Annotated in this window: 44 protein-coding genes and 2 riboswitches (1 of these 46 cut by a window edge); of the genes, 26 read left to right on the top strand and 18 right to left on the bottom strand. The window is 71.9% G+C overall.

Features of this window, described 5'->3' with window-relative positions:
- A partial coding sequence (locus tag ACZ4V1_RS28780; protein WP_468341597.1) for a maltotransferase domain-containing protein occupies positions 1-731 on the bottom strand: 731 nt, incomplete at its 3' end.
- A 310-nt stretch (positions 732-1,041) separates the two neighbouring features.
- Between ACZ4V1_RS28780 and ACZ4V1_RS28775 the strand changes: the two genes are divergently transcribed.
- Positions 1,042-3,660 carry a glycosyltransferase family 1 protein gene (locus tag ACZ4V1_RS28775; protein ID WP_468341594.1) on the top strand — a complete coding sequence of 873 codons (2,619 nt, stop codon included), beginning with the start codon at positions 1,042-1,044 and terminating at the stop codon, positions 3,658-3,660.
- A 24-nt stretch (positions 3,661-3,684) separates the two neighbouring features.
- Here ACZ4V1_RS28775 and ACZ4V1_RS28770 read toward each other — a convergent pair whose 3' ends face one another.
- From ACZ4V1_RS28770 to glgX, 7 genes are all read right to left on the bottom strand, one after another.
- Complete coding sequence (locus ACZ4V1_RS28770) at positions 3,685-4,194, bottom strand: DUF1990 family protein (RefSeq protein WP_468341592.1); 510 nt, start codon at positions 4,192-4,194, stop codon at positions 3,685-3,687.
- A 150-nt stretch (positions 4,195-4,344) separates the two neighbouring features.
- Entirely contained in the window at positions 4,345-6,384 is a 2,040-nt protein-coding gene (locus tag ACZ4V1_RS28765) for a M4 family metallopeptidase (RefSeq protein ID WP_468341589.1), read from the bottom strand.
- Between the two features lie 294 nt (positions 6,385-6,678).
- Positions 6,679-8,472, bottom strand: a complete 1,794-nt coding sequence (locus ACZ4V1_RS28760) for an ABC transporter ATP-binding protein (RefSeq protein ID WP_468341586.1) — start codon at positions 8,470-8,472, stop codon at positions 6,679-6,681.
- On the bottom strand, positions 8,469-10,268 hold the full coding sequence (locus ACZ4V1_RS28755; RefSeq protein WP_468341583.1) for an ABC transporter ATP-binding protein: 1,800 nt from the start codon (positions 10,266-10,268) through the stop codon (positions 8,469-8,471). The genes ACZ4V1_RS28760 and ACZ4V1_RS28755 overlap by 4 nt, the downstream gene beginning before the upstream one ends.
- 46 nt (positions 10,269-10,314) lie before the next feature.
- Complete coding sequence (locus ACZ4V1_RS28750) at positions 10,315-12,177, bottom strand: ABC transporter ATP-binding protein (protein ID WP_468341580.1); 1,863 nt, start codon at positions 12,175-12,177, stop codon at positions 10,315-10,317.
- Entirely contained in the window at positions 12,174-14,030 is a 1,857-nt protein-coding gene (locus tag ACZ4V1_RS28745; RefSeq protein WP_468341577.1) for an ABC transporter ATP-binding protein, read from the bottom strand. The genes ACZ4V1_RS28750 and ACZ4V1_RS28745 overlap by 4 nt, the downstream gene beginning before the upstream one ends.
- 307 nt (positions 14,031-14,337) lie before the next feature.
- Entirely contained in the window at positions 14,338-16,605 is a 2,268-nt protein-coding gene (glgX, locus tag ACZ4V1_RS28740; RefSeq protein WP_468341574.1) for a glycogen debranching protein GlgX, read from the bottom strand.
- Positions 16,606-16,768: 163 nt separating this feature from the next.
- On the opposite strand from glgX, the gene ACZ4V1_RS28735 reads away from it, so the two are divergent.
- The 5 genes from ACZ4V1_RS28735 (at position 16,769) to ACZ4V1_RS28715 (ending at position 21,879) form a co-directional block, all read left to right on the top strand.
- Positions 16,769-18,010, top strand: coding sequence for a L,D-transpeptidase (locus tag ACZ4V1_RS28735; protein WP_468341572.1), 1,242 nt, complete (start codon positions 16,769-16,771; stop codon positions 18,008-18,010).
- Positions 18,011-18,163: 153 nt separating this feature from the next.
- Positions 18,164-19,426, top strand: a complete 1,263-nt coding sequence (locus tag ACZ4V1_RS28730; protein ID WP_468341569.1) for a L,D-transpeptidase — start codon at positions 18,164-18,166, stop codon at positions 19,424-19,426.
- Positions 19,427-19,521: 95 nt separating this feature from the next.
- Positions 19,522-20,289 (top strand): enoyl-CoA hydratase/isomerase family protein, encoded by a 768-nt coding sequence (locus ACZ4V1_RS28725; RefSeq protein ID WP_468341566.1) that lies wholly within the window; start codon positions 19,522-19,524, stop codon positions 20,287-20,289.
- Between the two features lie 372 nt (positions 20,290-20,661).
- Entirely contained in the window at positions 20,662-21,165 is a 504-nt protein-coding gene (locus ACZ4V1_RS28720; RefSeq protein ID WP_468341563.1) for an ATP-binding protein, read from the top strand.
- A gap of 102 nt (positions 21,166-21,267) precedes the next feature.
- Positions 21,268-21,879: an ADP-ribosyltransferase gene (locus ACZ4V1_RS28715; protein WP_468341560.1), complete on the top strand. Its 612-nt coding sequence runs from the start codon at positions 21,268-21,270 to the stop codon at positions 21,877-21,879.
- A 43-nt stretch (positions 21,880-21,922) separates the two neighbouring features.
- On the opposite strand, the gene ACZ4V1_RS28710 is transcribed toward ACZ4V1_RS28715, so the two are convergent.
- A complete protein-coding gene (locus ACZ4V1_RS28710) occupies positions 21,923-22,561 on the bottom strand; it encodes a GNAT family N-acetyltransferase (RefSeq protein ID WP_468341557.1) in 639 nt (212 codons plus the stop codon).
- Between the two features lie 48 nt (positions 22,562-22,609).
- Between ACZ4V1_RS28710 and ACZ4V1_RS28705 the strand changes: the two genes are divergently transcribed.
- Genes ACZ4V1_RS28705 through ACZ4V1_RS28695 form a run of 3 tightly spaced genes read left to right on the top strand, consistent with a single transcriptional unit; the run spans position 22,610 to position 24,592 of the window.
- Positions 22,610-23,524 (top strand): helix-turn-helix domain-containing protein, encoded by a 915-nt coding sequence (locus tag ACZ4V1_RS28705; RefSeq protein WP_468341554.1) that lies wholly within the window; start codon positions 22,610-22,612, stop codon positions 23,522-23,524.
- Between the two features lie 47 nt (positions 23,525-23,571).
- Complete coding sequence (locus tag ACZ4V1_RS28700; RefSeq protein ID WP_468341612.1) at positions 23,572-23,784, top strand: EF-hand domain-containing protein; 213 nt, start codon at positions 23,572-23,574, stop codon at positions 23,782-23,784.
- Between the two features lie 7 nt (positions 23,785-23,791).
- Positions 23,792-24,592, top strand: a complete 801-nt coding sequence (locus tag ACZ4V1_RS28695) for an NADPH-dependent F420 reductase (protein ID WP_468341551.1) — start codon at positions 23,792-23,794, stop codon at positions 24,590-24,592.
- 101 nt (positions 24,593-24,693) lie between these two features.
- On the opposite strand, the gene ACZ4V1_RS28690 is transcribed toward ACZ4V1_RS28695, so the two are convergent.
- The 5 genes from ACZ4V1_RS28690 to gcvT all read right to left on the bottom strand — a co-directional run bounded on the left by ACZ4V1_RS28690 (position 24,694) and on the right by gcvT (position 29,915).
- Entirely contained in the window at positions 24,694-25,251 is a 558-nt protein-coding gene (locus tag ACZ4V1_RS28690; protein ID WP_468341548.1) for a glycoside hydrolase family 25 protein, read from the bottom strand.
- 275 nt (positions 25,252-25,526) lie between these two features.
- Positions 25,527-26,894, bottom strand: a complete 1,368-nt coding sequence (locus ACZ4V1_RS28685) for an L-serine ammonia-lyase (protein WP_468341545.1) — start codon at positions 26,892-26,894, stop codon at positions 25,527-25,529.
- A 96-nt stretch (positions 26,895-26,990) separates the two neighbouring features.
- Positions 26,991-28,253 carry a serine hydroxymethyltransferase gene (gene glyA, locus ACZ4V1_RS28680; RefSeq protein ID WP_468341542.1) on the bottom strand — a complete coding sequence of 421 codons (1,263 nt, stop codon included), beginning with the start codon at positions 28,251-28,253 and terminating at the stop codon, positions 26,991-26,993.
- Positions 28,254-28,267: 14 nt separating this feature from the next.
- Positions 28,268-28,645, bottom strand: coding sequence for a glycine cleavage system protein GcvH (gene gcvH / locus ACZ4V1_RS28675; RefSeq protein WP_104633323.1), 378 nt, complete (start codon positions 28,643-28,645; stop codon positions 28,268-28,270).
- 136 nt (positions 28,646-28,781) lie between these two features.
- Positions 28,782-29,915, bottom strand: a complete 1,134-nt coding sequence (gene gcvT, locus ACZ4V1_RS28670; protein ID WP_468341538.1) for a glycine cleavage system aminomethyltransferase GcvT — start codon at positions 29,913-29,915, stop codon at positions 28,782-28,784.
- 39 nt (positions 29,916-29,954) lie between these two features.
- A riboswitch (glycine riboswitch) is annotated at positions 29,955-30,072 on the bottom strand.
- A riboswitch (glycine riboswitch) is annotated at positions 30,073-30,166 on the bottom strand.
- A 179-nt stretch (positions 30,167-30,345) separates the two neighbouring features.
- On the opposite strand from gcvT, the gene ACZ4V1_RS28665 reads away from it, so the two are divergent.
- The 9 genes from ACZ4V1_RS28665 (at position 30,346) to ACZ4V1_RS28625 (ending at position 40,424) form a co-directional block, all read left to right on the top strand.
- A complete protein-coding gene (locus ACZ4V1_RS28665) occupies positions 30,346-31,014 on the top strand; it encodes an AAA family ATPase (protein ID WP_468341535.1) in 669 nt (222 codons plus the stop codon).
- A gap of 75 nt (positions 31,015-31,089) precedes the next feature.
- Positions 31,090-31,893 (top strand): enhanced serine sensitivity protein SseB, encoded by an 804-nt coding sequence (locus ACZ4V1_RS28660; RefSeq protein WP_468341532.1) that lies wholly within the window; start codon positions 31,090-31,092, stop codon positions 31,891-31,893.
- 167 nt (positions 31,894-32,060) lie between these two features.
- On the top strand, positions 32,061-32,858 hold the full coding sequence (locus ACZ4V1_RS28655) for an enhanced serine sensitivity protein SseB C-terminal domain-containing protein (RefSeq protein WP_468341529.1): 798 nt from the start codon (positions 32,061-32,063) through the stop codon (positions 32,856-32,858).
- A gap of 315 nt (positions 32,859-33,173) precedes the next feature.
- Entirely contained in the window at positions 33,174-34,181 is a 1,008-nt protein-coding gene (locus ACZ4V1_RS28650) for an ABC transporter permease (protein WP_468341526.1), read from the top strand.
- Positions 34,182-34,251: 70 nt separating this feature from the next.
- Positions 34,252-36,051 carry an ABC transporter substrate-binding protein gene (locus ACZ4V1_RS28645; protein WP_468341524.1) on the top strand — a complete coding sequence of 600 codons (1,800 nt, stop codon included), beginning with the start codon at positions 34,252-34,254 and terminating at the stop codon, positions 36,049-36,051.
- Positions 36,052-36,190: 139 nt separating this feature from the next.
- Positions 36,191-37,189 carry an ABC transporter permease gene (locus ACZ4V1_RS28640; RefSeq protein ID WP_055421847.1) on the top strand — a complete coding sequence of 333 codons (999 nt, stop codon included), beginning with the start codon at positions 36,191-36,193 and terminating at the stop codon, positions 37,187-37,189.
- Entirely contained in the window at positions 37,186-38,283 is a 1,098-nt protein-coding gene (locus ACZ4V1_RS28635) for an ABC transporter ATP-binding protein (protein ID WP_468341520.1), read from the top strand. Before ACZ4V1_RS28640 ends, ACZ4V1_RS28635 begins: the two co-directional genes overlap by 4 nt.
- Positions 38,284-38,306: 23 nt before the next feature.
- Entirely contained in the window at positions 38,307-39,692 is a 1,386-nt protein-coding gene (locus tag ACZ4V1_RS28630) for an ABC transporter ATP-binding protein (protein WP_468341517.1), read from the top strand.
- Between the two features lie 72 nt (positions 39,693-39,764).
- A complete protein-coding gene (locus ACZ4V1_RS28625) occupies positions 39,765-40,424 on the top strand; it encodes a trimeric intracellular cation channel family protein (RefSeq protein WP_468341514.1) in 660 nt (219 codons plus the stop codon).
- A 33-nt stretch (positions 40,425-40,457) separates the two neighbouring features.
- Here the strand turns inward: ACZ4V1_RS28625 and ACZ4V1_RS28620 are convergent, their stop codons facing one another.
- Positions 40,458-41,678: an erythromycin esterase family protein gene (locus ACZ4V1_RS28620; protein ID WP_468341511.1), complete on the bottom strand. Its 1,221-nt coding sequence runs from the start codon at positions 41,676-41,678 to the stop codon at positions 40,458-40,460.
- Positions 41,679-41,736: 58 nt separating this feature from the next.
- Here ACZ4V1_RS28620 and ACZ4V1_RS28615 point away from each other — a divergent pair, with 58 nt between their 5' ends.
- Together ACZ4V1_RS28615 and ACZ4V1_RS28610 are read left to right on the top strand one after the other, a co-directional pair.
- On the top strand, positions 41,737-42,471 hold the full coding sequence (locus tag ACZ4V1_RS28615) for a TioE family transcriptional regulator (RefSeq protein WP_468341508.1): 735 nt from the start codon (positions 41,737-41,739) through the stop codon (positions 42,469-42,471).
- Positions 42,472-42,532: 61 nt separating this feature from the next.
- Entirely contained in the window at positions 42,533-43,393 is an 861-nt protein-coding gene (locus ACZ4V1_RS28610; RefSeq protein ID WP_468341505.1) for a thioesterase family protein, read from the top strand.
- Between the two features lie 182 nt (positions 43,394-43,575).
- On the opposite strand, the gene ACZ4V1_RS28605 is transcribed toward ACZ4V1_RS28610, so the two are convergent.
- The gene (locus tag ACZ4V1_RS28605) at positions 43,576-44,211 is read right to left on the bottom strand and encodes a TetR family transcriptional regulator (protein WP_468341502.1); all 636 of its coding nucleotides are present in this window, start codon (positions 44,209-44,211) and stop codon (positions 43,576-43,578) included.
- A 115-nt stretch (positions 44,212-44,326) separates the two neighbouring features.
- Here ACZ4V1_RS28605 and ACZ4V1_RS28600 point away from each other — a divergent pair, with 115 nt between their 5' ends.
- The 3 genes from ACZ4V1_RS28600 (at position 44,327) to ACZ4V1_RS28590 (ending at position 46,137) form a co-directional block, all read left to right on the top strand.
- Positions 44,327-44,494: a hypothetical protein gene (locus ACZ4V1_RS28600; RefSeq protein WP_468341499.1), complete on the top strand. Its 168-nt coding sequence runs from the start codon at positions 44,327-44,329 to the stop codon at positions 44,492-44,494.
- Between the two features lie 46 nt (positions 44,495-44,540).
- Positions 44,541-44,813, top strand: coding sequence for a DUF4190 domain-containing protein (locus ACZ4V1_RS28595; protein ID WP_468341496.1), 273 nt, complete (start codon positions 44,541-44,543; stop codon positions 44,811-44,813).
- A 154-nt stretch (positions 44,814-44,967) separates the two neighbouring features.
- Positions 44,968-46,137 (top strand): cysteine desulfurase family protein, encoded by a 1,170-nt coding sequence (locus tag ACZ4V1_RS28590; protein ID WP_468341493.1) that lies wholly within the window; start codon positions 44,968-44,970, stop codon positions 46,135-46,137.
- A gap of 5 nt (positions 46,138-46,142) precedes the next feature.
- Here ACZ4V1_RS28590 and ACZ4V1_RS28585 read toward each other — a convergent pair whose 3' ends face one another.
- On the bottom strand, positions 46,143-46,895 hold the full coding sequence (locus tag ACZ4V1_RS28585; protein WP_468341490.1) for an N-acetylmuramoyl-L-alanine amidase: 753 nt from the start codon (positions 46,893-46,895) through the stop codon (positions 46,143-46,145).
- Between the two features lie 61 nt (positions 46,896-46,956).
- Between ACZ4V1_RS28585 and mnmA the strand changes: the two genes are divergently transcribed.
- The gene (gene mnmA / locus ACZ4V1_RS28580) at positions 46,957-48,087 is read left to right on the top strand and encodes a tRNA 2-thiouridine(34) synthase MnmA (protein WP_468341487.1); all 1,131 of its coding nucleotides are present in this window, start codon (positions 46,957-46,959) and stop codon (positions 48,085-48,087) included.
- Positions 48,088-48,197: 110 nt separating this feature from the next.
- Here mnmA and ACZ4V1_RS28575 read toward each other — a convergent pair whose 3' ends face one another.
- A complete protein-coding gene (locus tag ACZ4V1_RS28575) occupies positions 48,198-48,539 on the bottom strand; it encodes a DUF427 domain-containing protein (RefSeq protein ID WP_468341485.1) in 342 nt (113 codons plus the stop codon).
- 90 nt (positions 48,540-48,629) lie between these two features.
- Between ACZ4V1_RS28575 and ACZ4V1_RS28570 the strand changes: the two genes are divergently transcribed.
- Together ACZ4V1_RS28570 and ACZ4V1_RS28565 are read left to right on the top strand one after the other, a co-directional pair.
- Complete coding sequence (locus ACZ4V1_RS28570; protein WP_468341482.1) at positions 48,630-49,169, top strand: LOG family protein; 540 nt, start codon at positions 48,630-48,632, stop codon at positions 49,167-49,169.
- 27 nt (positions 49,170-49,196) lie between these two features.
- Positions 49,197-49,728, top strand: the 5' portion of a protein-coding gene (locus ACZ4V1_RS28565; protein ID WP_468341479.1) for an SDR family oxidoreductase. It continues 158 nt past the right edge of the window; the window shows 532 of its 690 coding nt (coding positions 1-532); the start codon lies at positions 49,197-49,199; its stop codon lies off the right edge, out of view.

Genomic DNA, 49,728 nt, shown 5'->3' with positions numbered 1-49,728 from the left:
CGGGGGAAGAACTCGTACCAGGCGCCGTACAGGGCGCGTTCGCGCTCGACCAGCAGGGGCAGCGGGTCGGAGGTGGTGACCAGTTCCCGCAGCGGGTGCCGGGCCAGCACCGCGTCCACCCGGGGCGTCAACGCCGCCGCCAGCCGCGAGGCGGCCGGCCGGGTCTCGTCCCGCAGCGCGTCGACGGCGGCGAGCAGCTCCCGCCGGTCCCCGCCTCCGGGCACGTCGGCGGCGGCGCGCTCGTACAGCCGGGCCCCCTCCTCCAGAACCAGGTCCGTGTCCATCCCCGCCGGGATCTTGATCCGCGCGTGGTGCCGCCAGGTGGTGACCGGGTCGCCCCACGCCTCCACGGTGTACGACCACAGTCCGGGCTCGCCGGCGGTGACGGTGGCACCCCAGCGGTCGGTGCCGGGGGCCAGCTCCCGCATCGGGGTCCACGGGCCCGGCCGGTCCCGCGGATCTCTGAGGACGACGTTGGCGGCGACCGCGTCGTGCCCCTCCCGGAACACGGTGGCCGATATCTCGAAGGACTCGCCGGTGACCGCCTTGGCGGGCCTGCGTCCGTGCCGGACCATCGGGCGGACGTCCAGGACGGGGATGCGTCCGACGACGGTGGTGCCGCCCGCGGGGGGCGCCTCGGAGGATGCCGCGGGGGACGTCTCGGAGGATGCCGCGGGTGGCGTCGCAGGGGACGTCGAGGGGGGTACTGACGAGTGGTGCGTGGCGGGCATGACCGCTCCTGTCCGCGTCAACGAGGGTGGGCGGATGACTCTGGGGAGGTGGGTCCTGCGATGCTGCGTGTGGGGTGTACCGCAGGAGCCTTCCCACACTTTTCGGGTGGGCAATCCGGCACTTTGTTACCTACTCACGCGTATGTCGACACACGCGACGACCTGACCGGACACCTTCCCCGCCGGAAGATCGACACGCCGGTGGTTATTAGCCCGTCCGGAGATCGCGAACGACGCCGTTCAGGCCGAATCGGAGGTCTGAGGGCGAAGGCCCCGGCGAGGGACACATCCCACCGGTAACGTCGTGAGGGTGAAGGCGATTCGTCGACTGACCGTCCGTCCCGTTCTCCCCGACCCCCTCCGGCCGCTCAGCGATCTGGCCCGGAATCTGCGCTGGTCCTGGCATCCGGAGACCCGCGACCTCTTCCAGTCCGTCGACCCCGAGTGCTGGTCCGCGTCCGGCCGCGACCCGGTACGGCTGCTCGGCACCGTCCCGCCCGCGCGCCTCGCGGAGCTGGCTCAGGACCGGCGCTTCCTGCGCCGGCTGACCGCGGTGGCCGACGACCTCGACCACTACCTGACCGGCGACCGCTGGTACCAGGCCCAGCCCGGCCGACTCCCCGCCGCCGTCGCCTACTTCTCGCCCGAGTTCGGCATCACCGCCGCCCTGCCCCAGTACTCCGGCGGTCTCGGCATCCTGGCCGGCGACCACCTGAAGGCGGCCAGCGACCTGGGTGTGCCGCTCATCGGCGTCGGCCTGCTCTACCGCCACGGCTACTTCCGCCAGTCCCTCTCCCGGGACGGCTGGCAGCAGGAGCACTATCCCGTCCTCGACCCCCACGAGCTGCCCCTGGTCCTCCTCGAGGAGACCGACGGCACGCCCGCGCACGTCGCCCTCGCGCTGCCCGGCGGCCGGGAACTGCGCGCCCGCGTCTGGCTGGCCCAGGTCGGCCGGGTGCCGCTGCTGCTGCTCGACTCGGACGTCGAAGAGAACGACCTCGGCGAACGAGGCGTCACCGACCGGCTCTACGGCGGCGGCAGCGAACACCGGCTCCTCCAGGAGATGCTGCTGGGCATAGGAGGTGTCCGGGCGGTACGGACGTACTGCCGGCTCACCGGCCACGCCGCGCCGGAGGTGTTCCACACCAACGAGGGGCACGCGGGCTTCCTCGGGCTGGAACGCATCTCCGAACTCTGCGAGAAGGGACTGGAATTCGGGGCCGCGCTGGAGGCGGTGCGGGCCGGCACCGTCTTCACCACCCACACCCCCGTCCCGGCCGGCATCGACCGCTTCGACCGCGAGCTGGTCGCCCGCCACTTCGGCCCCGACTCCGAACTCCCGCGCATCGACGTCGAACGCGTCCTCCGGCTCGGCATGGAGACCTATCCCGGCGGTGAGCCCAACCTCTTCAACATGGCTGTGATGGGCCTGCGCCTGGCCCAGCGCGCCAACGGCGTCTCCCTGCTGCACGGCGGGGTCAGCCGGGAGATGTTCTCCGGACTGTGGCCCGGCTTCGACGCCGACGAGGTGCCGATCACCTCCGTCACCAACGGCGTGCACGCCCCGACCTGGGTCGCCCCGGAGGTGTTCCGGCTCGGTGCCCGGCAGATCGGCGTGCAGCGGGCCGAGGACGCGCTGACCGTCGGCGGCTCGGACCGCTGGGACTCGGTCGCCGACATCCCCGACCAGGACATCTGGGAGCTGCGCCGCACCTTGCGGGAGCAGCTCGTCACCGAGGTCCGGGAGCGGCTGCGCGTCTCCTGGCGGCAACGCGGCGCCGGGACGGCCGAGCTGGGCTGGATCGACGACGTCCTCGACCCGGACGTGCTCACCATCGGGTTCGCGCGGCGCGTGCCGTCGTACAAGCGGCTGACGCTGATGCTGCGCGACCGCGACCGCCTGATGGACCTCCTCCTGCACCCCGAGCGGCCGGTCCAGATCGTCGTCGCGGGCAAGGCACACCCGGCGGACGACGGAGGCAAGCGGCTGGTGCAGGAGCTGGTGCGGTTCGCGGACGACCCGCGGGTGCGGCACCGGATCGTGTTCCTGCCGGACTACGGCATGGCGATGGCGCAGAAGCTCTACCCGGGCTGTGACATCTGGCTGAACAACCCCCTGCGGCCCCTGGAGGCGTGCGGCACCAGCGGCATGAAGGCCGCCCTCAACGGCTGCCTCAACCTGTCGGTGCTGGACGGCTGGTGGGACGAGTGGTACCAGCCGGACTTCGGCTGGGCGATCCCGACCGCCGACGGCGCGGGCACCGACCCGGACCGGCGCGACGCCATAGAGGCCGCCGCCCTCTACGACCTGCTGGAGCAGCGGGTGACCCCCCGCTTCTACGACCGGGGCGCGAGCGGGCTGCCCGACCGGTGGATCGAGATGGTCCGCAGGACCCTGAGCCTGCTCGGGCCCAAGGTGCTGGCCGGCCGCATGGTCCGCGAGTACGTCGAGCGGCTCTACGCCCCCGCCGCCGAGGCCCATCGGGCGATGGACCCGGACTCCGCCCGTGCGCTGGCCGAGTGGAAGGCCCGGGTGCGGGCGGCCTGGCCCGGGGTGAGCGTCGACCATGTGGAGACGTCCGCCGCGAGCGCCACGGCGGAGCTCGGCTCGACGCTCGGACTGCGGGTGCGGGTGAACCTCGGCGACCTGGCCCCGGACGACGTCGAGGTGCAGGCGGTCTCGGGGCGGGTCGACTCCGAGGACCGGATCACCGACGCGGCGTCCGTGCCGCTGAAACCGGTGGGCGGCCCCGACCTGGAGGGCCGCTGGGCGTACGAGGGGCCGCTGGCTCTGGACCGCACCGGCCCCTTCGGCTACACGGTCCGCATCCTGCCCGCGCACCGGCTGCTGGTGTCCGGCGCGGAACCGGGGCTGGTCGCGGTGCCGTCGGACGAGCTGGCGGAGGCGGCGGGCCTGCTGATGAGGTGAGCGGCCCGGGGCGGCGCGGTGGGCTCAGTCCTCCTCGTCGCCGCCGCTCAGCCGTCGCAGCACGGTGCCGCAGCGGCGGGCGTAGGCGTGCTGGAAGGCGCGGGCCGCCGGCCCGCCGGCCTTGGCGTACCACTTGGCGGGGCGGCTGAAGGCGGTCACGGTCAGCCAGACCGTGCCGTCGCCCGTCCGGTCCACCACGAAGGCCTCCTCGCCGGACTCGGGGTGGCCGGGCAGGGTGCCGTAGGCCCAGCCGGCCCGGCGGGGCTCGTCCAGGGTCCAGACCACCCGGCAGGGCGCCTTGATCATCCCGGCGAGGGTGACGGTGACGTCGACGCCGGGCGCCGCACGCTCCGCGCTCGCGTCGACGCCGACGCCCATCTCGCGGTGCATCTCCCAGGTGAGCACGGCCTCGACCGCACGCTGGAACACCGGCTCGCCCTCCCCGAGGCGCGTGCGTACGTGCATGGGGCGGAAGCCGGGCGGGCAGTGGCCCTGCTCGCGGGTGGCGCCGACGTCGTCGTACGTGAAGGACATGGGGACCAAGAGTAGGGCGGCACCCTGGAACCTGGCGTTCCGGGTGCCGCCGTCCGGCCATGACCGGCGGGTCGGTGCGTGCGGAGGGCGCCGTCCCGGAGGAGTCGAACCTCCGAGACGGCGCCCCGGCCGTGGGTGAACCGCGCGGGCCTACGGGAAGGTGAGCTTGACGCCGCTGATGTATCCGGTGTCCCGGGCCGCCACGTCCTGGACGCGCAGCTTCCAGGTGCCGTTGGCGGTCTCCGAGGAGGCGTTGACCGTGTACGTCTGTTTCACGTTGTCCGCCGAGTCCGAGGAGCTGGAGTTCTTCAGGCGGTACGCGGTCCCGTCCGGGGCCAGCAGGTCGATCACCAGGTCACCGCGCCAGGTGTGCACGATGTCGACCGTGGCCTGGAGGTTGGCGGGCGCGTTGCCGGCCCGGCCCGTCACGGGGACCGACGAGGTGACCGCGGGGCCGTTGTCCGGGATCGCCACGTCGGCGGTGTTCTCGAAGGAGGTGCCGCCGCCCCCGCCACCGGGGCGCGCGCCGACGTTGATGCCCGCCCACGCGTGCTGCACCGCCTTGTACTCGGCGCTGTCGGTGCCGTACAGCTCACCGGCCGCCGCGAGGGTGCCGGTGCGGGCGCCCGCGTAGTTGGTGGTCGACGTGAACTTGGTGGTCAGCGCGCGGAACCAGATCTTCTCCGCCTTGGCGCGGCCGATCCCGGTGACCGGGAGGCCGTCCGAGGTGGGCGAGTCGTAGGTGACACCGTTGATGGTCTTGGTGCCGCTGCCCTCGCTCAGCAGGTAGAAGAAGTGGTTGGCCGGGCCGGAGGAGTAGTGGACGTCGACGTTGCCGATACCCGAGTACCAGTAGTCCTTGGACGCGCCGTCCTTGCTGGGCTTGTCCATGTAGCGCAGCGGGGTGCCGTCGCCGTTGATGTCGATCTCCTCGCCGATGAGGTAGTCACCGACGTCGGAGGAGTTGTTCGCGTGGAACTCGACGGCCGCGCCGAAGATGTCGGAGGTGGCCTCGTTCAGCCCGCCGGACTCGCCGCTGTAGTTGAGCCCCGCGGTGTTGGAGGTGAGTCCGTGCGTCATCTCGTGCGCGGCCACGTCGATGGACGTCAGCGGGTTGGCGTTGCCGGCACCGTCGCCGTACGTCATGCAGAAGCAGCCGTCCGACCAGAAGGCGTTGACGTAGTTGTTGCCGTAGTGGACCCGGGAGTAGGCGCCCACGCCGTCGCCGCGGATACCGGACCGGCCCTGGACGTTCTTGTAGTAGTCCCAGGTCAGCGCGGCCCCGTAGTGGGCGTCGGCGGCGGCGGTCTCGGCGTTGGACGCGCTGCCGTTGCCCCACACGTCGTCCGGGCCGGAGAAGAGCGTCCCGGTCCCCGAGGTGCCCCGGTTGAGGTTGTACGTCTTGTGGTTGCCGCGGGTGGTGTCGGTCAGCGTGTACGACGACCCGGACTGCGCCGTGCCCAGCGTCACCGTCCCGCTGTACAGGGTGTTGCCGGTGCCGTTGTGGATGGCCTGGTACTCGTGGAGCTTGGCGCCGGTGGCGGCGTCGGTGACCACGTGCAGTTCGTTCGGGGTGCCGTCCTCCTGGAGGCCGCCCACGACCGTCTCGTACGCCAGGACCGGGGTGCCGTTCGCCGCCCAGATCACCTTGCGCGGGGCACGGTCGGCCTCGGGCCGCTCGGCGCCGGCGGCCTTCGCGGCGGACACGGCCTGCTGCTCGGCCTTGCCGGCCGCGATCTTCGGCGTCACGGTGGCCGGCTTGATCGCCTTGGAGGTGGCCTTCACGACCCGCTCGGTCTTCCCGGAGCCGGTGGTGACGACCAGGTCGCCGCCGAGGACGGGCAGGCCGTCGTAGGTGCGCTCGTAGCGGGTGTGCACGGTGCCGTCGCGGTCCTTGAGGACGTCGCGGACGACCAGTTTCTCCTTGGCGCCCAGGCCCAGGCCGTCGGCGGTCTCGGCAGTGCCGGCGTTGGCGTCGCGTATCAGCTCGGCGCGCTGGGCGGGCGTGAGCTTGACGGACTCGGCGCCCGGGGCGGGGGCCGGACCGGGTGCCGCGGTCGCGGCGCCGGACTGGACCGCCGTGGCGATCAGCGCGGCGACACCGGCCAGGGCCACGGCGGCGGCGCGGCGGTGGGTGGTGCGGTGGGACGGGGTGTGGGAGGTGCGTCTGTGGGGAGTGCTGCTGCTCAACACTGACTCCTTCTGCGTGGCCGCGGGTCGCGCGGCCAGGGGAGACCGGTCGGCGGGTGGGCCGGCCGGGCGGTACTGGTTCGGTACGCAGAAACCACGTGCAAGGAGCTGACCGCCGCGCAGCGCGCTGGTGGGGAAGCTGCGGGGGCGCTGTGGAGCGGCCGTGGGAAGAGTGGCAGGAATACGCGGCTCCTGTCAGGAGCGCGTCAGAAAGTTGGCCGGAAATCGTTCGTTGTCCGGGCGTTCATGTTCGATATACGGAAGGGATGCTTCGGCCCGGTACTGACTGCCCGCTCAGTCAGTACCGGGCCCGGGCGCCAGCCGCGGTGCCGGCCCGGGCGACGGCTCCCCGTGCCAGGACCCCCACAGCGCCGCGTAGGCGCCGCCGGCCGCCACCAGCTCGTCGTGGGTGCCCAGTTCGGTCAGCCGGCCGTCCTCCATCACGGCCACCCGGTCGGCGTCGTGCGCGGTGTGCAGGCGGTGCGCGATGGCGATGACCGTACGGCCCTCCAGCACGGCGGCGAGGGCGCGCTCGGTGTGCCGGGCCGTCGTCGGGTCCAGCAGGGCGGTGGCCTCGTCCAGGATCAGGGTGTGCGGGTCGGCGAGTACCACCCGGGCCAGGGCGAGCTGCTGGGCCCGGGAGCCGTCCGCCCGGTGGCCGTCCGTACCCAGCTCGGTGCCGAGACCGTCGGGCAGCTCCCGCACCCACTCCGCGGCGCCCACCGCGGCGAGCGCGGCCCACAACGCCTCGTCCGTGGCGTCCGGTTCGGCGATGAGGAGATTGTCGCGGACCGTGCCGAGGAAGACATGGTGCTCCTGGGTGACCAGCACGACCTGGCGGCGCAGCCGCTCCGGTCCGAGCCCGGCCACGGGCACCCCGCCCACCGTCACCGAGCCCTCGGTCGGCGAGTCGACGCCCGCCAGCAGACGGCTGAGCGTGGTCTTGCCGGCCCCGGAAGGCCCGACCACCGCCAGCCGCTCACCCGGCCGCACGGTCAGGTCCACCCCGCGCAGCACCTCGCCGCTCCGGTCGTACGCGTACCGCGCCCCGGACACGTCGATACGGTCGTCGGCCGGTGCCGGCGAGTGGTCGGCCGCCGCCCGCGGGGCGCGTGCCAGTCCCTCCACCCGGGCGAAGGAGGCACCGCCCGCCTGGAGCTGCTCGATCCGCATCAGCACCTCGTCGAGCGGCCCGGCCAGCTGCTGCAGGTACACGGAGCACGCCACCACCGCACCGAGGCTCACCGACCCGTGCGCGTGCAGGACACCACCGATCAGGAGCACGCCCGCCACGGGTACGACGTAGGAGATCTCCACCGCCGGGAAGAACACGCTGCGCAGGTACAGCGTGTGGAACCGCGTGCGCCGTGCGGCCTCCAGCGCCTCCCGGTTCGTCGCGACGCGCCGCTCGGCCAGCCCGAACGCCTCGATCGTGCGGGCCCCGGACACCGTGGCGGCGAGGCTCTCGGCGACCTCCGAGGTGGCCGCCCCCTCGGCGAGATAGCCGGCCCGCGCCCGGCGCAGGTACCAGCGCAGCGCGAACCAGACGGGCGCCAGCCCCAGCACACCCACGGCACCGAGCAGCGGGTCGAGCACGAACACCGCGGCGGTGAGGAACAGGGCCTGCACGGAGTTGATCAGCAGCTCGGGTCCGGCGTCGCGCAACGTCGTGCCGACGGCGGACACGTCGGCGGTGCCGCGCGTCGTCAGGTCCCCGGTGCCCGCCCGTTCCACCACGGACGCTGGCAGCTCCAGCACCCGGTCCACGAACCGCTCCCGCACCCGCGCCAGCGTCCGCTCCCCGAAACGGTGTCCCGCGTACCGCGCCCAGCGGGCCAGCAGCAGCTGCGCCAGCGAGCACAGCAGGATGGTGAGCGCCATCCGGTCGACGGCGCCGACGCCGCCCCCGGCGCGCACCTCGTCGATGATCCGGCCCAGCAGCCACGGACCCGCGAGCCCCGCCAGGGCGGCCAGCGCGTTCAGGCCGAGGACGAGCGCGAAGGCTCGCCGGTCGGCGCGTACGAGTCCGGCCGCCGCCCGGCGGACATCGGCGCGCTCGGCGACGGGGAGCCGTCCCGGAGACCTCATCGGGCCACCTCGTCGTCCCGTGCGACCAAGGACCGGTACCCCGGCTCGGTGTCGAGGAGTTCACGATGGCCACCGGTGGCGGCGACCTTGCCGTCGACCAGGTAGTGCACGATGTCCGCCCGGCCGAGGACCAGCGGGGACGTGGTGGTCACCACGGTCGTACGGCCCTTGCGGGCGTCCCGCAGCCGGTCCGCCACCGTGGCCTCCGTGTGGGCGTCCAGTGCGGAGGTCGGTTCGACGGCGAGCAGTACTTCGGGATCGGCCAGCAGGGCCCGGGCCAGCCGCACGCGCTGGCGCTGGCCGCCGGAGAGGGTGCGGCCCTGGGCCGCGACCGGGGCCGCCAGTCCGTCGGGAAGGCCTCGGACGATGTCGTCCGCGGCGGCGGTGTGCAGGGCCCGGGCCAGGTGCGCCTCCCAGAGGGCCTCGGCGGTCCGCCGGGCGCCCGCGGGTTCGTCGTGGCCGGTCGCGCCCACGCGACGGAGCCGCGCACCGGTACCGCCCGCGCCCCCGCCGTGGGCTTCCGTGGCGCCGATCACGTCGCGCAGGGTGCCTGCGAACAGGTCGGCCTCCGCCTCGGAGACCAGGATGCGGGCCCGTACCCGCTCGAGCGGTACCTCGGTCAGCGGAACGCCGCCCCAGGTCACGTCGGACGGGGCGTACCGGCCGAGGCGGTCGACCACGGTGGCGGCGTCGGCCGGGCGGGACCCGGCCAGCGCGGTCAGGCGGCCCGGCGCCACCCGGACCCCGGAGGCCGGGTCGTAGAGCACCGAGGGTTCCGCGGGGGCGTCGAGGACGCCGTCGTCCGGCTCGGGCTCCAGCCGCAGGAACGTGACGACACGCCGGGCGGCCACCACCCCTTGGGTGAGCTGCTGGGCCATCTCGATGAGAAACGCCACCGGCCACCCCAGCGCGACCACGTAGCCGTACACCGACACCAGCTCGCCCACGCTGATCCGCCCCTGCACGGCGAGCCGGGCGCCCAGCCACGTCACCAGCCCCAGGAACAGCATCGGCAGGCCCACGCCGATGGCCTGGATCCAGCTGGTCACCGCCCCCACCCGGTAGCCCTGCTCGCGCAGCCGCCCCGAGTCCCGGCGGAACGCGTCCGCGACCAGGCCCTTTCCGCCCAGCCCGTTCAGCACCCGCAGCCCGCCCGCGAGGTCGCCGATCCGCGCGGTCAGTACGGCCTGCCGCTCCCGGTACTCGGTCTCCGTGCCCCGCAACCGCCCCATGAGCGGGCCCAGCAGCACGCCGATCGCCGGCACCCCGAGCAGCACCACCGCGGCGAGCCGGGGCGACACCGACAGCATCAGCACACCGACGGCCGCGTAGGCGACGACCGCTCCGACGCCCGGTCCGACGGCCGTGAGGGCCCTGCTGATCGTCTGGACGTCGCCCACCCCGATGGTGACCACCTCACCGGCCCCGACCTGCCGGCGCAGCGCCGCACCGAGCCGCGTGGCGTGCCCGACGACCACCTTGACGGTGCGGAAGTTGGCGTCCATCCGCACCCGCGTCATGGTGCGGTGCCGCATGACGCCCAGCCAGGCGTCGAACGCGCCGACGGCGACCAGCGCACCGGTCCAGCCCGCCAGCGCGCCCAGGTCACCGGGGACCAGACCGTGGTCGATCGCCCGGGCCATCAGGTACGGCGTCGCCGCAAGCAGCACCATCCAGGCACTGGCGAACACCGCCCCCGCCAGGCACCGGGGCCACTGCCGGACGACCAGCCACCACAGGTAACGCCGGCCGCCCCGGTGGTCGGGCGTGCCGGGGTCCTCGTACGCGTCGATCACGGATGCCCCCGGCGGTTCTCCGCACGGACCTCTCGAACCGCCGCCCTCACGCCAGACTGTCCCGCCAGGCCCGGTGCAGATCCGCGAACCGGCCGGTACCCGCGATCAGATCGGCCGGCGTACCGTCCTCCACGATCCGGCCGTGCTCCATCACCAGCACCCGGTCGGCGATCTCCACGGTGGAGAGCCGGTGCGCGATCACGACCGCCGTACGGCCCTTCAGCACCGTCGCCATGGCCCGCTGCACCGCACGCTCGCCGGGGACGTCCAGCGAGCTGGTCGCCTCGTCCAGGATCAGCACCGCCGGGTCGGCGAGCAACGCCCGCGCGAACGCCACCAGTTGCCGCTGCCCGGCGGAGATGCGGCCGCCCCGCTTGCGCACGTCGGTGTCGTAGCCGTCGGGCAGCGCGGCGATGAAGTCGTGGGCGCCGATCGCCTTCGCGGCCCGCTCGACCTCCTCGCGCGTCGCCTCCGGACGGCCGATGGCGATGTTCTCGGCGACCGTGCCGGAGAACAGGAAGGCCTCCTGCGTCACCATCACCACCCCGCGCCGCAGTTCGGGCACCGCGAGGTCGCGCAGGTCGGTGCCGTCCAGCAGGACCCGCCCGTCGGACGGGTCGTAGAACCTGGCGAGCAGCTTCGCCAGCGTCGACTTGCCCGCGCCGGTCGAGCCCACGACGGCGACCGTCTGCCCGGCCGGGATCGTCAGGCCGAAACGGGGCAGCACCTCGCCGCCGGTGCGGTAGCCGAAGCGGACCCCGTCGAAGACGACCTCGCGCCCCGGGTGCTCCGACGCCGGCGGCGGCAGCTCCTTCGGCGCGGCCGGCTCGGGCACGGTCGGCGTCTGGGCCAGCAGCCCGGCGATCTTCTCCAGCGAGGCCGCCGCGGACTGGTAGGAGTTCAGGAACATGCCGAGCCGGTCGATCGGGTCGTACAGCCGCCGCAGGTACAGCACCGCCGCCGCCAGGACACCGAGCGCCAGCGTTCCGTCCGCGACCCGGTAGGCGCCCCACAGCACGATCCCCGCGACGGCCGTGTTGGCGACCAGCCGCGAGCCGAGGACGTAACGGGCCATCTCCAGGAGCGCGTCGCCGTTCGTCCGCTCGTGGCGCCTGTTCAGTACGGCGAAGTCGGCGTCGTTGGCGGCCTCCCGGCGGAAGGCGCGCACCGGGCGGATGCCGTTCATCGTCTCCACGAACTTCACGATCACCGCCGCGATCGCCGTGGACCGCCGCCGGTACACCCGCCCCGCGCGCCGCCGGTACAGCCGCACCAGCGCGTACAGCGGCACGAACGACGCCACCGCGACGCCGCCGAGGCCCAGGTCGAGCCAGAGCAGCAGCGCCGCGATGTAGACGAAGGAGAGGACGACCGTCACCAGCTCCTGGAGGCCCTCGTCCAGCAGCTCGCGCAGCGACTCCACGTCCGTGGTCGAGCGGGAGATGAGCCGGCCCGAGGTGTAACGCTCGTGGAAGTCGACGCTCAGCGCCTGCGCGTGGCGGAAGATCCGCCCCCGCAGATCCAGCAGCACGTCCTGGCTGACGCGGGCCGCGGCGGCGACGAACGCGTACTGGAGGGCGCCCGCGCCCAGTGAGCAGAGCAGGTAGCCGGCGCCCACCGCGATCAGCGGACCGTGGTCGTCGTCCCGCAGGGCCGGCACGGCGTGGTCGATGGCGTACGCCACCAGCAGCGGGCCCGCCTGGACCGCCGCCTGCTGGAGCAGCAGGAGGAAGGTGGTGAGGACGACACGGGCCCTCAGGGGCGTCAGCAGGGAGCGCAGCAGGGCGGCGGTCGCGCCCGGCGGGCTGGGCAGGACGTCCCGGTCGAAGAGGTCGTCGGCCGCGCGGGTCTCCGCGTCCCCGTCCTTCGCTTGTCCCCTGTCCGGCGCGGTGGCCGTGGGCGCGGTCATCGGCCGTCCCCCTCCTCGGCTTCCTCGGCTTCCTCGGCTTCTCCGGATTCCTCGGCTTCCCCTCGTCCGTCGAGGCCGGACATCAGACGGGCGTACTCGGCGCTGTCGCGCAGCAGTTCCCGGTGGGTGCCGACGGCGCTGATCCGGCCGCCGGAGAGCAGGGCGACGCGGTCGGCGAGCAGCACCGTGGACGGGCGGTGCGCGACGATCAGGGCGGTGGTGTCGGCGAGGACCTGCCGCAGGGCGGCCTCGACGGCGGCCTCCGTGTGCACGTCCAGCGCGGACAGCGGATCGTCCAGGACGAGGAACCTCGGTTCGCCGATCACCGCCCGGGCGAGCGCGAGGCGCTGCCGCTGCCCGCCGGACAGGCTGAGGCCCTGCTCGCCGACCCGGGTGCCGGTGCCCTGGGGGAGCGCGTGGGCGAAGTCGGCCTGTGCGACGGCCAGTGCCCGGCCCAGTTCCTCGTCACCCGCGCCGTCATCGGCTCCCATCAGCACGTTCTCGCCCACGGTCGCCGAGAAGAGGGTGGGCTCCTCGAAGGCGACGGCGACCTTGGCGCGCAGCTCCTCGCGGGACAGGGCGGTGATGTCCTCGCCGTCCAGCGTGATCCGGCCGGACGTCACCTCGTGCAGGCGGGGGACGAGCGCGGTGAGCGTCGTCTTGCCGCTGCCGGTGGCACCGACCAGGGCCATGGACTCGCCGGGGCGGACATGGAGGTCGACGCGGTCGAGGAGGGGCGGGGAGCCGGGGGGTGCGTCGGGGTAACGGAAGCGGACGTTCTCGAATCGCAGGCCACCGACGCGACCGGCGTCGCCGGTTCCGGAACGGGTCGGCGCGGCGGCGTCGGTCTCGGCCTCCGCGTCCATCACCTCGAAGTAGCGGTCCGTGGCCGTGGCCGCCTCCTGGCTCATCGCCAGCAGGAAGCCGATCGACTCGACGGGCCACCGCAGAGCCAGCGCCGTGGACAGGAACGCCACCAGCGTCCCCGCCGACAGCGTCCCGTCCGCCACCTGCACCGTCCCCACCACCAGCGCCGCCCCGATCGCGACCTCCGGCAGCGTCACGATGACGGCCCAGATGGACGCCAGCAGCCGCGCCTTGCGCAGCTCCGTCCCCCGCAGCCGGTGCGAGAGCTCGTGGAAGGCCCGGGCCTGGCTGCGGTGCCGGCCGAATCCCTTGATGATCCGGATGCCGAGCACGCTCTCCTCGACCACGGTCGTCAGGTCCCCGACCTGGTCCTGCGCGCGCCGGGCCACCGCGGAGTACTTCTTCTCGAAGACCGCGCAGGTGATCATCACGGGAATGGCCGGCCCCAGGATGACCAGCCCCAGCGTCCAGTCCTGCACCAGCATGATGCCCACGCCGACCAGGATCGTCACACCGTTGACCAGCAGGAACGTCAGCGGGAAGGCGAGGAACATGCGCAGCAGCATCAGATCCGTCGTCCCGCGCGACAGCAACTGCCCCGACGCCCACCGGTCGTGGAAGGCCACCGGCAGCCGTTGCAGGTGCCGGTAGAGGTCCGCCCGCATCCCCGCCTCGACGCCCGCCAGCGGCCGGGCCACCAGCCACCGCCGCAGCCCGAACAGCAGCGCCTCCGCCAGGCCGAGGAGCAGCAGGTACAGCGCTCCGAGCCACACGCCGGCCGGATCGCGGTCGGCGACCGGCCCGTCCACCATCCACTTCAGGACCAGCGGGATCACCAGCCCCACGCAGGAGGCGACGATCGCCACGCAGGCGGCGGTCGCCAACCGCGCCCGCACGGGCCGCACATAGGGCCACAGCCGCAGCAGAGCGCGCACGGTGGACCGGCCCTCGGTGGACGTCTTGGCGGAGGCGGGTGTCGTGGACATCAGCAGTGAGCCTACGGTTCACCACTGACAGTGCCCACCGGGTTTTCGAGCTCACCGGGGTCGTACGGGGGCATCAACCGGTCGGCTGACGCGCCTTCGAGCGCGTCGGCCGATGTGCCGGGCCCCCGCGTCCCGGGACGCCGGTGCCAGGCCCGTCCTCGAAGTCACCGGGCCGCGCGAGTCCTGCGGCGGCCGCCCCGCCGTCGCCGGTGTGTCGTTCACCGCCGAGGGCGGGCGAGATCTTCGGGATCCCCGGCCCGAACGGCGCCGGCGAGACCACCACCACCACCACCCGCCGCCGACCGGCTCAGCCCGCCTTCAGCAGCAGTACCGCCCGCGCCGGTACCGTGATCTCCGTCCCCGCCGGGTGCGTCCCGCCCGGTGCGTCCGCCTGCTCCTCCCGGCTGGTGTCGACGACCACCTCGTACCGCTCCGCCCACGGCGGCCCCGGCAGCAGGAAACCGGCCGGCCCCTCGCCCGCGTGCAGGACGGCCAGGAAACTGTCGTCGACGATCGGGGCGCCGCGCTCGTCGCGGCCCGGGATGTCCCGCCCGGAGAGGTACATGCCGAGCGTGGCGGCGGGCGCGTACCAGTCCCGCTCCGTCATCTCCGTGCCCCGGGCGGTGAACCAGGCCAGATCGCGCAGGCCGTCCGCGGAGTGCGCCCGGCCGGAGAAGAAGGCCCGGCGGCGCAGCACCGGATGCCGGTGGCGCAGTGCGATCAGCCGGGAGGTCAGCTCGAACAGGGGCCGCCACTCCGGGTCGTCCAGCAGGGTCCAGTCCACCCAGCTGATCTCGTTGTCCTGGCAGTAGGCGTTGTTGCTGCCGCCCTGGGTGCGGCCCAGCTCGTCGCCCGCGACCAGCATCGGCACCCCGGTCGACAGCAGGAGTGTGGTCAGCAGGTTGCGCAGCTGTCGTCGCCGCAGCGCCCGCACGTCCTCGTCGTCGGTCTCTCCCTCCGTGCCGCAGTTCCAGGACCGGTTGTCGTCCGTGCCGTCCCGGTTGCCCTCGCCGTTGGCCTCGTTGTGCTTGCGCTCGTAGGACACGAGGTCCCGGAGTGTGAAGCCGTCGTGCGCGGTGACGAAGTTGACCGACGCGTACGGCCGGCGCCCGCCCCACGCGTACAGGTCGCTGGAGCCCGACAGTCGGTAGCCCATCTCCCGCACGTCCGGCAGCGCGTGCCGCCAGAAGTCCCGCACGGCGTTGCGGTAGCGGTCGTTCCACTCCGTCCACAGGGGCGGGAACGCCCCCACCTGGTAGCCGCCCGAGCCGACGTCCCACGGCTCGGCGATCAGCTTCACCCGCCGCAGCACCGGGTCCTGCGCGATCACCGCGAGGAACGGGGACAGCATGTCGACGTCGTGCATCGAGCGGGCCAGCGCCGCCGCCAGGTCGAAGCGGAAGCCGTCCACGCCCATCTCCGTCACCCAGTAGCGCAGCGAGTCGGTGATCAGGCGCAGGACGTGCGGCTGGACGACGTGCAGGGTGTTGCCGCAGCCGGTGTAGTCGGCGTACCGGCGGGCGTCCGGCTGGAGGCGGTAGTAACCGCGGTTGTCGATGCCCTTCAGCGAGAGCGTCGGGCCCAGCTCGCCCGCCTCCGCCGTGTGGTTGTAGACCACGTCGAGGATGACCTCGATGCCGGCCGCGTGCAGCGCGCGCACCATCCGCCTGAACTCGCCGACCTGCTGTCCGGTGGTGCCGGACGCGGCGTAGGCGGCGTGCGGGGCGAAGTAGCCGATGGAGTTGTAGCCCCAGTAGTTCCGCAGGCCGCGGTCGAGCAGGTGGCTCTCGTGCGCGAACTGGTGCACCGGCAGCAGCTCCACCGCCGTCACGCCCAGCCGCGTCAGGTGCTCGATCGCCGCCGGATGCGCCAGACCGGCGTACGTGCCGCGCAGCTCTTCGGGGATGCCCGGGTGCAGCTTGGTGAATCCGCGCACGTGCAGCTCGTAGATGACCGAGTCCGCCCACGGTGTCTTCGGCCGCCGGTCGTACGTCCATTCGTCGTCGGGGCCGCCGTCATGGACGACGACGCCCTTCGGGACGTACGGCGCCGAGTCCCGGTCGTCGCGCACGGTGTCCGCCACATGCTGCTGGGGCCAGTCGCGGACGTGCCCGTACACCTCGGGCGGCAGGGAGAAGTCGCCGTCGACCGCCCGGGCGTACGGGTCGAGCAGCAGCTTCGCCGGGTTCCAGCGGGCGCCGGTCCACGGGTCCCAGCGGCCGTGCACCCGGAAGCCGTAGCGCTGACCGGGTCCCACGTCCGGTACGAAGCCGTGCCAGACCTCGTGCGTCAGCTCGGTCAGCCGTACCCGGCTCTCCCTGCCACCGGGGCTCGGCCCGTCGAACAGGCACAGCTCCACCGCCTCCGCCCCGCCCGCCCACAGTGCGAAGTTCGTGCCCGCCACCTGGTCCGGCCCGGTCCGGTACCGGGCGCCCAGCGGCACCGGTGTGCCCGGCCAGGCCGGCACGGCGGGCGGCGACGCGGCACGTCGCGCGCCGTTCACCACGACGGCGGGGTGCCCGTCCTCGGCGGCCGGTTTCCCGGTCACCGCCTCCTGCTCGGCTGCGCTGGACACCTGTCAGCCTCCTGCGGCTCGTGGAACGACGTGCCGGCGACGGGAAAAGGGCGTGCGGCGTCCCGGCCGCTGTCCCCCGTCGCGTCGTCCTTCCCCACTGTTCTGCCCACCGCATGGCTCGCACTCACGTTTCCCCGGGGCGGATGGGTCGTTACGGGTGGATGTGAGGCACGTACATGGGCGCGCACGGCGCGCGGGGGCCGCTCTGGCCGCCGTACTGACATGGGCAGGACTGCTGGCCGGGGCCGCCGGATGCACCTCGGACGGCGGCGGTATCGGCGATGGCATCGGCGAGGTGTTCGGCAAGCCACCCGCCGCCGAGGAGGTCATCCGCATCACCCCGGACGACGGCAGCGAGGCCGTCCGGCCGGAGGAGAAGAAGCTGTCGGTGCGGGTGCCCGACGGACGGCTGGAGTCGGTGAAGGTCGTCAAGTCGCAGGACGCGCGGGAGACCCCGGTACCCGGCCGGATCTCCGACGACGGCCTGAGCTGGCGGCCCGCCGAGGACCGGCTGGCACTCGCCGCGAAGTACACGGTCGACGCCGTCGCCCTGGACGGCCGGGGACACCGCTCGGCCCGGCACACCACCTTCACCACCTATGTCCCCGACGAGCGCTTCATCGGATACGTCGGCCCCGAGAACCGCTCCGTCGTCGGCACCGGCATGATCGTTTCCCTGGAGTTCAGCCGGGAGATCACCGACCGCGCCGCCGTCGAACGCGCCGTCTCGGTCACCGCGAAGCCCGCCACCGAGATCCGCCCCCACTGGTTCGGCAAGGACCGGCTCGACTTCCGCCCCAGGGAGTACTGGAAGCCCGGCACCAAGGTCACCGTCGACCTGAGGCTGCGGGACGTCGAGGGCGCGCCGGGGGTGTACGGGCTCCAGCACAAGAAGATCACCTTCACCGTCGGCCGCAGCCAGGTCTCGCTCGTCGACGCGGCCAAGCGGACGATGCAGGTGCGCCGGGACGGCACGCTGCTGACCACCGTGCCGATCACGGCGGGGGCGCCGGCGACGCCCACCTACAACGGCAAGATGGTGATCACCGAGATGCTCGACGTCACCCGCATGAACAGCCGCACGGTCGGCTTCGGCGGCGAGTACGACATCCCGGACGTCCCGCACGCCATCCGCCTGACCAGCTCGGGCACCTTCCTGCACGGCAACTACTGGGCGCCGGAGGACACCTTCGGCCGGGCCAACGTCAGCCACGGCTGCGTCGGGCTGCGCGACGTCAAGGGCGGCGGTTCCGACACCCCGGCGGGCTGGTTCTTCGACCGCAGCCTGATCGGCGACGTCGTGGAGGTGGTCCACAGCAAGGACAAGAAGGTCGCCCCCGACAACGGCCTCGGTGGCTGGAACATGAACTGGAAGGAGTGGAAGGCGGGCAGTGCGGTGAAGTGACGCCGCCGCGCTCGCGGTGCCCGGCCGCCAACTCGGTACGGAACAGTGACAATTCCTCTGGCCCCTACGCCCCTGGCCTGCGGTTACGATGCGCCGGTGCGCGCGGGCGCACTGGGGCGCGGGCCCCGACCGGGCCCGGCGAGGGGAGACAAGTTGAACGTGCGTCCGATATCGGGGGTGTCGTCGGCCGGCATCCGGGGGCGGGGCGGCAGGGGACGCGGCAGGTCACTGTCGGCGCTGGCACTGGGTGTGCTGCTGACGGTCACCGCGTGCGGCGGGGGAGGATCCGGCTCGGGAGCCGGAACGGGAGACGGCGGCAAGAACGCCAAGGACTCCACCGCGGCGCAGAGCAAGCAGTCCGAGGCCGTCGTGAGCATCGCGCCGAAGGACGGGGCCGAGGCCGTCGACACCAGCGGCGCCCTGAAGATAGGCGCCACGAAGGGCAAGCTGACCGAGGTCGTCGTCAAGGACGCCGACGGCGCGAAGGTCGGCGGGAGGATATCCGGGGACGGCGCCACCTGGACGCCGTCCACCCACCTGGCCGCCGCCACCACGTACACCGTGCACGCGGTCGCCAAGGACTCCGAGGGCCGCACGGCCGCCGAGGACTCCCGCTTCACCACCCTGACGCCGAAGAACACCTTCATCGGCCACTTCACCCCCGAGGACGGCTCGAAGGTCGGCGTCGGCATGCCGTTCTCGATCCGCTTCACCCGGGGCATCACCAACCCCGAGGACGTGGAGAAGGCCATCCGCATCAAGACCGAGCCGGCCGTCGAGGTCGCGGGCCACTGGTTCGGCAACGACCGCCTCGACTTCCGGCCGGAGAAGTATTGGAAGGCCGGCACCAAGGTCACCGTCGACCTCAACCTCGACGGCGTGGAGGGCCGCGACGGCGTCTACGGCGAGCAGGCCAAGACCGTCTCCTTCACCGTCGGCCGCAGCCAGGTCTCCGTCGTCGACGCCAAGAAGCTCACGATGAAGGTCGTGCGGGACGGCAAGACCGTCAAGACCATCCCCGTCACCACCGGCGCGCCCGGCTACGAGACCTGGAACGGCCAGATGGTCATCACCGAGCGGCTCCCCGTGACCCGCATGAACGGCGAGACGGTCGGCTACGGCGGCGAGTACGACATCAAGGACGTCCCGCACGCCATGCGCCTGTCCACCTCCGGCACCTTCATCCACGGCAACTACTGGGGCGGCGACGCCTTCGGCAACCGCAACTCCAGCCACGGCTGCATCGGCCTGCGCGACGTCCGCGGCGGCTGGGACGAGAAGGCGCCGGCCGCCTGGTTCTTCGAGAACTCGCTCATCGGCGACGTGGTCGTGGTGAAGAACTCCGACGACGCGACCATCGCCCCGGACAACGGCCTCAACGGCTGGAACATGTCCTGGGAGAAGTGGAAGGCCTGAGCCTTCGGCCGACGGTACGGCGATCGGCCCCGGTGCCCTCGATGTGAGGTACGGCACCGGGGCCGATTCCGTTAGTACTCGTTAACCTGCTGGGCATGACCGTATCTCTCGAAGTCGCGGACGGCGTCGGTACTCTGCGCCTGGACCGCCCGCCCATGAACGCGCTGGACGTCGCCACGCAGGACCGGCTCAAGGAGCTCGCCGAGGAGGCCACCCGCCGCGAGGACGTGCGCGCCGTGGTGATCTACGGCGGCGAGAAGGTGTTCGCGGCGGGCGCGGACATCAAGGAGATGCAGGTGATGGACCACGCGGCGATGATCGCGCGCTCCCGTGCCCTGCAGGACTCCTTCACGGCGGTGGCCCGCATCCCCAAGCCCGTGGTCGCCGCGGTCACCGGATACGCCCTCGGCGGCGGCTGCGAACTCGCGCTCTGCGCCGACTTCCGCATCGCCGGGGAGAACGCCAGGCTGGGCCAGCCCGAGATCCTGCTCGGGCTGATCCCCGGTGCGGGCGGTACCCAGCGGCTGTCCCGGCTGGTCGGCCCCTCCAAGGCGAAGGACCTCATCTTCACGGGCCGCCAGGTGAAGGCCGACGAGGCGCTGGCACTCGGCCTGGTGGACCGCGTGGTGCCGGCCGCCGAGGTCTACGAGCAGGCGCACGCCTGGGCCGCCCGGCTCGCGAAGGGGCCCGCCATCGCGCTGCGCGCGGCGAAGGAGGCGATCGACATGGGCCTGGAGACGGACATCGAGACCGGCCTCGCCGTCGAGCGGAACTGGTTCGCGGGCCTGTTCGCCACCGAGGACCGCGAACGCGGGATGCGCAGCTTCGTGGAGGAGGGCCCGGGGAAGGCGAAGTTCCTCTGAGGCCGACCTGGTGGTCACGGCCGGGTGAGGTTCGGTCCGATGAAGCCGGTCCGGTCAGGCCGGTCCGGTGAGGCCGGTCCGGTGAAGTTGGTCCGATGAGTTGGTCCGCGGTACTTGCAGTTGACGCGGTGTCTGATTCAGGGTCCCTCGATGGGGCGGTTTATGGCAGCCTTAACGCACCATTAAGCGCGTCTTGTCGAGGGAGTCCGCCGCTTGTCTCCGGCCGAGCCGTCCGCGCAGGTCAGTGGGGCTTTATTCAGCTCCGAACTGCCTGCGGCATATGCCGATCGACCGCTGCCGAGGCAGGGTGTCGCAGGGGCGCATTCCCCGGGAACGGCCCCGGAGCCGCCCGGGGGCGGCCATGATGGGGGCATGGCGGGGCTGGAGGGTACGGAACAGCCGCGGGGAGCCGGACGTGCGACCGCGGCGCGCTGGTCGCCGGCGGTCGAGGACGAACGCGCCCTCAAGGCGCTGGAGTTGTTCGGCAATCCGACGGAGCGTGAGGTTCCGTTACCGTCCCGCCCCGAGTCCGCCGCCACCGCCCGCCGACTGGCCCAGATCGTGGCCCTGCGTCAGTGGAAACTCGGCCCCAAGGTCACGGAGGACACCGTCCTGCTCGTCTCCGAACTGGTGGGCAACGCCGTACGCCACACCGGCGCCCGCGTCTTCGGCCTCCACATGCCCCGCCGTCCCGGCTGGATCCGCGTCGAGGTCCGCGACCCGTCCAGGGGGCTGCCGTGTCTGATGCCGGTTCAGGAGACGGACATCAGCGGGCGCGGCCTCTTCCTCGTCGACAAGCTGTCCGACCGGTGGGGCGTCGATCTGCTGCCGCGCGGGAAGACGACCTGGTTCGAGATGCGAGTGGCGGACCGCTGAGACGGGCACCCATCTCACGCTGGAAGCAACCCAGTTCGGCGGACACGCCGCCTACGGGTGAAGATCCGCGACCGGGCGCCGCACAGCCGCGATCGTACCCGCATGATCACCACTCGCCTGCGGCGCCGGACCGCCGCCGCCGTCCTGTCCTTCTCGGCCGTGCTCGCGACCTCCGCTGCCACGGCCCCCGGCGCGGCGGCCCCGGTGACGGCCCCCGCCAAGGCCGCCCCCGTCTGTCCCCGGTTCGACCACAAGCTCGAGGCCGCCGCCGACTCCGGCGTCGACGTCGACCGCATCACGCCCGAGCCGGTCTGGCGCACCACGTGCGGCACCCTCTACCGCAGCGACAGCCGGGGCCCGCAGGTCGTCTTCGAAGAGGGCTTCCACGCCAAGGACGTCCGAAACGGCCAGTACGACGTCGAGAAGTACGTCCTGGTCAACCAGCCCTCGCCGTACGTCTCGACGACCTACGACCACGACCTCTACAAGACCTGGTACAAGTCCGGCTACAACTACTACATCGACGCCCCCGGCGGCATCGACGTCAACAAGACGATCGGCGACACCCACAAGTGGGCCGACCAGGTCGAGGTCGCCTTCCCCGGCGGCATCAAGCGGCAGTACGTCATCGGCGTCTGCCCCGTCGACAGGCAGACCAAGACCGAAATCATGAGCGAGTGCGAGAGCAACCCGCACTACAAGCCCTGGCACTGACGGCCACGGCCCGGGGCAGGCCCTGACTGAGGACCGGGGCGTCTCAGGGCCGGAGGAACAGCGCCTCCGACCCCACCGGCCGGTAGCCCGCCGCCTGGAACGCCCGCAGACTGCGGGCGTTCCCCGCCGACACCTGGGCCCACACCTCCTCGCCTCCGGCCAGCTGCCGTGCCGCCGTCACCAACTGCCGCCCCAGCCCTCGGTGCCGCGCCCCCTCCGCCACCTCCACCGCGGCCTCCAGCCGCCCGGCGACCCCGCGGCCCAGCACGAGCACGCCGCCGTCCGCCGCCCACACCCGCACCTCGTCGCGCCGCCGGCGGGCCGAGACCACCCGCGGATGCCCGGGGCCGGCGACCTCCGTCAGCGCGATCCCCGGCCGGCCCGGAAGCGGGGCGCCGGTCAGCAGCACGTCGATCGTGTCGGTCGTCCGCCCCGTGCGCTCCATGAAGGCGGCCAGGAACCGGGCGTTCATCGACGCCGCCAGGGGGTCGCAGCCGAGGCCGTCCAGCGTCTCGCGCACCCACCGCGGGTCCTCGTCCGTGAAGACGACCGAGTGCGCCGTGAACGCGATGACCCCGGCGTCCCGGCCACCGTGCTGCGGCACCACGGTGGTCCCGCCGTCCGCCGCCGGGAAGACACCCCGGGCCGCGGCCTCCAGAATCTCCCGCAGGCTCTCCGCCACACCGCGCTCCTTGAGTCTCCACCCACTGGAAGGCCCACACTCCCAGACATGATCGACGACGGCACCGGACTCATGACCATCGGTGAACTGGCGCGGACCACCGGACTGTCGGTGCGCACCATCCGCTACTGGTCCGACGAGGGCGCCCTGCCCCCGGTGACCCGCTCCACCGGCGGCTACCGGCTCTACGACGCCGCCTCGGTCGCCCGCCTGGAGCTGATCCGCACCCTGCGCGAACTGGGCCTCGGCCTGGACGCCGTACGCGGTGTCCTGGCCGGCGAGACGACGGTCGCACAGGTCGCCGCGGCGCACGTCACCGCGCTGGACGCGCAGATCCGCTCCCTGCGGGTGACCCGCGCGGTGCTGTCGACCGTGGCACGACGTGGCTCGACCACCGAGGAGACGACCCTGATGAACAAACTCGCGCGACTGTCCGCGGCCGAACGGCGCCGCATCATCGAGGACTTCATGGCGGAGGTCTTCGAGGGCATCGACACCGCGGACCCGGACATCCGCACCCGCCTGCGCTTCGCCGCGGCCGACCTGCCCGACGACCCCACCCCCGAGCAGGTGGACGCCTGGGTGGAGCTGGCCGAGCTGATCCAGGACCCGCAGTTCCGGGCGACGATGCGCCGGATGATCGAGTTCAACGCGGCGGACCGGGGGCCGGACGCCCCCACGGTCTCCTCCTTGTGGTTCGTGAGCCGCCTGGTGCAGCTCGCGGGCGATGCGCTGAAGGAGGGCGTCGCACCGGACTCGCCGCGAGCCGCCGGCATCCTGCGCACGCTCATCGGTGACGCCGATCCGGCCGTCGTGCGCGAGCGCCTCACGTCGGTGACGAACGTCCGCCTCGCCCGCTATCGCGAGCTCTCCGCGATCGTGAACGGCGTCGAGCCCCCGTCCGCCTACGAGGAGGAGTTCGGGTGGGTGGTCGCCGGACTGGGTGCCCGAACGGGCAGCTAATCTGACCTGCGTCAGAAGGACTCACGCACGAGATGAGGGGCGGATCGGTGGCGGACATCGAGGAAGCACGCAAGCAGTTCGAGCGGATCGACACGGACGGGGACGGGTTCATCACCGCCGCCGAGTTCAAGACCGCGCTGGCCCAGGGCGGCGACTGGAACGTCACCGAGTCGGTGGCCGAGGCGGTCATCGCCGGCCGCGACCTCGACGGGGACAAGCTGCTGTCGTTCGACGAGTTCTGGGCGCACCTGAACAAGTGACGATGCCGTGAGGGGCGCCCGTCCGGTCACCCGGCGGCGCCCCTCGGCGGAATACCCCGTCCCGGCCGGAGGTTGGGTTCGTCACCGGCGCGAGTCGCCGGGCTCCGCAGGACACGACCTCCGAAAGGCCAGGCGAGTCGGCATCATGAAGATCGGCATCATCGGCGCGGGCAACATCGGCGGCAACCTCACCCGGCGGCTGACCGCCCTGGGCCACGACGTCTCGGTCGCGAACTCCCGCGGCCCGCACACGCTCTCCGCACTGGCCGAGGAGACCGGCGCCACTCCGGTACCGGTCGCCGAGGCGGCGCGCGGCGCCGAGATCGTGGTCGTCACCATCCCGCTGAAGGCGGTCCCCGACCTGCCGTCCGGCGTCCTCGACGGGGCGGCCGACGGCGTGGCGGTCATCGACACGAACAACTACTACCCGCAGCAGCGCGACGGGCGTATCGCCGCCATCGAGGACGAGGGCCTCACCGAGAGCCGATGGGTCGAAGGCCGCCTCGGCCACCCGGTGGTCAAGGCCTTCAACGGCACCTACGCCCAGGACATCCTGGAGCGTCCGCGCCCGGCCGGCGATCCCGACCGCATGGCGATCCCCGTCGCAGGCGACGACGAGGTGGCCAAGGGCAGGGTCCGGTCCCTGATCGACGAGCTCGGCTTCGACACCGTGGACGCCGGCGGCATCGACGAGTCCTGGCGCCAGCAGCCCGACACCCCGGTGTACGGACTGCGCGCGGGCGTCGAGGGCGTCTCCAAGGCCCTGGCTGAGGCGTCGCCGGAACGGCCGGCGGGGTTCAAGGGCTGAGGCCTGTCCGGCGGGTCAGGTCGCGGCAAGGCGACGGCGCCTCATCAGGGCGGACGGGCGTGCCGGCCCCCGCGTCCGCGGCCTGATCCGCCGGGCGGGCCCTAAGCGGCCCCGGCCCACTCCTTCAGCGCGGCCCTGCTCGAGAAGTCCGCCACATTGGTGTCGACCGGGTCGTCGGTGTACTGGTGGAAGCGCCACTTCGCCTGGATGCGGGGCTTGCCGGCCGGCACGTAGTCGGCGATCCAGAGGCCGTCGCCGGCGTACGAGGTGGTGTCGACGTTCAGCCAGAAGTTCCTGTTCGCGTAGAGGATCACCCGGTTGTCCGGCCGCAGCGCCTTCACCTTCCGGATGAAACCGTCCTTCTCCGCGTTGCTCGCATGGCTGCCCTCGCCCGTCGTCTCCCAGTCGACGGCGAGGATGTCGCCCTTCTTGTCCGGCGCCTTGGAGACGAAGTACTCGGCCTGGGCGGTGAGGTTGCCCGGCCACAGGAAGTGGTAGAAGCCGACGACGAGTCCGGCGTCGCGGGCCCGCTTGGTCTGGGCCGCGAGCTTGGGGTTGACGTACGAACGGCCCTCCGTCGCCTTGACGAAGACGAAGGAGAGGCCGTCCGTGCCGTAGGTGGAGGACTGGTACGCGCTGACGTCGATACCGCGCAGCATGGAACCTCCCGAAGAGGTGGGGGGGTACGGGAGACGAGATCTCCTCACCATGCCACGGGTGATCCGCCGCTGACCCCGAAACGACGGCTTCCGGCTCACGTTCCTCGCGGCCGGTCTCCTTGCCCCCGCCGGGAACCGACGGTCGCCACCCTGCTGCCGGAGTCCGCCGCGAACGTCCTCCCCGTCCTCCCGGCCCGCGACCGCGCGCCGCCGGCCCCGGGGCACGCGGTACGGGAGTCAGGGTGCGGGAAGCGGGGGAGTCCCGTGCCCTTCCCTCAGCACTCGATGATGTTCACCGCGAGACCGCCCCGCGCCGTCTCCTTGTACTTCACCGACATGTCCGCGCCGGTGTCCTTCATGGTCTTGATGACCTTGTCGAGGGAGACCTTGTGGGACCCGTCGCCGCGCATCGCCATCCGGGCCGCCGTGACCGCCTTGACCGCGGCCATGCCGTTGCGCTCGATGCACGGGATCTGGACGAGGCCGCCGACCGGGTCGCAGGTCAGACCGAGGTTGTGTTCCATGCCGATCTCGGCGGCGTTCTCCACCTGCTCCGGCGTGCCGCCCAGCACCTCGGCGAGGGCGCCGGCCGCCATGGAGCAGGCCGAGCCGACCTCGCCCTGGCAGCCGACCTCGGCGCCGGAGATGGAGGCGTTCTCCTTGAAGAGCATGCCGATGGCGCCCGCGGCCAGGAGGAAGCGGACCACGCCCTCCTCGTCGGCGCCGGGCACGAAGTTCACGTAGTAGTGCAGGACCGCCGGGATGATGCCCGCCGCGCCGTTCGTCGGGGCGGTGACGACCCGGCCGCCGGCCGCGTTCTCCTCGTTCACGGCCATGGCGTAGAGGGTGATCCACTCCATGGCCAGGGCCTGCGGGTCGCCCTCCGAGCGCAGCTTGCGCGCGGTGTTGGCGGCGCGGCGGCGGACCTTCAGGCCGCCCGGCAGGATGCCCTCGCGGGACATGCCGCGGTCGACGCACGCCCGCATGACGCGCCAGATCTCCAGCAGGCCCTCGCGGATCTCGTCCTCGTCGCGCCAGGACCGCTCGTTCTCCAGCATCAGCGCGGAGATGGACAGGCCCGTCTCGCGGGACAGGCGCAGCAGCTCGTCGCCGGTGCGGAAGGGGTACTTCAGCACCGTGTCGTCGAGCACGATGCGGTCCGCGCCCACCGCCTCCTCGTCGACGACGAAGCCGCCGCCGACCGAGTAGTAGGTCTTGGCCAGCACCTCGGCGCCCTGCGCGTCGTACGCCCACAGCGTCATGCCGTTGGCGTGGTAGGGGAGGGTCTTGCGGCGGTGCAGGACCATGTCGTCGTCGTAGGCGAAGGCGATCTCGTGCTCGCCGAGGAGGCGGATGCGGCCCGACGACCTGATCGTCTCGACGCGGTCGTCCGCCGTCTCCACGTCCACCGTGCGCGGCGAGTCGCCCTCCAGGCCGAGCAGCACCGCCTTGGGCGTGCCGTGGCCGTGTCCGGTGGCGCCGAGGGAGCCGTACAGCTCGGCGCGGACCGAGGCGACGGAGCCCAGCAGCTCCTCGTTGCGCAGGCGGCCGGCGAACATGCGGGCCGCGCGCATCGGGCCGACCGTGTGGGAGCTCGACGGGCCGATGCCGATCGAGAACAGGTCGAAGACCGAGATGGCCACGGGGACTCCTCAGAACGGGGGTGGTGCAGAGGTGGTGCTTCGGGGCGGGGCGCCGGGCCCGCTTGTGGCGGGTCCGGCGCCCCGTACTCGCGGTGTCTACTTGTTCAGACTCGGGTACAGCGGGTGCTTGTCGGCCAGGGCCTTCACCCGGGCCTTGAGCGCCTCCGCGTCGTAGGACGGCTTCAGCGCCTCGGCGATCACGTCCGCGACCTCGGCGAAGTCCTCGGCCGTGAAGCCGCGGGTCGCCAGGGCCGGCGTACCGATGCGCAGACCGGAGGTCACCATCGGCGGACGCGGGTCGTTCGGGACGGCGTTGCGGTTGACCGTGATGCCGACCTCGTGGAGACGGTCCTCGGCCTGCTGCCCGTCCAGCTCGGAGTCGCGCAGGTCGACCAGGACCAGGTGGACGTCCGTGCCGCCGGTCAGGACGGACACGCCCGCCGCCTTCGCGTCGTCCCGCACCAGGCGCTCGGCCAGGATGCGGGCACCCTCCAGCGTACGGCCCTGGCGCTCCTTGAAGTCCTCGCTCGCGGCGACCTTGAAGGCGACGGCCTTGGCGGCCACCACGTGCTCCAGCGGGCCACCCTGCTGACCGGGGAAGACGGCGGAGTTGATCTTCTTGGCCAGCTCGGCCGTGGAGAGGATCACACCGCCGCGCGGGCCGCCCAGCGTCTTGTGCGTGGTGGTCGTCACGACGTGCGCGTGCGGGACCGGGTTCGGGTGCAGGCCCGCCGCGACCAGACCGGCGAAGTGCGCCATGTCGACCATCAGGTACGCGCCGACCTCGTCCGCGACCTCGCGGAACGCGGCGAAGTCCAGCTGCCGCGGGTAGGCCGACCAGCCGGCCACGATCAGCTTCGGCCGGGTCTCCTTGGCGAGGCGCTCCACCTCGGCCATGTCGACCTGGCCGTCCTCGCCGACGTGGTACGGGACGACGTTGTAGAGCTTGCCGGAGAAGTTGATCTTCATGCCGTGGGTCAGGTGCCCGCCGTGGGCGAGGTTCAGACCCATGATCGTGTCGCCGGGCTTGAGCAGCGCGAACATCGCGGCCGCGTTGGCCTGGGCGCCCGAGTGCGGCTGCACGTTGGCGTGCTCGGCGCCGAAGAGCGCCTTGACCCGGTCGATGGCGATCTGCTCGACCACGTCGACGTGCTCGCAGCCGCCGTAGTAGCGGCGGCCGGGGTAGCCCTCGGCGTACTTGTTGGTGAGGACCGAGCCCTGGGCCTCCATGACCGCGACCGGGGCGAAGTTCTCCGAGGCGATCATTTCCAGGGTGGACTGCTGGCGGTCCAGCTCGGCGTCGACGGCGGCGGCGACGTCGGGGTCCAGCTCGTGCAGGGGGGTGTTCAGAAGGGACATGCGGTCGTGACTCCTCAGCCGGCGGTGAAGGCGGTGTACTCGTCGGCGGAGAGCAGGTCGGCCGGCTCGTCCGTGATCCGCACCTTGAACAGCCAGCCGCCCTCGAAGGGGGCGCTGTTCACCAGCGACGGGTCGTTGACGACGTCCTCGTTGACCTCGGTGACCTCGCCGGAGACGGGGGAGTACAGGTCGGAGACCGACTTGGTCGACTCCAGTTCGCCGCAGGTCTCGCCCGCGGTCACCGAGTCGCCGACCTCGGGAAGCTGGACGAAGACGACGTCACCGAGCGCGTTGGCCGCGTGCTCCGTGATGCCGACCGTCGAGGCGCCGTCCTCGGCGCCCGACAGCCACTCGTGCTCCTTGCTGTAGCGCAGCTGCTGGGGGTTGCTCATGGCCTGAATTCTCCTGTACGCGAGGGAGTGCTGGTGAAGGGGGCTACTGATGAAGGAAACCGCTGAGACCGCTGGTGAGCAGCGAGGACGCGCGCGGGACGACAGGACCCCGCCGCCCGGTGCCAGTGTGCAGTGTCTACTTCCGGCGCTTGTAGAACGGCAGCGCCACGACCTCGTACGGCTCGTGACTGCCCCGGATGTCCACGCCGACACCCGCCGTGCCCGGCGCCGCGTGCGCGGGGTCGACGTACGCCATGGCGATCGGCTTGCCCAGCGTCGGGGACGGCGCCCCGGAGGTGACCTCGCCGATCACCTCTCCGCCGGCGACGACCCGGTACCCGGCGCGCGGCACCCGGCGGCCCTCGGCGACCAGGCCGACCAGGACGCGCGGCGGGTTCTGCTCGGCCCGGGACGCGGCCTCGGTCAGCGCGGCGCGCCCGACGAAGTCGCCCTCCTTCTCGAACTTCACCACCCGGCCGAGCCCGGCGTCGAAGGGCGTCAGCGCGGTCGTCAGCTCGTGCCCGTACAACGGCATGCCCGCCTCCAGGCGGAGCGTGTCCCGGCAGGACAGGCCGCACGGGACCAGCCCGGCGCCCGCGCCCGCCTCGGTCAGCGCCTGCCACAGCCGCACGGCCTGCTCCGGCTTCACGAACAGCTCGAAGCCGTCCTCGCCGGTGTAGCCGGTGCGCGCGATGAGCGCCGGGACGCCCGCCACGGTGCCGGGCAGTCCGGCGTAGTACTTCAGGCCGTCCAGGTCGGCGTCGGTGAGGCTCTTCACGATGGCCGGGGACTCGGGACCCTGCACGGCGAGCAGCGCGTACGCGTCGCGGTCGTCGCGGACCTCGGCGTCGAAGCCGGCGGCCCGCTCGGTCAGCGCGTCCAGCACCACCTGGGCGTTGGAGGCGTTGGCGACGACCATGTAGTGCGCGGACCCGGCCTCGGTGTCGGCGAGCCGGTAGACGATCAGGTCGTCCAGGATGCCGCCGTCCGCACGGCAGATCATGGTGTAGCGGGCGCGGCCCGGCTGCACGCTGCCGATGTTGCCGACCAGCGCGAAGTTCAGCAGCTCGGCGGCCTGCGCACCGGTGACCGTGATCTCGCCCATGTGCGAGAGGTCGAAGAGACCGGCCCGGGAGCGCACGGCGAGGTGCTCGTCCCGCTCGGACCCGTAGCGCAGGGGCATGTCCCAGCCGGCGAAGTCGGTCATCGTCGCGCCCAGCGCGCGATGCGTGGCATCGAGCGCGGTACGGCGGAGTTCTGTACTGCTCATCGGTCGGTCGTCTCCCAGGACAGGACGTGGCGAGGTCGATCCTCCCCATCTGTCATCGAAACCTGAGAGGTTCGCCACGACCACCGGAGCACGGCGATCAGGACTTGCACCTTGGGTGGGGCAGCCCGTCGAGGGGCGGCCCGCTTTTCAGATGTGCCTCGCCCGCGCGGTAACGGGGCCTGAGAGATTCAAGGGAGGGACTTGCTCCTTCGGCGCCCCGGCGCGGCCGGGGACTCTCCCGCGCGGATTCAAACGGCCGGTATGCAGTTGGCGCCGCCATCATTGCACGCCCGGCCGATCCATGGCAGACCGTGATCTGTAACCGGCCTGTGGCAGTAAGCGCACGAAAACGCGAGACCTGCGCATTACCTTCTCTTTACACTCGACGGGGATGGTGACTCGTGAACCGCCCCAGGGGAGGACGATCACGGTGAACAGGACCACGGCGTACGCCACGACCTCGGGTCTCGCGCTGCCCAAGCAGCCCGTCGCCCCGGCACCGGAGGTGTGCGCCGAGCTGCCCGCACCCGTCGTCCGCGACCTGCGGGACCGCGACGGCCGCAGCCCGCACGCCCTGCTCTTCGGACCCCGGGACCTGGTGGTGATCACCGGCCTGCCCGGCAGCGGCAAGTCCACGCTGATGAAGCGCACCGTGCGCGGACCGCGCATCGACTCGCAGGACACCCGCGACCGCTGGGACGGCCGCATGCCGCGCTTCCTGCCGTACGGGCTCTACCGCCCCTTCGTCCGCCTCGCCCACTACGCCGGACTGCGCCGGGCGCTGCGCTCCGGCGAGGGCGTCGTCGTGCACGACTGCGGCACCCAGGCCTGGGTGCGCGCCTGGCTGGCCCGGGAGGCCCGCCGCCGGGACGGCACCCTGCACCTGCTGCTCCTCGACGTCGACCCCGACGAGGCCCTGGCCGGCCAGCGCGAGCGCGGCCGGGGCGTGTCGAGGTACGCGTTCCTGCGGCACCGCACGGCCAGTACCCGCCTGCTGCGCGCGGTGACCGAGGGCGCCCTGCCCGCCGGCTGCACCTCGGCGATCCTCCTGGACCGGTCGGCGGCGGACACCCTGCGCCGGATCGCCTTCACCGGGTGACGCACCGTAGGGCGGCAGGGCCGAACGGGTTAGCCTTTTCAGCCACAGCAGCGGTACCAGGCAGGCGGTAGGCAGATGGACATCCCAGGGGGCATCCCGGCGGACTTCTCCGCCGGATTCCCGGCGCAGGCGCACCCCCACCCGCACGGCGGGTGGCCCGGCAACGAACTGGAGGAGGTGCTGTCCGCCTCCCTCGGCGTACGGGGAGCCGGCGGCCGCATCGTCGAGGTGCTCGGCCGCAGCTTCCTGTGGATACCCCTGCCCAACGGCGGCGGCCCCGACAGCGGCCCCCTCGACCTGCCCTCGCTGGAGATCGAGGGCCAGGCCTACGTGCCGGTGTTCAGCTCCGAGGAGCAGCTCCGCCAGGTCGCGGGCGCGCAGATGGCGTACACCGTCGCCCCCGCCGCGGAGTTCGCCCGCGGCCTGCCCCCGCAGGCCGGCATCGCCGTGAATCCGGACGGCGTGATCGGCATCCCGCTGCCGCCGCCGGCCGTGGCCGAGCTGTGCCGGGCCGGCCGCACCCCGCTGGACGGGCCCGCGTCCGGCGGCCGGGTCCGCCTCTTCGAGCCGGACTGGCAGGACGACCCGGTGGACTTCCTGGCCGCGGCCTCCGCCGAGTTCGCCGCCGTCGGCGTGGTCCGCACCGCCCGCCGCTGCCTCGCCGCCGTCGAGACCGCCGACCCCGTCATGTTCGTCGGCGTCGAACTCACCCACTGGGAGGGTGACGCCCGCGCCCTCCCCCTGGAAGCCCTGGGCCGGGCCCTCACCCGGGCCCCCCTCGACCGGCAGGTCAACCTGGTCCTGCTGGAGGCGGCCCAGGATCCGGTCTGCGACTGGATGCGGGCCAATGTCCGCCCGTTCTACGACCGGAACCTGTGAAGTCCGGTCAGGGCAACGCCGCCGGGGGCGCGGGGAACCGAGCGCCCGGCGCACGACGAACCCGCGGTCGCAGGACGACAGCACACCCCGAGCTCATAGACACCCCCCGCCGGACGGAGCCTTAAGCTGGTGTCGTAGCCGGGGAACTTCTCGAAGGGGCGATACGCGTGAGCGCCAGCGGCACCACGACCGGTCAGGTCGAGCACATGCTGCGCCAGGTGACGCCCGGGCGCTACGACGCCTACGAGGCCCTGCTGCGTGCGCTCGCCACCCCCACGTCCGGCCAGGTCTGGATGCTGCTCTGGCACGGGCAGGCCGGCTCCCCGGACGCCCAGTACGGGAACATGGAGGTCGACGGCTACGGCTACGCGCCCTGCGTCACCTCCGCACAGGAGCTGTCGGCCAGCGGCTGGAACCGGTCGTACGAGGTGGTCGACGGACTCGAGGTGGCCCGCGCCCTCTATCCGGACCACTACGGCCTCTGGCTCAACCCGCACGCCGCGGGCGGCGGCGTCGGCATCCCCTGGCTGGACCTGCGCCGCATCGCCTCCGGCCTGGACCGCCAGCCCGCCGGGCCCCTGCGCCTGTCCGAACCGGCCATCGAGGTCCCCCAGTTCTACGCCCTGCTCGCGCAGAACGCCCACCGCACCCCCGCGGTCCGCGCGCTGCGCCGGGCCTGGGTGCAGCCGGCGCTGGGCGCGCCGTATCTCGCCATCGGCCTCGACGTGTACGACACTTCGCCGCCCGCCGTCGACGCGGTGCGCGGGATGATGCAGCAGTCCGTCGGCGCGGTGCCGGACGGGCTGCCGGTGTCGACGGTGGCGATGACCGACGCCCACGACCCGGTCGCCATGTGGCTGCGCGCCCACGCCCGGCCCTTCTACGACCGCGAGGCCCACGTGGCCGCTCCCGCCCAGGCGCCCGCGGGCGGGTACGGATACCCTCCGGCCGGAGGCCGGTACTGACCGCCCCAGGGCCTGCCCCGTCGGCGGTGGGCGGACATCTTCGCGCGTAGACGAGGGCGTAAGGCGCCCCCGCGCCCCCGATGTCCCAACTCGTCCGCGTCCGACCCCCGTTACCCAGCGTCCGGATAACGGAACACCTCAAACAGCATCACGGTTGCGCATCCATTCCCCGTCAAGTCTGGCTACAGATCGCCAAAGCGTTGAAGACTCCCGCAACAAGGGGTGATGGTTCGCCCTTGTGTACGACGGACTGATCACGCCGCTACAGCGGCAAGTGCGGGCCGGCTACCGCCGGTTGAGAGGGGTCCCTGCCAGATGACGGCACCATTGCACGAGCCGACCGCGGAAGCGGCCCCAAGTGCTGCCGAGGAAGCGGCGGTTGCCGGCGCCGACGCCAAGGCGGTACAGGGACGTTCCCTGGGCCGGATCGCCTGGGAGCGCCTGAAACGGGACAAGCTGGCCCTGACGGGCGGCGTAGTGGTGCTCGTCCTCATCGTGATCGCGGTGCTCGCCCCCGCGATCACCTCCCTGTACGGGCAGGACCCCAACTCGTTCAACGAGGACGCGATCGACCCGCTGTTCGGCACTCCCACCGGGTCCCTGGGCGGAATGAGCGGCGAGCACTGGCTGGGTGTCGAGCCAGTCAACGGCCGCGACATCTTCGCCCGCATCGTCCACGGTGCCCGGATCTCGCTGCTGGTCGGCTTCCTGTCCGCGCTCGTCGCCGTGGTTCTCGGCACCATCCTGGGTGTGCTGGCCGGCTTCTTCGGCGGCTGGGTCGACGCCCTCATCAGCCGGATCATGGACGGCCTGCTGGCCTTCCCGCAGCTGCTCTTCATCATCGCGCTGGTCTCCGTCATGCCCGACAACATGCTGGGACTGAGCGGCACGGGCGTGCGTCTGCTCATGATGATCCTGGTCATCGGCTTCTTCGGCTGGCCCTACATCGGTCGCGTGGTCCGCGGCCAGACACTCTCGATGCGTGAACGGGAGTACGTCGAGGCGGCCCGGTCCCTGGGAGCCGGACGGTTCTACATCCTTTTCAAGGAACTGCTGCCCAATCTGGTGGCGCCGATCATCGTCTACACCACGATGATGATTCCCACCAACATCCTGACCGAGGCGGCACTCAGCTTCCTGGGCGTGGGCGTCAAGCCACCCACCTCCTCGTGGGGGCAGATGCTCTCGAGCGCGATCGACTACTACCAGTCCGATCCCATGTACATGGTGATCCCGGGTGTGGCGATCTTCATCACCGTTCTTGCCTTCAACCTCTTCGGTGACGGCGTACGCGACGCGCTGGACCCGAAGGGCTCCCGCTGACCTGCCGTACCGGCAAGCGACCCGTGGCTCCCACACGGGGTCTCTCATCTAATCCGGAGGATCCGAGATCGTGACTACCCAACGCACCTCAGGGCGGCGCAAGCAGGCTGTGGCCGCTGCCGCAGTGGTCGCCGCGCTGCTGACCACGGCGGCGTGCGGCGGCGGAGGCGACGACAGCGGCGGCGGCGGTTCGAAGAACGGCGCGGCCAAGTTCGACGCGGCCAACAACAAGGTCCTTCAGGCCTCCGAGGCCAAGAAGGGCGGCACGCTGAAGTTCGCCAGCACGCAGGACGCCGACTCGTGGGACACCACGCGTGGCTACTACGGCTTCATGTGGAACTTCTCCCGCTACTACAGCCGCCAGCTCGTCACGAACAAGGTGGAGCCGGGCGCGGCGGGCGCCGAGGTCACCCCCGACCTCGCCACCGGGCTCGCCAAGGTCTCGGACGACGGCAAGACCTACACGTACACCCTGCGTGAGGGCATCACCTGGGAGGACGGCAAGCCGATCACCTCCAAGGACGTCAAGTACGGCATCGAGCGCGTCTGGGCGCAGGACGTGCTGTCCGGCGGCCCGACGTACCTCAAGGAGGTGCTCGACCCGAAGGACGAGTACCCGGGTCCGTACAAGGACAAGTCCAAGGACAAGCTGGGCCTGAAGGCGATCGAGACGCCGGACGACAAGACCATCGTCTTCAAGCTCCCGCAGGCCAACTCGGACTTCGAGGAGATGCTGGCGCTGACCTCGGCGTCCCCGGTCCGCCAGGACAAGGACACCAAGGCCAAGTACACGCTGCGCCCGTTCTCCTCGGGTCCGTACAAGTTCGAGTCCTACAACCCGGGCAAGGACCTCACCCTGGTCCGCAACACCGAGTGGAAGCAGGAGTCGGACCCGGTCCGCAAGGCGTACCCGGACAAGATCACGATCAAGTTCTTCTCCAACGCCAACGAGCTGGACGCCCGTCTGATCTCCGGCGACTACGACCTGGACCTGGCCCAGACCGGCCTGTCCCCGCAGGGCCGCACCACCGCCCTGAAGGAGCACAAGGGCAACCTCGACAACCCGGTCTCGGGTTACATCCGGTACGCCTCGTTCCCGCAGAACGTGAAGCCGTTCGACAACATCCACTGCCGCAAGGCCGTCCTCTACGGGGCCGACCACGTCTCGCTGCAGACCGCGCGCGGCGGCCCGGTCGCCGGTGGCGACATCGGCACCAACATGCTGCCGCCGTCCGTCCCGGGCTCCGAGGGCCAGAAGTACGACCCGTACGAGATGGCCGGTGCGAACAAGAAGGGCAACGTCGAGAAGGCCAAGGAAGAGCTGAAGGCCTGCGGCAAGCCGAACGGCTTCAAGACCACCATCGCCGTCCGCAACAACAAGCCGGTCGAGGTGGCCACCGCCGAGTCGCTCCAGGCGTCGCTGAAGAAGGTCGGCATCGACGTCGAGATCGACCAGTACGACGGTGCGCAGTACGCCAGCACGGTCGGCAGCCCCTCGAACGTGAAGAAGAAGGGCTACGGCATCATCATCATGGGCTGGGGCCCGGACTTCCCGTCCGTCCAGGGCTACGGTCTGCCGCTGTGGCACAGCGACTACATCCTCGACAGCGCGAACAACAACTTCGCGATGATCGACGACAAGAAGATCGACGGTCTGTTCGCCGACTACCTGACCCAGCTGGACGACGCGGGCAAGGCCAAGATCGCCACGGAGATCAACCACAAGGTGATGGAGGGCGCGTACTACCTGCCCTTCGTCTTCGAGAAGTTCATCAACTGGCGCTCCAACCGACTGGCGAACGTGTACACCACCGACGGCTACAGCGGTATGTACGACTTCGTCAACCTCGGTCTGAAGTCCACGAAGTAACCGGTACACCCGCCGTACGGCACGAAAGGCAGGTGAAGGCCGGCGCGGCGTGACCGTGGGCCGCCGGAAGTCCCCCACCGCCCACAAGGCGTGGGAGGTACCCCTCCGGCGGCCCGTGGTCCGCAGCGGGCCGCAACCCGTGCTCGCTTATCTCATCAGGCGGCTGTTCGCCGCCGCAGTGATGCTGGTGGTCATCATTCTGGTGGTCTTCGGCATCTTCTTCCTCGTCCCCAAGTGGGCCGGCGTCGACGTCGCCCTGAGCTTCGTGGGCAAGCAGGCGGACCCCGCCGCCGTCGAGGGTGTGCGACAGAAGCTGGGTCTGAGCGACCCGGTCTTCGTCCAGGCCTGGGAGTTCTTCAAGGGCATCTTCGCGGGCCGCACCTACGCGGCCGGTGGCGACGTCACCAACTGCTCCGCGCCGTGCTTCGGTTACTCCTTCCGTACCGAGCAGGCCGTCTGGCCGGTGCTGACCGAGCGTTTCCCAGTGACCCTGGCTCTCGCGCTCGGTGCGGCCGTCCTGTGGCTGATCTTCGGCCTCGCCGCCGGTGTCCTGTCCGCGCTCAAGCGGGGCACCCTGTGGGACCGCGGCGCGATGGTCGTCGCGCTGTCGGGTGTGTCCCTGCCCATCTACTTCACCGGCCTGCTCAGCCTGGCGATCTTCTCCCACGGTCTGGGCTGGATCAACGCCGAGTTCGTGCCCCTGGAGGACAGCCTCTCCGGCTGGCTCGGCGGCATGATCCTCCCGTGGGTCACCCTGGCCTTCCTGTACGCCGCGATGTACGCCCGGATCACCCGGGCCACCATGATGGAGATCCTCGGCGAGGACTACATCCGCACCGCGCGTGCCAAGGGCCTCAAGGAGCAGGTCGTCATCCGCAAGCACGCCATGCGGTCGACCCTGACTCCGCTGCTCACCATGCTCGGCATGGACCTCGGCGCCCTCATGGGCGGCGCGATCCTGACCGAGACCACGTTCAGCCTCCCCGGCCTCGGCCAGAAGGTTCTGGACGCGATCCAGAACCAGGACCTGCCCTTTATCCTTGGCGTCGTCCTGATCACTTCTCTCGCGGTGCTGATCGCCAACCTCGTGGTGGACATCCTGTACGCCGTGATCGACCCCCGAGTGAGGCTCGCATGACCGACCTCAGCAAGAGCGGAGCAGCCGTGGGCGAGCCCACCGGCACCTCGCCCGCGCCGAGCGCCTTCCTGGAAGTACGCGACCTGAAGGTGCACTTCCCGACCGACGACGGACTGGTCAAGTCCGTGGACGGGCTCAGCTTCCAGCTGGAGAAGGGCAAGACCCTCGGCATCGTGGGCGAGTCCGGCTCCGGCAAGTCGGTGACCTCGCTCGGCATCATGGGCCTGCACACCGCCGGCCAGTACGGCAGGCGCAAGGCGCAGATATCGGGCGAGATCTGGCTGGACGGCACCGAACTGCTGTCCGCCGACCCCGACCACGTGCGCAAGCTGCGCGGCCGCGAGATGGCGATGATCTTCCAGGACCCGCTGTCCGCGCTGCATCCGTACTACACGATCGGCCAGCAGATCGTGGAGGCGTACCGGATCCACCACGACGTGGACAAGAAGACCGCCAAGCGCCGTGCCGTGGACATGCTCGACCGCGTCGGCATCCCCCAGCCGGACAAGCGGGTGGACAGCTACCCGCACGAGTTCTCCGGCGGTATGCGCCAGCGCGCGATGATCGCGATGTCGCTGGTCAACAACCCCGAGCTGCTCATCGCGGACGAGCCGACCACCGCCCTGGACGTGACCGTCCAGGCGCAGATCCTCGACCTGATCCGGGACCTGCAGACGGAGTTCGGCTCCGCGGTCATCATCATCACCCACGACCTGGGCGTCGTCGCCGAGCTGGCCGACGACCTCCTGGTGATGTACGGCGGCCGGTGCGTGGAACGGGGCCCGGCGGAGAAGGTGTTCTACGAGCCCCGGCACCCCTACACCTGGGGCCTGCTCGGCTCGATGCCGCGGCTCGACCGCGACCAGCAGGAACGCCTCATCCCGGTCAAGGGCTCCCCGCCCTCTCTCATCAACCTGCCGTCCGGCTGCGCCTTCAACCCGCGCTGCCCGTACGCCGACGTGCCCAAGGACGACGTCACCCGCACGGTCCGCCCCGAGCTGACCGAGGTCGGCAGCAAGCACTGGGCCGCCTGCCACATGTCGCAGGAGCAGCGGGAGCGTATCTGGACCGAAGAGATTGCGCCGAAGCTGTGAGCGACGAAGCCAAGGACGAAGCAGTGGCCATCCCTGCGCAGAGCGACGGCACGCAGAGCGACGGCACGCAGAGCAAGGCCGCCGGCACCGCCACGCTCAGCAAGGACGCCGCCCCCGGCGAGACCCTGCTGAAGGTGACCGGGCTGCAGAAGCACTTCCCGATCAAGAAGGGCCTGCTGCAGCGCCAGGTCGGCGCGGTGCGCGCCGTCGACGGCATCGACTTCGAGGTCAGGTCCGGCGAGACCCTCGGTGTCGTGGGCGAGTCGGGCTGCGGCAAGTCGACCATGGGCCGGCTGATCACCCGGCTCCTGGAGCCGACCGCCGGCAAGGTCGAGTTCCAGGGTAAGGACATCACCCACCTCGGAGTCGGCGGCATGCGGCCGCTGCGCCGCGACGTGCAGATGATCTTCCAGGACCCGTACTCCTCGCTGAACCCGCGCCACACCATCGGCACGATCATCAGCGCCCCCTTCAAGCTCCAGGGTGTCGAACCCGAGGGCGGGGTCAAGAAGGAGGTGCAGCGGCTGCTGTCGGTGGTCGGTCTCAACCCCGAGCACTACAACCGCTACCCGCACGAGTTCTCCGGCGGCCAGCGCCAGCGCATCGGCATCGCCCGCGCGCTCGCGCTGAACCCGAAGCTGGTCGTGGCCGACGAGCCGGTCTCCGCGCTCGACGTGTCGATCCAGGCCCAGGTCGTCAACCTGCTCGACGACCTCCAGCAGGAGCTGGGCCTGACGTACGTGATCATCGCGCACGACCTGTCCGTCGTCCGGCACGTCTCGGACCGGATCGCGGTGATGTACCTCGGCAAGATCATGGAGCTGGCCGACCGCGACCTGCTCTACAAGACGCCGATGCACCCGTACACCAAGGCGCTGATGTCGGCGGTTCCGATCCCGGACCCGTCCCGCAAGTCGGCCAAGAGCGAGCGCATCCTGCTCAAGGGCGACGTGCCCTCGCCGATCGCCCCGCCGAGCGGGTGCCGCTTCCACACCCGGTGCTGGAAGGCGACGCAGGTCTGCACGACGACCGAGCCGCCGCTGAAGGAGCTGCGCCCCGGCCAGCAGGTGGCCTGTCACCACCCCGAGAACTTCGAGGACCAGGCCCCGCAGGACGTCGTCCTGCTCTCCGACGCCAAGGAGGCGGCGGAGCTGGTGTCCGAGAACGCGCTGGCGGAGTCGGCGCGGACCTCGGCGGCGGTGGCTGCGGAGGTCGATGCCGCGGACGACACCGAGGCAGCCGCCGAGCCCGCCGAGCCCGCCGAGCCCGCCGATCCCGCCGATCCCGCCGATCCCGCCGAGCCCGCCGATCCCACCGAGCCCGCCGAGCCCACCGAGCCCACCGAGCCCACCGAGGGCTCCGAGAGCTCCGAGAGCTCCGACGAGGAGCCTCCCGCCAAGGAGAAGTGACCTCGGTCCCTGCCGGTGAGCCCCCGCCTTCGTTCGTAAGGCGGGGGCTCACCGGCAGGTGAGAATGGCGGAGTGTACGAGCAACTCTTCAGCCCCACCGTCCAGCACACGCTCGACCTGATCGGCATCTTCGTCTTCGCCATCTCGGGCGCGCTGCTGGCCGTACGCAAGAACTTCGACGTCTTCGGCATCGCCGTCCTCGCCGAGGTCACCGCGCTGGGCGGCGGGCTCTTCCGTGACCTGGTCATCGGCGCGGTACCGCCCGCGGCCTTCACGGACCTGGGGTACTTCATCACCCCGCTCTTCGCCACCCTGCTGGTCTTCTTCCTCCACCCCCATGTGGAGCGGCTCCAGACCGGCGTGAACATCTTCGACGCGGCCGGCCTCGGTCTGTTCTGCGTCGCCGGTACCACCAAGGCGTACGACTACGGGCTGGGCCTGACCGCCTCCGCCTGCCTGGGCCTGGCCACCGCCGTGGGCGGCGGCGTACTGCGGGACGTGCTGGCCAACGAGGTGCCCTCGCTACTGCGCTGGGACCGCGACCTGTACGCCGTACCGGCGATCGTCGGCGCCACCATGGTCGCCCTGTGTATCCGCTACGACGCCCTCACCTCGTTCACCACCGGGCTCGCGGTGGTCACGGCCTTCGTCCTTCGTCTGCTCGCCCTGCGCTTCCACTGGCGGGCGCCGCGCGCCTGGAACCGGCGGTCGACGGTGATGGAGGGGGAGTGAGGTCCGGGGCTCCGCGTACGCCCGCGTACTTTCCTAGGGCTTGTCCGCGAGATCCTTGACGAACACCAGCCCGTCGAGCGCGGCCAGGTGGGCCGGGTCGAGGGAGGCGTAGCCGAACCAGGGGGACACGCGGGGCGCGGGCAGCGGATCGCCGAGGGCGGCGGCCAGCCGGGAGGGGGCCACGACGCACCGGTCCTCCGGGCGCCCGTACAGGAGCCCCTCGACGGTGTCCGGCGGCGGGGCGTCCACTCCCCGGTGCCGGATCGTGCCGAGGGCCGTGGCCACGAAGGCGTACTCCCCGCCCAGCCGGGCGCTCACCAGCGCACCGGCGCTCCACCACTCCACCGGCCCCTGCCACATCCGCATCGTGCTCTTCTCCCGCTGGAGATGGGAGTTGTGGGCGTGGGCCAGGGCCGGGCCCCGAGCGGCGAGCGCGAGGAGGTTGTCGGCCATCATCCGGTCCCGCACAGCCAGCAGCCGGTTCATGCGCGCCGGTGAGGTGTCGGCCATCCAGCGGTGGTAGCGCAGCAGGCCGGTCGCGGTACGCCCGTACAGGCACGCCCGGTCCCAGTCGTCCCTCGAGGTCACCGCGAGCAGGTGCGGTGTCTGCTCGTCGAGCAGCGACACCAGGTCGTCGGCGAGCGTCCGCAGCTCGCCGGCCCCGGCCGACCGCCCCACGGACCGGGCGGGGTCCGTCATCGCGGCGGGCTCGGTCCACCGGTCGTCGGCGCCGAGCAGGCGGTCGAGCGCTTCCGCGGTGCAGGGCAGCAGGTCCGCGTCCACCCGGGCCGAGAGGTAGCCGTGGAGCGCGGTGAGGGCCTGCCGGGGGCTCGCGGCGCCGGTGATCTCCAGCGGTCCGTCGAAACCGGCGAACCGGACCCGCTCGGACACGGGCCGGCCCTCGTCGTGGACGCGCTCGTTGTGGGCGCGCATCCAGCGCACGAGCTCGCGGTCGGCCGGGGACGCGCCGTGCCCGTGGCTGAACCCGCGCTCCATGACGTCGTCGAGGGTGCCCGTGCCCGAGGTGACGTAGTCGTCCACGACCAGGCCCATGAGGCAGTCGCTCTCGATCGCGATCGTCCGGTAGCCCTCCCGCTCGACGAGGTGCCGGAAGAGCCCGTTGCGTACTTCGAGCAGGGTGTCCTCACCGTGGGTGGGCTCCCCCAGGGCGAGCAGCCGGGGCCGGTCCGGGAGCAGCCCCATCACGGCGGCGGCCTCGACGGGGTGGACGGTGTCCTCGATGTCGGTAACCATGCCTTCAACGCTATCGTTGAACCTTCGGTTGAGACTTCTCCGCGATACAGTCCTGGACATGGCCCGAAAGCTTCAAAGCGGTGACAGGCTCAGGCCGGTCGATCTGGCACGCCGGCACGGTCTGTCCACGCAGGCCGTCAGGAATTACGAGGAGGCCGGCATCCTTCCGGACGCCGGTCGCACGGCGCACGGATACCGCACCTACACCCCGCTGCACGCGCGGGCGCTGGGCGCGTTCCTCGCCCTGGTGCCCGGCCACGGCCACCAGCCGGCCGCGTCGATCATGCGGGCCGTGAACCGGGGCGCCGTGGACGAGGCGTACCGGCTCATCGACGAGAGCCATGCCCAACTGCTCGACGACCGGCGCACGCTCCGTGCCGTGGAGGACGCGCTGCGCGGCCTGGCGCCCACCACGGTGCGCGCCGCCGGGGCGGCGGTTCCGGATCCCGGCGGCACGTTCGTCGGGCCGCTGGCGGCGGAGCTGGGTATCCGGCCCGCGACGCTGCGCAAGTGGGAGCGCGCCGGGCTGGTGTGCCCGCGCCGCGACCCGCTGACCGGGTACCGCGTCTACGACGAGGCCGACGTGCGGGACGCCCGGCTGGCCCGCCAGCTCAGGCGGGGCGGCTACCTGCTGGAGCAGATCGCCCCCGTGATCGCGCGGGTACGGGCGGCCGGTGGACTGGAGCCGCTGGAGGCCACCCTGCGCGACTGGCACGACCGGGTGTCCGCACGTGGACGGGCGCTGCTGACGGGGGCCGCCGAACTGGAGGCGTACCTCCGGGAGCGGGCGTGATCCCGGCCCGGGGAAGCCGAGAAAGCTACCGCTTAGTAGTCTTGTGTTGTACCGTGCACCCATGCCAGAAGCAGCCTTCGCGGCGGCCACGCGGGCCGTCATCGGCGACAGTGAGTTCGACCGGGACACCACCGTCACCCGGCGTGCCCCGGGTGTCTACGACATCGACCTCTCCGCCGGCTGGACGATCATCAGCGCAGTCAACGGCGGCTATCTGCTGGCCGTCCTGGGCCGCGCCCTCGGGGACGCCCTCCCGCACCCCGACCCCTTCACCATCTCGGCGCACTACCTCACCGCCTCCAGTCCGGGCCCGGCGGTCGTGCGTACGGAAACCGTCCGCACGGGGCGCACACTCTCCACCGGCCAGGCCTCCCTCTTCCAGTACGACGACGAGGGCAACGAGGTCGAGCGCATCCGCGTCCTCGCCTCCTACGGCGACCTCGACGCGCTGCCCGACGACGTCCGCACCTCGGCGAAGCCGCCCACGATCCCGCCGATGGACCAGTGCTTCGGCCCGGAGGACGGCCCCGCCCCCGTCGAGGGCAGCTCGGCCATCGCCGACCGGCTGATGCTCCGGCTGGACCCCGCCACGCTGGGCTGGGCGCTCGGGCAGCCCTCCGGCCGGGGCGAGATGCGGGCCTGGTTCGGGCTCGCCGACGGCCGTGACGCCGATCCCCTCTCGATGCTCCTCGCGGTGGACGCGCTGCCTCCGACGGCCTTCGAGCTCGGACTCAAGGGCTGGGTGCCCACGGTCGAGCTGACCGTGCACGTGCGGTGCCGCCCGGCGCCGGGTCCACTGCGCGTCTCCGTCACCACCCGCAACCTCGCCGGAGGTTTCCTGGAGGAGGACGCCGAGGTCTGGGACAGCGCCGACCGGCTGGTGGCCCAGTCCCGCCAGCTGGCCCGGGCCCGGCTGGGCTGACCGGCGGTCCACAGGGCATGCCGGCGCCGTGAAGTCCGGCCGTACTGTCCACCGGGACGCCGTGGCCCTGTCCGCCTCCGGTGTCCCGGTCCGGGGTGTGCTCGCCCCCGGTGTCCCGGTCCGGGGAGCGTCCGCCTCCGGTGTACCCGGTCCGGGGCGTGCCCGAGACGCCCGGGGAACCGTCAGTCCAGCCAGTGCCGGCGGCCGATGCTGATCAGTCGCATCTGGCGGGTCGCGGTGTCGGCGGCGCGCCGGCGTGCCTCCTCCGGTGCCTCCGGTGTCTCCAGTACCTCCAGGAACAGTGAGCCCGTGACGAGCATCTGGTCGACGTAGAGCCCCGCGAGCATCAGGAGGTCGGCGTCGCTCCAGCCCGCCGACACGGGGTCCTTGGCCAGCTCGGCCTTCACCTCCTCGGCGAACCGGGCCAGTTGCTCCCGTATGGCGTCCCGCACCGGCTGGACGCCGCCGTGCCGCTCGCGGGCGATGAACCGGACGTGGGCGGGGTAAGCCGCCACGTGACCGGCGATCAACTCGACCGCGCGGGCGATGCGTTCGGCACTGTCCTCGGCCGGCGCCACCGTGGTCCGGATCATCGGGTGCAGGCTGCCCAGGGCCTCCTCGACCAGCGCCACCCCGAGGTCGGCGGTGGAACGGAAGTGCCGGTAGAAAGCGGTCGGGGCGACGCCCACGGCGCGGGTGACCTCGCGCAGGCCCAGGCTGCTCAGGCTCTGCTCCTCCAGCAGCCCCAGGGCGGCGTCCAAAAGGGCCTGCCGGGTCTTCTGCTTCTGGGCCTGCCGAACGCCGGGGATGTGACTCATACCATGCAGTTAACAACTGTTCTCCGGAATTGGAAAGCCGTGCGGCGCGCTAGGCTGGGTAGTCAGTGAACAACTGTAACTACAATCGTTCACCCAAGTCTGGGGGATCCGCTCCATGCTGTTTCTCGTCGCCGCACTCCTGCTCCTCGGCGTGATGCTGGGCACCGTCGCCCACGCACCGCTCACCTTCTCCGTCGCCGCCGCCCTGGTCATCGCCGTCTGGCTCGGCATCTTCGCGATCCGCGAGCGGCACGGCCGCCGACGCGGTACCTCCGCCCACTGACACACGTCACCGACACACGTCACCGACGCACGGCAAGGAGAACACCATGCAGCTCACCGCACCGGCCACCACCCGCCCCCGGACCGGCATCCGGGACACCGACGGCATGGCCGTCGCCTCCTTCGTCCTCGGCCTGCTCGGCCTGCTCGTCCTCAATGTCTTCCTCGGCCCGATGGCCATCGCCCTGGCGGGCGTCGCCCTGTGGCGCGGCACCGCCCGCCGCGGCCGGGCCCTGCTCGGCCTCGCACTGGGCGTCGCCGACCTGTTGGTCCTGGTGGCGTTCGTGGCCGCGGACAACACGATGTCGTGGAGCCTCTGAGCGCACCCCGGACCCCGCTCCGCCGCACCGTCCGTGTGGCCGTCCGTGTGGCCGTCCGTGTGGCCGTCCGTGTGGCCGTCCGTGTGGCCGCCCGTGGAAGAGGCCAGCCTTGATCTGAGGCCGGGCGGAACCGCCCCGTAGAATCGGCCGCACCATGGCTTACCTCGACCACGCCGCGACCACCCCGATGCTTCCCGAGGCAGTCGAGGCACTCACCGCGCACCTGGGCGTCACCGGCAACGCCTCCTCCCTCCACGCGTCCGGCCGCCGCGCACGGCGCACCGTCGAGGAAGCCCGCGAGACCCTCGCCGAAGCCCTCGGCGCCCGCCCCAGCGAGGTGGTCCTCACCTCCGGCGGCACCGAGGCCGACAATCTCGCCGTCAAGGGCCTGTACTGGGCCCGCCGCGACGCCGACCCGGCCCGCACCCGGGTCCTGGCCAGCCCCGTCGAGCACCACGCGGTCCTCGACGCCGTCCACTGGCTCGGCGAACACGAGGGCGCGACGGTCGAGTACCTGCCCGTCGACGCCCACGGCCGCGTCCACCCCGAGGCGCTGCGCGAGGCCATCGCCCGCAACCCCGACGACGTCGCCCTCGCCACCGTCATGTGGGCCAACAACGAGATCGGCACGATCATGCCGGTCCGTGAACTCGCCGGCGTGGCCGCCGGGTTCGGCGTACCGCTGCACGCCGACGCGGTCCAGGCGGTCGGGCAGCTCCCGGTCGACTTCGCCGCCTCCGGGCTCGCCGCGATGACGGTTTCCGGCCACAAGATCGGCGGTCCCTACGGCATCGGCGCGCTGCTCCTCGGCCGTGAGTACAGCCCCGTACCGGTCCTGCACGGCGGCGGCCAGGAACGCCACGTCCGCTCCGGCACCCTCGACGTCCCCGCCGTCGCCTCCTTCGCGGTCGCCGCCCGCCTCGCCGCCGAGCAGCACGAGTGGTTCGCCCGCGAGATCGGCGCCCTGCGCGACGACCTGGTCGACGCCGTCCGTACGGCGGTGCCGGACTCGGTCCTCGGCGGCGACCCGGCACCGGACGGCCGCCTCCCCGCCAACGCCCACTTCACCTTCCCGGGCTGCGAGGGCGACTCCCTCCTCCTCCTGCTCGACGCCCAGGGCATCGAGTGCTCCACCGGTTCCGCCTGCACCGCGGGCGTCGCCCAGCCGAGCCACGTCCTGCTGGCCACCGGCACCGCCCCCGACCTCGCCCGCGGCACGTTGCGCTTCTCCCTCGGCCACACCTCCACGGAGGCCGACGTCGAGGCCCTCGCCAAGGCCATCGGTCCGGCGGTGGAGCGGGCCCGCGCGGCGGGGCTGACCTGAGAGCTCTACGTGCCTGCCCCGGAAGGACCGCCCGACGGACTGCCCGAAGGGGCGCTGGTGGCCGCCCGCCGGACCAGCTTCATGTACCGGTCCCAGTCCCAGTGCGGCCCCGGATCGGTGTGGTCGGTGCCCGGCACCTCCACGTGGCCGATGATGTGCTCGCGGTCCAGGGGTATGTCATACCGCGCGCAGATCCCCGCCGTCAGCCGCGCGGAGGCGGCGTACATCTCGTCGGTGAGATCCTGCGGGCGGTCCACGAAGCCTTCGTGCTCGATGCCGACACTGCGTTCGTTGTAGTCGCGGTTGCCCGCGTGGTACGCCACGTCCAGCTCGCGGATCATCTGGGTGACGCGTCCGTCCTGCCCGACGATGTAGTGCGTGGCCGCCTTGTGCCCGGGGTCCTGGAACGCCCGCACCGCGCTCGCGAAACTGCCCTGCGTGACATGCACGATCACCATGTCCACGCCGAAGTCGTCGGGCCGGTCCGCACGCCGCCAGTTCTCGTCCGAGGCCGCCACCCACCGGGCGCCGGTGTAGTCGACGGCGCCCTCCTCGCGGGGCCGCTCGACTCCCGGTACCCGCCACCACAGGCGGGCCAGCTCGTCGCGCGCCAGCACCGCCGTGCCCACGGCCGCGGCCGTGCCGCCGACGATCAGCGCCCGCCGGCCGATACGCCGGTCCGCGTCCCCGGCCCCGCCGGCCGGCCCGCCGGCGGAACCTCCGGCGGACGGGCTTGTGGATTCTCGCTTGGCCCCCATGCGATCTTCAACGCATACTCGCGGGCTCCGGTTCCCGGCTCACCCGTACCCTGGAAGGGTTATGACTGAGACCCCGCAGCGCACCCGTCCCCTCCGTGTCCTCGCCGCCATGTCGGGCGGAGTCGACTCCGCCGTCGCCGCCGCCCGTGCGGCCGAGGCGGGGCACGACGTGACCGGCGTCCACCTCGCGCTCTCCGCGAACCCGCAGTCCTTCCGCACGGGCGCGCGGGGCTGTTGCACCATCGAGGACTCGCGGGACGCCCGCCGTGCCGCGGACGTCATCGGCATCCCGTTCTATGTGTGGGACCTCGCCGACCGCTTCCGGGAGGACGTGGTCGAGGACTTCGTCGCCGAGTACGAGGCCGGCCGTACCCCGAACCCCTGCCTGCGCTGCAACGAGAAGATCAAGTTCGCCGCTCTGCTCGACAAGGCCCTGGCCCTGGGCTTCGACGCCGTCTGCACCGGCCACTACGCCCAGGTGATCCTCCGGGAGGACGGCACGCGCGAGCTGCACCGCGCCTCCGACATGGCCAAGGACCAGAGCTACGTCCTCGGCGTGCTCGACGACCGGCAGCTCGCGCACGCGATGTTCCCGCTCGGCGACACCCTCACCACCAAGGACGAGATCCGCGCCGAGGCCGAGCGCAGGGGACTGGCGGTCGCCAAGAAGCCCGACTCGCACGACATCTGCTTCATCGCCGACGGCGACACCCAGGGCTTCCTGGCCGGCCGGCTGGGCCGGGCCGAGGGCGACATCGTCGACGAGGCGGGCAACCGGCTCGGCACCCACGAGGGCGCTTACGGCTACACCATCGGCCAGCGCAAGGGCCTCAGGATCGGCACCCCGGCCCCCGACGGCAAGCCGCGCTACGTCCTGGACATCTCGCCCGTGGACAACACCGTCACGGTGGGCCCGGCGGAGGCGCTCGACGTCCACGGGCTGCGGGCGATCAAGCCCCGTTGGTGCGGTGCCGCCCCGGCCGGCCCCGGCACGTACACGGCGCAGCTCCGCGCCCACGGCGGCGAGACCGAGGTACGGGCCGAAGTGGTCGACGGCACTGTGGAGGTGTCGTTCCGGGAGCCGGTGCGCGGCGTCGCCCCCGGCCAGGCGATCGTGCTGTACGACGGCACGCGCGTGGTGGGCTCGGCGACGATCGAGTCCACCACCCGCGTGACGGCCGGCGTGGCCTGAGCCCGGGGGGCGACGTCCGGGATGCCGAGCACCCCGTGCACGGAGTGCTCGGCAGACGGAGCGGTCGGTACCCGGAGCGGTCGGGAACGCAGTGGTCGGGAACGCAGTGGTCAGGACACCTCGACCTCGTAGAAGCAGAGGTGGTCCTTGATCTCCCGCACGTCCGGCTTCGGGTCCGGGTAGGCCCAGACGACGTCCGCCGAGTCCGGCAGCGACCAGTAGGTCGCGTCGCCCTTGAAGGGGCAGTGGGTGTGCGTGCCGGACGGCGTCAGCAGGCCGAGCCGCACGTCCTCGGACGGGATGTAGTAGCGCTCCGGACAGCCCGTCTCGCGCAGGACGAGCGCCCGGTCGCTTTCCGCCAGGACCTGTTCGCCGTGCACCACGCGCACGTGCCGGTCGCTTGGCTCGACGGTGATGCGGTGTCCTGTGAGTCGCTCGAATCCCTTGGTCACGATCGTCCTCCTCGGTAGCCGGCTCTCCTGATGACAGCGTGGCCGGAAGCCGGGTTCTTCCCCGTGGCGCGCCGAACGTACCGTTGCCCCATGAACATCTGCGTCTTCCTCTCCGCCGCCGAGCTCGACGAGCGCTACACGCGCCCCGCGAAGGAGTTCGCCGAACTGCTCGGCAAGGGCGGTCACACCCTCGTGTGGGGCGGCTCCGACGTCGGTCTGATGAAGGTGGTCGCCGACGGCGTGCAGGAGTCCGGAGGGCGGCTGCTGGGGGTCTCCGTGGACTTCCTGGCGGCCAAGGCACGCGTGGGCGCCGACGAGATGGTGATCGCGCGCGACCTCGCCGAGCGCAAGCGGCTGCTGCTGGAGAAGGCCGACGCCGTGGTCATCATGGTGGGCGGCACCGGCACGCTGGACGAGGCCACCGAGATCCTGGAGCTGAAGAAGCACGGGCACACCGACAAGCCCGTCGTCCTGCTCAACACGGCGGGCTTCTACGACGGCCTCAAGGAGCAGTTCCGCCGGATGGAGGACGAGGGCTTCCTGCCGCGCCCCCTCACCGAGCTGGTGTTCTTCGCCGAGGAGCCGGTCGGCGCGCTCGCCTACCTGGAGGAGAGCCGGGGCATCGTGTGACCCGCCGGTGATGCGAGCATGACGGACATGGCTACACATGTGATCACCGGAGCGGGCTCCGGCATCGGCGCGGCAGTCGCCCGCCGCCTGCACGAACGCGGCGACGAGATCGTGCTGCACGCGCGCGACGCGGGCCGCGCGAAGGAACTGGCGGCCGCGTACCCCGGCGCCGCGACGCTGGTCGGCGACCTGGCGGACCCCGACAAGCTCTCCTGGGCCTTCTCCCACCAGACCCTGCCCGACCGCGTGGACTCGCTGCTGCACATCGCCGGGGTGGTCGACCTCGGTCCGGTCGGCGACCTCACCCCGAAGACCTGGCGCAACCAGCTCAACGTCAACCTGGTCGCCCCCGCCGAGCTGACCCGCCTCTTCCTGCCGCAGCTGCGCGTCGCCCAGGGCCACGTGCTGTTCGTCAACTCCGGCTCCGGTCTCAACGCCCACGCCGGCTGGTCCGCGTACGCCGCCTCCAAGCACGGCCTGAAGGCGCTGGCCGACGCCCTGCGCCAGGAGGAGCACGCGAACGGCGTCCGCGTCACCTCCGTCTACCCCGGCCGCACCG

It is taken from the genome of Streptomyces sp. NPDC028991 (assembly GCF_055564775.1).
This window is presented reverse-complemented; position numbering and strand designations above follow the sequence as displayed.

Excerpts from the sequence above, each read along its gene's own strand:
- ACZ4V1_RS28770 (WP_468341592.1), bottom strand. The coding sequence starts at position 4,194 with ATGTCCTTCACGTACGACGACGTCGGCGCCACCCGCGAGCAGGGCCAC.
- ACZ4V1_RS28760 (WP_468341586.1), bottom strand. The coding sequence starts at position 8,472 with ATGAGGTCTCCGGGACGGCTCCCCGTCGCCGAGCGCGCCGATGTCCGC.
- ACZ4V1_RS28750 (WP_468341580.1), bottom strand. The coding sequence starts at position 12,177 with ATGACCGCGCCCACGGCCACCGCGCCGGACAGGGGACAAGCGAAGGAC.
- ACZ4V1_RS28745 (WP_468341577.1), bottom strand. The coding sequence starts at position 14,030 with ATGTCCACGACACCCGCCTCCGCCAAGACGTCCACCGAGGGCCGGTCC.
- ACZ4V1_RS28725 (WP_468341566.1), top strand. The coding sequence starts at position 19,522 with ATGACCGTATCTCTCGAAGTCGCGGACGGCGTCGGTACTCTGCGCCTG.
- ACZ4V1_RS28720 (WP_468341563.1), top strand. The coding sequence starts at position 20,662 with ATGGCGGGGCTGGAGGGTACGGAACAGCCGCGGGGAGCCGGACGTGCG.
- ACZ4V1_RS28715 (WP_468341560.1), top strand. The coding sequence starts at position 21,268 with ATGATCACCACTCGCCTGCGGCGCCGGACCGCCGCCGCCGTCCTGTCC.
- ACZ4V1_RS28705 (WP_468341554.1), top strand. The coding sequence starts at position 22,610 with ATGATCGACGACGGCACCGGACTCATGACCATCGGTGAACTGGCGCGG.
- ACZ4V1_RS28690 (WP_468341548.1), bottom strand. The coding sequence starts at position 25,251 with ATGCTGCGCGGTATCGACGTCAGCGCGTACCAGTCCTCCACCTACGGC.
- glyA (WP_468341542.1), bottom strand. The coding sequence starts at position 28,253 with ATGTCCCTTCTGAACACCCCCCTGCACGAGCTGGACCCCGACGTCGCC.
- gcvH (WP_104633323.1), bottom strand. The coding sequence starts at position 28,645 with ATGAGCAACCCCCAGCAGCTGCGCTACAGCAAGGAGCACGAGTGGCTG.
- gcvT (WP_468341538.1), bottom strand. The coding sequence starts at position 29,915 with ATGAGCAGTACAGAACTCCGCCGTACCGCGCTCGATGCCACGCATCGC.
- ACZ4V1_RS28660 (WP_468341532.1), top strand. The coding sequence starts at position 31,090 with ATGGACATCCCAGGGGGCATCCCGGCGGACTTCTCCGCCGGATTCCCG.
- ACZ4V1_RS28650 (WP_468341526.1), top strand. The coding sequence starts at position 33,174 with ATGACGGCACCATTGCACGAGCCGACCGCGGAAGCGGCCCCAAGTGCT.
- ACZ4V1_RS28635 (WP_468341520.1), top strand. The coding sequence starts at position 37,186 with ATGACCGACCTCAGCAAGAGCGGAGCAGCCGTGGGCGAGCCCACCGGC.
- ACZ4V1_RS28620 (WP_468341511.1), bottom strand. The coding sequence starts at position 41,678 with ATGGTTACCGACATCGAGGACACCGTCCACCCCGTCGAGGCCGCCGCC.
- ACZ4V1_RS28615 (WP_468341508.1), top strand. The coding sequence starts at position 41,737 with ATGGCCCGAAAGCTTCAAAGCGGTGACAGGCTCAGGCCGGTCGATCTG.
- ACZ4V1_RS28610 (WP_468341505.1), top strand. The coding sequence starts at position 42,533 with ATGCCAGAAGCAGCCTTCGCGGCGGCCACGCGGGCCGTCATCGGCGAC.
- ACZ4V1_RS28605 (WP_468341502.1), bottom strand. The coding sequence starts at position 44,211 with ATGAGTCACATCCCCGGCGTTCGGCAGGCCCAGAAGCAGAAGACCCGG.
- ACZ4V1_RS28600 (WP_468341499.1), top strand. The coding sequence starts at position 44,327 with ATGCTGTTTCTCGTCGCCGCACTCCTGCTCCTCGGCGTGATGCTGGGC.
- ACZ4V1_RS28595 (WP_468341496.1), top strand. The coding sequence starts at position 44,541 with ATGCAGCTCACCGCACCGGCCACCACCCGCCCCCGGACCGGCATCCGG.
- ACZ4V1_RS28590 (WP_468341493.1), top strand. The coding sequence starts at position 44,968 with ATGGCTTACCTCGACCACGCCGCGACCACCCCGATGCTTCCCGAGGCA.
- ACZ4V1_RS28585 (WP_468341490.1), bottom strand. The coding sequence starts at position 46,895 with ATGGGGGCCAAGCGAGAATCCACAAGCCCGTCCGCCGGAGGTTCCGCC.
- mnmA (WP_468341487.1), top strand. The coding sequence starts at position 46,957 with ATGACTGAGACCCCGCAGCGCACCCGTCCCCTCCGTGTCCTCGCCGCC.
- ACZ4V1_RS28570 (WP_468341482.1), top strand. The coding sequence starts at position 48,630 with ATGAACATCTGCGTCTTCCTCTCCGCCGCCGAGCTCGACGAGCGCTAC.